The organism is Pseudomonas arsenicoxydans (assembly GCF_900103875.1).
GTDB lineage: Bacteria > Pseudomonadota > Gammaproteobacteria > Pseudomonadales > Pseudomonadaceae > Aquipseudomonas > Aquipseudomonas arsenicoxydans.
Genome location: NZ_LT629705.1, coordinates 5,468,253 through 5,523,385, shown reverse-complemented (window position 1 = coordinate 5,523,385; position 55,133 = coordinate 5,468,253). Strand labels below are relative to the sequence as shown.

The window sequence follows — 55,133 nt, the reverse complement described above, 5'->3', positions numbered from 1 at the left end:
TCGAACAACTTCGAAGCGGCCGACCCCGATCTGATTCTGTCCAGCGCCTACGCAGAAGATCAGCCCATGCTGGTCACCCGGCAGGACGAGCACCTGCCCGAGGACCTGGCGGGAAAGCGCATTGCCATGGCCGATGACTATCTGCAGGCGCAAACCGTTGAATCGTTCTATCCCGAGGCGGACCTGCATCGGTATCCGTCGGCACTCGATGCGCTCGGGGCGGTGGCGTATGGGCAGGATGACGTCTACCTCGGCGACCTTATCAGCGCCAATTACCTGATCAACAACAACTACCTCAATTACATTCACTTGGTGGCACCGTCCGGCCTTGACGCCAATCCGTTCGGCTTCGCATTGGCGCGGGACAATCTGGCGCTCAAGGACATCATCGACAAGGCACTGGCGGCGATCCCGATGGATCAGCGCTCGCTCATCGAACAACGCTGGAGTGCCGGCCAGGCGAAGGTCATGGGTCAGCAGCGAGTGAGTCTGAGTGAGAGTGAGCAGCGTTGGCTGGATCGGCACCCGAAGGTGAACGTGGGCGTGGTCGAAAACTTTGCGCCGTTGACGTTCTACGATACCGAGGGGCGATTCAGCGGGTTGACGGCGCAATTGCTGACACTGATCAGCCAGCGCAGCGGTTTGAACTTCAACGTGCTGCGCGGCCAATCCCTGGACCAGCAGATCCAGCGACTCAGGACCGGCGAGGTCGACCTCGTGCCCGCCATCATCCCCACGACCGAAGGCGCAGCCAAACTGCACTTCACCAGGGCCTATGTGGTCGCTCCGTACGCCTTGGCGAGTACGGACGCCCCGGGTAGCCCCAAGAGGCTGGAGGATCTGAGCGGCAAACGCCTGGCGATTTATCACAGTCATCCGCTACGCGCCTTCATTCAGACCCGCGTCCCGGGCGTGCGGATGGTGGATGTGCAAAGCCCGGCCGAGGGCCTGGAACTGGTCAATAAAGGGCAGGCCGATGCTGCGCTCAGTTCGTTGTTCATGACCCGTTACCTGATATCCCGGTATTACCAGGGTCGTTTACGTATCAGCGGTACGGTGGGCGTTGAACCGGCGCGCATCAGCCTGGCCACCGGTCCCGATGCACGGGAGTTACAGTCGATTCTGAACAAGGCATTGCTGAGCATTTCGCCCGATGAAATGGACGCGCTGGTGGCCCGCTGGAGCAATGATGTGGTGGTCGAGGACAGCTATTGGCTGCGTCACCGCCAACGTATTTTGCAGGCGTTTGCTGCGGCAGGGGCTGCGTTGATGCTGGCGCTGGGGTGGATCGCCTGGCAGCGTCGGCAGATCCGTCAGCGACAACAATGGTTGCAGCAATTGCAGGAGGCCAAGGACGCGGCAGACGATGCCAACCGGGCGAAGACCACCTTCCTGGCGACCATGAGCCATGAAATCCGCACCCCTATGAATGCCTTGCTCGGCATGCTTGAAATGGCCGACAAACACGCGCAAGAGGGCGTCGTCGACCGTTTTTCCATTGACGTCGCGTCGACCGCAGCACAGCAGTTGCTGGCGTTGATCGGCGATATCCTCGACATCGCACGCATCGAATCAGGGCATTTGTCCCTGACGCCCGAACGGGTCAATCTTCACGCATTGGTGGCGTCGGTTTGCCGGGTGTTCGAAGGGCTGGCCCGGGAGAAAAATCTGCTATGGCGGGTCGATCTCGACCCTGCCAGTGACCGTGATGTGCTGATCGATCCCACGCGCTTGAAGCAGGTGCTGTCCAACCTGTTGAGCAACGCGATCAAGTTCACCCGTGAAGGCGAGGTGAGTCTGACACTGCGGGTGGTACCTGGTTTGTCGGGGCATCTGACGGTCGATATGCGCATCAGGGACAGCGGCATTGGCATCAGCAACGCCGACCAGCAGCGCTTGTTCAGTCCATTCGTTCAGGTTAGCAACCCTCAATCGTCGGGCCGCAACGGTTCCGGGCTGGGGCTGGCCATCAGCCGCACGCTGTGCGAAATGATGGGCGGGCGACTGACGCTGCGTAGCGTCCTCGGTCGGGGTTCGGAGGTCGAGATCAGTTTGTCGCCGGTCGCCTTGAAACCGTTGCCGGCCTGCGAATCAGAGGATCGCGCGATAAAAATAAACACACGTCTGCTGACGATTCTGGTGGTGGACGATTACCCGGCCAATCGGCAATTGCTTTCCAGCCAGCTCAACTATCTGGGGCATCGCGTGATGGAGGCCCAAGAGGGGGAACAGGCACTCGGGTTGTGGCGAACCCATGCCTTTGATGTGGTCATCACGGACTGCAATATGCCGCGTTTGAGCGGTTATGAATTGACCGGCGCGATCCGTGATGAAGAACGCGCTCAAGGCGTGCCGCCCACTCTGATTCTGGGCTTCACCGCTAACGCGCAACCTGAAGAAAAAGTCCGTTGCCTTGAAGCGGGGATGGACGACTGCCTGTTCAAGCCGATCCGGCTGGCGGACCTGGACAAGTGGCTGACGGAGCGGTTTGTCGAGACCACGAGCGCACGCCCCCCATCGTCGGAAATCGACTTGAGCGGGCTGGAACCCTACATCGGTGGTGACCGCACGCAGATCGATCGATTGTTACGCAAGCTGGCGGAGTCCAACCGCGAGGACCGCGAGAGCCTGCTACACGCGCAGGCCAACGATAATCTGCCGGCGTTGAAAGATCTCGCGCACCGTATCAAGGGTGGTGCGCGCATCGTCGGCGCCAGGTATCTGATCGAATATTGCGAGCAACTGGAGCATGCGTGCGCCTGCGCCAGTGCAGTGCTGATCGACGAAGCCGTCGATCAGTTGCAGCACGCCATGCAACGTCTCGATCAGAGCCTGGAGCAGGGCTGACGATTAATCCCAGTGCGGCGCGATGCCTTTGGGGCTGGTCAATCGCTGGCCGCGATCAAGACCTGCGATCAACGCCATGTCAGCGTCGCTCAACGTCAGATTGCAGGCTTGCAGATTGCTTTGCAGGTTGGCGCGCTTGGTCGAAGAGGGGATCACCGCATAACCCAGTTGCATGGCCCAGGCCAGTGTGACTTGGGCCGGGGTGGCCTGAAGACGCTCGGCGATCTGCTGGATGACCGGGTCTTTCAGCACTTCGCCGTAGGCCAGGGTCATGTACGAAGTGATCTGGATGCCCTGGTTCTGCGCAAATTCGACGACCTTGCGGTTTTGCAGGTACGGGTGCAATTCGATCTGGTTGGTGGCGATGTTGTCGGCACCGACGGCGGCGATGGCCTGCTTCATCAGGTCGATGGTGAAGTTGGATACGCCGATCTGACGGGTCAGGCCCAGTCGTTTCGCTTCGAGCAAGGCGCCCATGAATTCTTCGACCGGCACTTGATCTTCAGGGGACGGCCAGTGGATCAGCGTCAGGTCCAGATAGTCGGTTTGCAGTTTGCGCAGGCTTTCCTTGAGGCTGTCGATCAGTCGGTCCTTGGCAAAGTTGGCGACCCAGATCTTGCTGGTGATGAACAACTCTTCGCGAGGGATGCCACTGGCGGCAATAGCTTCACCGACTTCGGCTTCGTTCTCGTAGATTTGCGCGGTGTCGATGGCCCGGTAACCCAGCGCCAGGCCGGTGCTCACCGAATCGATGACCACCTGGCCTTGCAAGCGAAAGGTACCAAGACCGAATGCGGGAATAGACATCAATGACTCCAGGGTTTGCAGTGGGAATGGGCAGGAGTATCCCCGGCTGCCGCCCCGGGAAAAACCGCTGGTTGGGCAAAGCACTGTTGACCGCAAGTCATGAATCGGTGGATGTCTCTGGGGGATTGAAGGTGTCTGGTCCGGCGCCATCGTTCTCCAGATAGAACGCTAAAGCCGATTTTTGCTGTCTAGTGCGTTAAAGGGTTCGGTTTTAAGCTGTGTCCATCGCGTCAAACAACGAATTTGGAGGCAGGATGAAAAACATCATCGGTATCTACACCAGCCCGCGGACCCATTGGGTCGGCGACGGCTTCCCGGTTCGCTCGCTGTTTTCCTACGACAACCTGGGCAAACACATCAGCCCATTCTTGCTGCTCGATCATGCAGCGCCCACTGAATTCACTCCGACCACCGAGCGTCGTGGCGTCGGCCAGCACCCGCATCGCGGTTTTGAAACCGTGACCATCGTCTACAAAGGCGAGCTGGAACACCGCGATTCAACCGGCAGCGGCGGCAAGATTGGTCCGGGCGATGTGCAATGGATGACTGCCGCGTCGGGGATCATTCATGAGGAGTTCCACTCTGAAGGCTTCGCCAAAAGCGGCGGAACCCTGGAAATGGTCCAGCTGTGGGTCAACCTGCCGGCCAAGGACAAAATGGCCGATGCCGGTTACCAGACGATTCTCGATGGCGACATCCCGAGCCTGCCGCTCAAGGACAACGCCGGCAGCCTGCGCTTGATCGCCGGCGAGTTCGACGGTCATACCGGCCCGGCCCGTACGTTCACCCCGGTCGATGTCTGGGACCTGCGCCTCAACGGCGGCAAGTTGTTGACCCTCGATCTGCATGAAGGTCGTAACACGGCACTTGTCGTATTGCGTGGCACGGTTCAGGTCAACGGCCAGGAGCTGGCGCGTGAAGGGCAACTGGCGTTGTTCGAACGCAACGGCCATCAGCTGACTCTGGAAGCCAACGACGATGCCGTGGTGTTGCTGCTCAGCGGCGAGCCGATTGACGAGCCGATCGTGGGTCACGGCCCGTTTGTGATGAACAGCGAGCAGGAAATCCACCAGGCGTTTGCCGACTTTCAGTCGGGCCGGTTCGGTCGGATGAGCGGTTGATTCGATTCCGGATTACCGCAACCTGATGACCCGCTACAACACCCTGACCAATAGCCAATAACGGCTGACGACACACATCCCCTGTGGGAGCGAGCCTGTTCGCGATTGCGCCAGGACAGCCACCGATTCAGTGACTGTCAGAGCGCTATCGCGAGCAGGCTCGCTCCCACATTTTTTTGGGGTGTTATCAGATCCGCAATTACTCCTACACTGTGCCCATCCGTACATGGCTGGAGTCGTTCGATGCTGTCATTGCTTACCGATCACCCGTTGATTTGCGCCCTGGTCCTGATCCTGATCGATCTGGGCTTGTGGCGTTTGATCAGTGCCAATGGCAGCAACTGGAAACTGGTCGCCCGGCTGGTGATTTTCTCGCTGTTCAGCCTCCTGCTGTTCAACGAAGGCTTGAACCCGCTGGAGCCGGCACCCTGGGCCGACAACGTGCCGCTGCACCTGGCAGCCACGGGGTTGCAAATCGGTTGGTGGTTGTTCGGCGCGCGCACGCTGACGGTAGTGATCGGCGCGTTGATGATGCAACGGGTCGGGCACACCGGACGCTTGCTGCAAGACCTGCTCGGCGCGGTGATCTTCCTGATCGCCGTCATCGCCGCCCTGGCCTACGTGCTCGAACTGCCGGTCAAGGGCGTGCTCGCCACCTCCGGCGCCTTGGCGATCGTCGTCGGCCTGGCGTTGCAAAGCACCCTCAGCGACGTGTTCTCCGGGATCGTCCTCAACACCACCAAACCCTATCAACTCGATGACTGGATATCCATCGACGGCACCGAGGGCCGGGTCATTGATATCGACTGGCGCGCCACGCGCCTGCAAACCTCCCAGGGCAGCATGGCGGTGATTCCCAACTCGCTGGCGGCCAAGGCCAAAATCATCAATTTCAGCCGGCCCAGCGATATCTTCGGCGTCTCGATCAGCCTGCAACTGAGCCCGCATGCGCGCCCGCATACGGTGATCGAGGCGCTGGAACGGGCGATGCAAGGGTGCCGTTATCTGCTGAACAAACCGGCACCCTGCGTCGCGTTGAAAAGCTCCAGTGCCAGCGGCGTGGAATATGAAATCAGCGGCTTCGTGGTCTCCATGGATCAGAAACGCATGGTTCGAAATCTGTTGTTCGATCTGGCTTACCGACACTTGCAGGCGTCCGGTGTCAGCCTGTTGTCGACCGTCGAAACCAACGTGCCTGCCGACCTTTCAAGGCCACGGGCGTTGCTGGACAGTTCGAGCATTTTCTCGACCCTGCGCCTGGAAGAGAAAGAAACCTTCAGCCAGAACATGACGCGGCAAACCTTCCGTGCCGGTGAAATGATCCTGCCGGCGGGGGAGGTCAGCGATCACCTGTTCATCATCGAATCCGGCGTGGTCTCGGTGGAACTGAGCCGTAATGGGGTCAAGTTCGAATCCGGGCGGATGGGGCCGGGCGAAGTGATCGGCGAGGGCGGGATTTTGTCGGACACGGCGATGCCGGCAGATTTCAGCGCCAAGACCGCTTGCAGCTTGTACCGGATCGAGAAGGACTACCTCAAACCGTGCCTGGACGCGCGGCATGACATCAACGAAGCGATGAAGGCGTTGCTGGAATTCCGTTTGAACAAGGCACAAAGCTTGACCCAGGAAGTGCCTGCGGTGGTGGCGAAGAAGGGGTTTTTGCAGTGGTTGCGCAATCGGGCCTAAGGTTCGCTGGTGAATGGCCTCCTCGTCTTCTGGAATATTGGCTATTTGTGAGTGGCGCGGGCGGGATTAACGTAGATCCACCCTCACTTGTTATTGGAGTCCACCATGAAACCTCGTATCGATTTCTACACCGCTTCCCCTGACGCGCTCAAAGCGATGATCGCACTGGAAACCGCGGTATCGAAGCTGCCGCTGGAAAAGACCTTGATCGAACTGGTCAAGCTGCGTACCTCGCAAATCAATGGCTGCGCGTTCTGCCTCGATATGCACAGCGCCGATGCCCGCAAGGGCGGTGAAGAAGAGCGCCGCCTGTACACGCTGTCGGCCTGGCGTGAAACGCCGTTCTTTACCCCGCGTGAACGTGCGGCCCTGGCCTGGACTGAGTCCCTGACCCTGCTGAGCCAGACCCATGCGCCTGATGAGGACTATGAGTTGGCCGTCTCCGAGTTCAGTCCAAAGGAAATGGTCGACCTGACCGTGGCCATCACCACCATCAACGCCTGGAACCGCCTGGCCGTTGGTTTCCGCAAAATGCCTCAAGCCTGATCAATGAGCGTCTGCTGACGGCGCGGCCGGTGGTTGCACCTTGCGCATCAAGGGCACCATCGCCGTGGCGATAATGAAGCAGACCATGATCATCAAAAACGCATCGCCATAGGTTTGCGTCTGCGCTTCTCGGTAGGTCAGCAGCCATAGTTGATGCAGGCTGGCGGTGACGCTGGTGTCACCGCTCTGGCCCAGGTTGGCGAAGTTGTTGCCGACCTGGGACAGCCACTGATTCAGCGCTTCGTTGGTGCTGTTCAGGTGTTCCGCCAACCGGGTGAAATGCAGATTGGTGCGGTCATTGAGAATGGTCGCGCAGGCTGCAATGCCAATGGCTCCCCCCAGGTTGCGCATCAGGTTGAACAACCCCGAAGCATGTTTGAGCCGCGCCGGCGCCAGTCCGCCCAGGGTCAGCGTCACGGCGGGTGGCACCGCCAGTTGCTGGGCAATCCCGCGAAAGGCTTGCGGCAGCATCAATTCTCTGGCCCCCCAGTCATGGGTGATCGGGCTGAAATCCCACATTGACAACGCGAACAGGCCAAGGCCGGTCATCATGATCCAGCGCAGATCGATGCGGTTGGCCAGAAAGGCGTACAACGGAATCGCCATGATCTGGAACACCCCGGTAGAGAAAACCGCCAGGCCAATGTCCAGCGCGCCGTAGCCACGCACCCGGCCGAGAAACAGCGGCGTGAGGTAAATGGTGGCGAACAGGCCGATCCCGGTGACGAACGAGAAGAAACAGCCGAGCGCGAAGTTGCGGTCTTTCAGGGCGCGCAAATCGACGATTGGATTGGCCACCTGCAAGGTCCGGGCAATGAACGCCAGTCCCGCGATGCCGCTGATCCATGCCGTGGTCAGAATCGTGCTGTCGCTGAACCAGTTCCAACGCGGGCCTTCTTCGAGGGTGTATTCCAGGCAGCCGAGAAACAGCGCCATGAACAGCATGCTCAGGTAGTCGGCGCCCTTGAGCAGGGACAGTTCCGGCTGGTCGATTTTCACCAGCATCGGCACCGCCACCGCGACAAAAATCCCCGGCACCAGGTTGATGTAGAACAGCCAATGCCAGGACGAAATGTCGGTGATCCAGCCGCCGATCACCGGCCCCAGGGTCGGCGCCAACGAGGCCACCGCGCCGATGGTTGCGGCGGCAATCACCCGTTGTTTGCCGGTGAAGAAAAAGAACGCGGTGGTGAACACCAGCGGGATCATCGAACCGCCGAGAAAACCTTGCAAGGCGCGGAAGGCGATCATGCTCTGGATGTTCCAGGCCGCGCCGCAGAGCAGGCTGGCCAAGGTGAACCCCACTGCTGAGGCGCAAAATAACCAACGTGTCGAGAACACTCGTGACAGCCAGCCCGACAGCGGAATCACGATGATTTCAGCGATCAGGTAACTGGTCTGCACCCACGCCGTTTCGTCGGTGCCGGCCGAGAGCCCGCCGCCGATGTCGCGCAACGAGGCGGAGACGATCTGGATGTCCAGCAGCGCAATGAACATGCCGATGCACATCGTGGCGAAGGCGAAGACCTTGGTCGCTGTCGCCATGCTGGCGGGATTGAACGGTTGCGCGGGGGCGGCGAGGGCGCGGCTCATGGTGCGCTGGCCACGGCAGAAATTTGCGGTTCTTCGCGAGTGTCGACTTCAGCGGTCACCGACAGCCCCGGACGCAGGTGACCCAGCACGCCATCCGCTGGATCGAGGATGATTCTGACCGGCACGCGCTGAACGATTTTAGTGAAGTTGCCGGTGGCGTTTTCCGGAGGCAGCACGCTGAACTGAGAGCCGCTGGCCGGCGCGAGGCTGTCCAGATGACCGTGGAATTGCTGCCCTGAAAGCACGTCGGCATGAATGATCACCCGTTGGCCCGGGGTCATGCGCGCCAGTTGATCTTCCTTGAAGTTGGCATCGACCCACAGGCCGCTGGACGGCACCACCGACAGCAACTGTGAACCGGCCTGCGCATACGCGCCGACCCGCGCCCGGCGATTGCCGACCACACCATCCACAGGGGCCTTGAGTTCGGTGTAGCCGACGTTCAACTGCGCCAGATCACGTTCGGCCCGGGCCTGCACCAGCGCGGCGCGAGCTTGCTGTTTCTGGGTTTCAATCACGTTGAGCTGACGCTGCGCGGCCAACAGCTCCGCCTGAGCCCGGGCACTGAGCGCCTGCGCGGTTTTGAAGGTGGCGCTGGCCCGTTGAGCGCTTTCCACCGAGACCGCATTGCTGCCGACCAGTTTTTTGTAGCGCGCATCGTCATCCCGGGAACGTGAGGTTTCGGCTCCGGCGGCATCTATACCGGCGCGAGCCTGACCGATCACGGCTTGTTGCAGTTGTTCGGTGGCGTCGAGGTTGGCCAGCAGCGCTTCTTCGGCAGCCACCGCGCCTTCGGCCTTGGCCAGGTTGGCGCGGTAGTCGCGCGAATCGAGGCGGATCAACACATCGCCGGCCTTGACCTTCTGGTTGTCGGTGACCAGCACTTCCTCGATATACCCGGCGACTTTCGGCCCGATCACCGTAACGTCACCGCCGATATAGGCATCGTCGGTTTGCTCGATGAAACGCCCGGCAGTCCACCAGTGAGTCGCATACACCCCGGCAAACACCAAGGCAGCGAGGGCGGCAGTCAACAGGATCAGACGCTTGAGCAGGGGAGGCTTGGCTGGGCTCACCGGGACAGCAAGGTCGGATTCAAGGCTGGGCATGCTGGTCATGGGGGATTACCTGTGAGAATCGGGTTTTTATTACGGTAATAATATGACGCAGGTAATATTTTGTGGCAATTAGTTTTTGCTGCCGGTCGTCAGGTGCTTATTTGAGCCAGTGGCCAGGCGTAAGGCCGGTCAGGTCCTTGAAGAACGCGATAAACGCGCTGTCACTGGCAAATCCTGCTTCGAATGCGCTGTAGCTGACGCTGCGCCCGGTGGCGAGCAATTCCATGGCCCGCATCAGCCGCCACTGCTGGCGCCACTGCTGATAACTCATGCCGGTTTCCCGCTGGAAGATTCGCCCGATGGTGCGGCCGCTGGCACCGATTTGCTTCTCCAGCACCTGAAGTTCCGGCGGCAGTTGCCCGGGTGTTGCCAGCAGCGGCGCCAGGCGCTTGTCCCAAGGCAGGGGAAGGAGCATCGGTTGCTGCGGCGCCTCGCCAATCTCGCTCAGGCAAAGCCCCAACAGATGAACCCATTTGCCCTGCTGCCAGTCAGTGTCGAAATCGGCGAGCGCTATCGGTTCCAGCACCGCCCGCAGCAACGGGCTGACTTCAATCACGCAGACCTGCTGCGGTAGCCCGGCGCATAACGCCGGTGTCAGGTAAATGGAGCGGTAGTCGACGCTTTGCTGCATCACGGCGCGGTGCTCGATTCCCGGGGGAATCCACGCGGCGCGGGAGGGCGGCAACAGGCAAAGCTGCTGCGCGAGGGTGATGCGCGTGCAGCCTTGGCGGGTGAACAGCAACTGTCCACGCGCATGCCGATGCCGTCCGGAATCGTGATCGCCCAGGGTGGCCGCAATGCCGATGACTGGCGCCGGATAGTGGTCGGGATTGAATTGCGCGTGGGCGTCGAGCCAGGCCATGGATTGTCCGATTTCAACGATTAATTGGCAGGATTTGGATAGTACGTCAGTCACGACTCCTTAAGCTGCTCGCCAGTTTCTCTTGATGAGTGAAGTCGCGATGAATTCCAACAGCCTGTTGATATTGGCAATCGCCTTGCTGATGTTCCCGCAGATCGCCCAGACCCTTTACAGCCCGGCACTGGCGGATATCGGCGAGGTCTTTGCCGTGGATGCGCAACAAGCGGCGCAAACCCTGTCGGTGTATTTCCTGGCCTTTGCGTTCGGCGTGGTGGTTTGGGGCCGGTTGTGTGACCGGATCGGACGTCGACCCTCGATGCTTGCAGGTCTTGCGCTGTACGCAGGGGCTTCAGTGCTGGCTTTAAATGCTCGCACGTTCGATGCCTTGCTGATGGCCCAGGCATTGGCCGCGTTGGGTGCTGCGGTGGGTTCGGTGGTGACGCAAACCCTGTTGCGCGACCGCTTCAAGGGCGCAGAACTGGCGCATGTGTTTTCGATAATGGGCATCGCGCTGGCGGCCAGCCCGGCAATTGGCCTGTTCACCGGCGCGAGCCTGGTGCACGCGTTCGGCTATCGAGGCGTGTTGGGATGTCTGTTGCTGATGTCCGCGGTGCTGTGGCTGTGGTGCCTGCGGACCTTGCCGGAAACCCGCCCGCAAAAGGTGAAGACACCGCCCCTGTACGAGACGTTGTGGCACATGCTGCGAGACCTCGATATCTGGCGCTCGACGCTGCTGGTGACGGTGTTCAATATCGCGCTGTTCAGCTATTACAGTCTCGGCCCGTTCATGTTTGAGCGACTGGGCTTGAGTGCGCAAGGGTTCGGCTACAGCGGCGTGATCCTGGCCCTGGGTTCAGGGCTCGGCGCCTGGCTCAACAAACGATTGTTGCGTCGCGGCTTGAGCGGCCCACAGCTTGTTCAACTGGCAGGGGCGGTGATGTTGTCGGGTGCCAGTGGTGTGTGGCTACTGGAAGAAAGCGCTTTGTTCGTGTTGCCGATGATGCTGGTGGTGTTGGCGTTCGGCATGGCGATCCCGAACATTCTGGGCTCGGCACTGGCCAACTATGGTGATCGATTGGGAACGGCCGGTGCGTTGTTTGGTTTGCTGTATTACTTGTTTATCGGGGGTGGGCTGATGCTTGTCGCCTGGGGGCAGGCGTTAGGCGAAACCTTGATGCTCTGCGGCGCGTTGGCTCTGTTGTTGGCGGGAACAGCACGCATCCGGCAAACCTGAAAAACCATTAAGCGAACACGATGCCCGGCGTTGCGCCGGACATCGCGATGACACTTAAACCCGTTCGAAAATCGCCGCGATCCCCTGGCCGCCGCCGATGCACATCGTCACCAGCGCATAACGGCCGTTGATGCGGTGCAGTTCGTGGATGGCTTTGGTGGCGATGATCGCGCCTGTCGCGCCGACCGGGTGGCCCAGGGCAATGCCCGAACCGTTCGGATTGACCTTGGCCGGGTCCAAATCCAGTTCTTGGCTGACCGCGCAAGCCTGGGCGGCGAAGGCGATGTTGGCTTCGATCACGTCCAGATCAGCCACCGTCAGGCCGGCGCGTTTGAGCGCCAGGCGCGTGGCGGGAATCGGCCCGAGGCCCATCAATTCTGGCTCAACACCGGCGTGGGCATAGCTGACCAAACGAGCCAGTGGACGCAGGTTATTGACCTGAACCGCGCTGCCGGTGGCCATGACCAGCGCAGCGGCGCCGTCGTTCAGACCTGACGCGTTACCCGCCGTGACCGAACCGTCTTTCTTGAACGCCGGCTTCATTTGCGCCAGCTGTTCCAGCGAAGTGGAACGCGGATGCTCGTCGACGTTGAACAGCGTGGTTTCCTTGCGACCGCGGATTTCGACCGCGGCGATTTGCTCGCTGAAATAGCCATTGGCAATTGCAAACGCGGCACGTTTTTGATCTTCCAGGGCAAGGGCGTCCTGCATCTCGTGGGTGATGCCGTTGCGCTCGGCGACGTTCTCGGCGGTGATGCCCATGTGGATGGCCTGGAACGGGTCATGCAGGATGCCCAGCATGTAATCGATGGCCTGGACGTTGCCCATGCGCGCGCCCCAACGGGCGGAAGGCATCAGGTACGGACCACGGCTCATGGATTCGGCACCGGCGCCAATCGCGATTTCGGCGTCGCCCAGCATCAAGGTCTGGGCCGCGCTGATGATCGCTTGCAGGCCGGAACCGCAGAGGCGGTTGACGTTGTAGGCCGGTGTTTCCTTGGGCAGGCCGGCGTTCATCGCGGCCACCCGGGAGATGTAGGCATCGCGGGTTTCGGTCGGGATCACGTTGCCCATCACCAGGTGGCCAACCTGCGCCGGGTCGACGCCGGAGCGTTGCAAGGCGGCCTTGACGGCCGTGGTCGCCAGATCGGCCAGGGGCACATCCTTGAGTGAGCCACCAAAGGAGCCGATGGCGGTGCGTGCGGCGCTGACAACAAATACTTCCGGGGTGTTCATGACGGCTGTCCTGTGAGTGATTTCTTATCGGTACTTCGATTAAGTATGGCGTTCAAAGCTGTCTGCGCTTCAGGGCTTTTCAGGCGCTTGATGAACAGCAAATTCTCTTGGCGAATGGTCGCTTGCAGTTCCGGCATCGTCGTCTGTTTGAGCAATTGCCGGGTCTGGCGCAGGGATTCCTGGGGCAGCGCCAGCAGGCGCCGAGCCATGTGTTGCGCGGCCGCCAGGCACTGTTGACCGTCGTCGAACAGTTCGTTGGCCAAGCCACAGGCAACGGCGGCGGCACCGTCGAGGCTGTCGCCCCACAGCAACAGGCGCGCCGCCCGGGCATGGCCAAGCAGGCGTGGCAGCAGCAGGCTGGCGCCGAACTCCGGGCACAGGCCCAGGTTCACGAATGGCATGCGCAGCTTCGCGTTTCGCGTGACCAGCACCTGATCGCAATGCAGCAGCAAGGTGGTGCCAATCCCGATGGCCGCTCCACACACCGCGGCGATCAACGGTTTTTGCAGGTGGATGACCACGCGCATCAGGCGAAACGCCGGGCTGTCCAGATCGGTCGGTGGATGCTGGAGAAAATCCGCCAGATCGTTGCCGCTGGTAAAGCACGAAGCGCCACCGGTGACGATAATCACGCCGGTCTGGTCGTCTTCGTCAGCGGCCAGTAACAAGTCGGCCAGATGCGTGTACATGCGGTTGTTCAGTGCATTGAGTTTGTCGGGGCGGTCAAAGGTGAGCGTCAGTACGCCTTCGTTTCGTTCTTGTTTGATCAGGTCGTTCATGTGCTTGCCCTGGATAAACGGTGCGAAGGGCACTCTAAGCGCGCGACCCATGCCGGATCTATGACAAAACGAGTCAACGAAACTGCTGCTTTTTGCCATGTTGGGGCCTCGCGAACGGCACGAACCGGCGCACACACCCATTCGGGGTATGGTGCCGTTTGCCGAACCGCTCGATAGTTGATTCATCCGCTCATCCAGAACGGAACTCGCTTGATAAGGTGAATTTGCTATGCGCAAGGCCTTCTTGGTGATGTTTGGTGCGTTACTTGTGCCGCTGTCGGTAGGCGTCCACGCCGCCGAAGTGGACGACGGCAATACGCTGCGGCTTTATAACTGGGCCGATTACATCGGCGAAAAAACCATTGCCGACTTTCAGAAAGCCACCGGCATCAAAGTGATTTACGACACGTTCGATGCCTATGAAACAGTACAGGCGAAGTTGCTGACAGGTCATTCCGGCTATGACCTGGTGGTGTTGAATGCCTCTTTGGCGCCGCCGCTGATCAAAGCCAAAGTGTTCCAGCCACTCGATAAAAAGTTGCTGCCGGGTTGGACCAACCTCGACCCGAAAGTCTTGCAGGACTTGCAGGGTTTTGATGCCGGTACGCTGTACTCCGCGCCTTATACCTGGGGCAGCAACGGCATCACCTACAACGTCGACAAGATCAAGGAACGCATGCCGGACGCGCCGATTGGCTCGCTGGCGATGATCTTCGACCCGAAAATCGTCTCGCGTTTTGCCGATTGCGGCGTGACCCTGGTCGATGCGCCCACGGAAGTCATTCCACTGGCCCTGAAATACCTGGGACGCGACCCGAGAAGTGCCGCCCCCGAGGACCTTAAAGCCGCCCAGGACTTGCTGCTGTCAGTGCGGCCCTTCATTCGCAAGTTCGATTCGGTCAACTACCTGACCAGCCTGCCCAATGGCGATGTGTGCATGGCGATGACCTGGTCCGGCGATTACGCCACGGCCATGGCCCGCGCCGAAGAAGCCAAGCTGAAGATCAAGCTGGCCTACTTCATACCCAAGGAAGGTTCGCTGATCTGGTTCGACAATATGTACATCCCCGCCGATGCGCCGCACGTGAGCAACGCACACAAGTTCCTCGATTACTTGATGCAGCCACAAGTCATGGCGGACGTGACGGACTTCATTCACTACGCCAACAGCAACGCGGCCGCCACGCCGTTAGTGCAGGCCGATGTGCGCAACAACCCGGCGATCTACCCAGATGAAGAAACCCGCCAGCGGCTGTTTCCGCAAAAGACCCAGGACGCGAAAGAGATGCGCGCCATGACCCGGGTCTGGAGCACGGTGAAGAGCGGAATTTGATCGTTTACCCCTTTGGTTTGAGGTTTTTGTATGGCTACTCCTACTCAGAAAGTGCTGTCGAGCGTCGATAACGCGCAGTTGGTCAAAGCCGATAAAGCCCACTACATGCACGGCTATCACATGTTCGACGAACACGCCGAGCAAGGTTCGCTGAACATTGTGGCCGGTGACGGCGCCTACATTTTCGACGCGCAGGGCAACCGTTTTCTCGATGCCGTTGGCGGCATGTGGTGCACGAACATCGGTCTGGGCCGTGAGGAAATGGCGCTGGCGATTGCCGACCAGGTGCGGCAATTGGCGTACTCCAATCCGTTTTCCGACATGTCCAACAACGTCGCCATCCAGTTGTGCGAAAAACTCGCCAGCCTGGCCCCGGGCGATCTCGATCACGTGTTCCTGACCACCGGTGGCTCCACCGCCGTGGACACCGCGTACCGGCTGATTCAGTACTATCAGAACTGCCGGGGAAAACCCGAAAAGAAGCACGTCATTGCCCGTTTCAACGCGTATCACGGCTCCACCACGCTGACGATGTCGATCGGCAACAAGGCTGCCGACCGGGTGCCGGAATTCGATTACGCCAATGACAAGATTCACCACGTCTCCAACCCCAATCCTTACCGGGCCCCGGACGGCATGGATGAAGCGCAGTTTCTCGAGTTTCTGATCGAGGAGTTCGAAGACAAGATTCTGTCCATCGGTGCGGACAAGGTCGCTGGCTTTTTTGCTGAGCCGATCATGGGTTCCGGTGGCGTGATCATTCCGCCCAAGGGCTATCTGAAACGCATGTGGGAAGTCTGCCAGCGCTACGACATTCTGTTCGTCGCCGATGAGGTGGTTACCTCGTTCGGGCGCCTCGGCAAGTTCTTCTCTTCCCTGGAGGTGTTTGATGTGCAGCCGGACATCATCACCACGGCCAAAGGCCTGACGTCGGCCTATTTGCCGTTGGGCGCCTGCATCTTTTCCGAGCGGATCTGGAAGGTGATCGCCGAGCCCGGCAAGGGCCGCTGCTTTACCCACGGCTTCACCTACAGCGGCCATCCGGTGTGCTGCACGGCGGCGCTGAAAAATATCGAGATCATCGAGCGCGAAAATCTGTTGGCGCATGTCGACGTGGTCGGCGCGTACCTGGAACAGCGTCTGGCGACACTGCGCGATTTGCCGTTGGTGGGGGATGTGCGCTGCCAGAAGCTCATGGCCTGCGTGGAGTTTGTCGCCGATAAACGCACCAAGGCGTTGTTTACCGACGAGATCAACATCGGCGAGATGATTCATTCCCGGGCGCAGGCTAGAGGGCTGCTGGTGCGGCCGATCATGCACCTCAATGTGATGTCGCCGCCGCTGATCCTGTCGTGCGCGCAGGTCGATGAAATCGTCGAGATCCTGCGGGTGTGCATCCTTGAAGTGGCGGCCGAGCTTGAGCAGAGCGGCCAGTATTTCGGCCAATGAGTGCGCTGACGCTGCGGTTACCAGAGGCCGGTTCACCCGCTAGACTGCGGGGCATGAGCAAACCAAACGACGACACGTTGATCGCCTTGCCCTTCGGCGCCTTGCATAAGTGGCATGGCGACATGCGCCAGGCGTTCGCCCACATCGATGAGCCCGATGCGCTGCGCCACCTGGCGTCGGCCTTCGGGCACCTGGTGTCCATCGAGTCGGTGATGATCAGCCTGGAACACAAGGACCGGCCACCACAATTGTTGTATCAGCGCGGCATACCGGAAAAATATCGGGAGTCGATCATCGACCGCTATTTTTCCGGCGGCTACTTGCTCGACCCGTTTTGCCTGGCCGTCGAACAGGGGCTGGCTGAAGGGTTTTATCACCTGGAGGAAATCGCCCCGGACAACTTCTTCGACAGCGAGTATTACAAGACTTACTACTTGAAGGCGGGGAGCTCCGAAGACAGCTTTTATATTGTCGATACCGGCAATGACACCAAGGTGTCGGTGAGCCTGTTTCAAGGGTTTGGCGGGGAAAGTCTGCGGGCTGAACAGTTGAACCTGTTACGGGCGGTTGAGCCGCTGGTGCGCGAATTCATCAGCGAGTTCGGGTGTCGGGGCTTGCAGCACAGTGTCGTCGGTGAAGGCGGGCGCGACAATCTCAAGCATCGCGTGCAGTCGGCGTTCGAACACTTTGGCTGCGACTTGCTGACCGAGCGCGAGCGTGAAGTGGCGCACATGGTGCTGCGTGGGCACTCGGTGAAGTCCACGGCCAGCCAGATGAGCATTTCGCCGGAGACGGTGCGCATGCACCGCAAGAACCTTTATCTGAAGCTGGAAATCGGTTCGCAGTCGGAATTGTTTGCGCTGTTTATCGAGTGGTTGCGCAAGCACTGATGATCGTTCCCACGCTCTGCGTGGGAATGCAGCCCGTGACGCTCTGCGTCACAGTGGACGCAGAGCGTCCATGGAGGCATTACCACGCAGAGCGTGGGAACGATCAGTTAGGCGCAATCTTCGCGCTTAACGACCCTGACCACCCACTTCTGTTTCTTCAAGCACCATGCTTGAGCAACTGACTGAACGCCTCCAACTCACCTTTCTCGACATCGGAGACCAGCACATAGCGCATGTGATTCTCTTGCCAGGACACCACATTGAAGCCACGAATCGATTGGGTTTTCGGTGGTTTATCCGCCTCGGTGGTCGGCAAGATGAAGACATTGATGATGTGTTTGGCCCGGCCATAAGTGAGTGCCGCCGTGTTCTGGTGCTGCAGGTAATCCAGCCGGCCACCCAGCAATGGAAACCCCTGCGCCGAGTAATCGAACACCGGCGGCGAGAAGTCGAGTTTGCCGGTAAACCAGGGCTTCACAGTGTGGCGGTCAGAGGAAACCACATCGTTCAAATGCTCACCCATCAACGAACGAACATGGCTCGACACCGCCTCATCCATCAACGGTTGTTCACTGCCAGGCATGGCCACAAAAAGCACCACCGCCAAAGCCAGCGCTGCCGCTGAAAAGGCCGGTGCGATCCATTTGCGCCAACGCTCGACGACACTTGTGCGGGGCGCAACGGCGGCCAATACACCGTCGACCAGCGACGCTGGCGCCGGGTAATACGGCGCCTGGCGTTTCACGCTGACCATCAGCAGCTTTGCCTGATCGTGCAACCGCGCGCACTCCGCGCACCCGGCCAAATGCCCGGCCACCTTCGCGGTTGTCGCCGGATCGAGTTCCTGGTCCAGATAGCCATGCACCAGCGTCTGGCAAGACTTGCAGTCGAGTTCATTCATGGTCATGCAACTTCAGTAGTTCGAGCTTGAGCATGGCGCGAGCCCGGGCCAGCCTGGACATCACGGTGCCGATGGGAATGTCGACCACCAGGGCGATGTCCTTGTAGGGCATGTCTTCAAGATCCTTCAGCACAATCACCTCCCGAAACACCGGCGGCAGGGCGCACAAGGCTTGCTGGATCAACACCGCATTTTCAGTGTGAATGGCCAGCAGTTCCGGGCTCTGGCCGTGGCTCAGCGCTGCGTCGTCTTCGGGCAGTTCATCGCCGATGGACACCCAATGGTGCCCGGCCGAGGCCTTGAGCCAGGTGTAGCTTTCATTGCGCACGATGGTCAGAAACCAGGCCTTGGCGTTGCCATCAGCGAAGCGATGCAAAAACCGGAAGGCGCGCAGGGCACTCTCCTGCACGACATCGCGCGCGGCGCTGTCGTTGCCCGTGAGCCAGCGCGCGAGGTTGTAGGCTGCGTCCAGATGGGGCGCAAACAGTTCCTCAAATCGCTTCATAGTGTTTCCCGCACTGTCCCACCCTTATAACTGTGATACGTCGGGTTTTATTCCCGGGAAAAAATATTTGTTTCGACCCGGAATAAAGTCCCGCTCCGCCAGGTTTACCTCGTGTCAGCTACATCACTGTAGTTCGCCAGCGAGGGAATTCCGATGGACATTCAAGCAAAACACTTACGACGCACCGACGGCCCGCTGAGTCCTGACCGCCGAACACTGCTCAAATGCTCGGCCTGGGCCGGGGCGGGGGTGATCTGGGCGCTGTGCGGCGGTATCCCCCGAGCCTTTGCGCTGGATGAGGCGGGCAATGTTGCCGACCCCAAGGCTCTGGCCAGCACTTTCCACTTCGTACAAATCAGTGACTCGCATATTGGCTTCAACAAGGAGGCCAATCCGCAGCCCGCGAAGACCTTGCAGGAGGCCATCGACAAGGTCATTGCGCTGCCGAAACGGCCGTCGCTGATCCTGCACACCGGCGACATCACTCACCTGTCCAAGCCCGAGGAGTTCGACACGGCCGCGCAACTGCTCAAAGGCCTGCCGTCCACCGTGCACTACGTGCCGGGCGAGCACGACACCCTCGACGAGGGCGGCGGCAAGCTTTACCTGGAGCGTTACGGCAAGGGCACCAAAGGCAACGGCTGGTACAGCTTCGATGACCACGGCGTACATTTCATTGCGCTGGTCAATGTCTTCAACTTCCAGGCCGGCCGTGAAGCGACCCTTGGCGCCGATCAACTGGCCTGGCTGGCCGATGACTTGCGCGCTGTCACGACCAGCACGCCCATCGTGGTGTTTACCCATATTCCGTTGTGGACGATTTATCAGCCGTGGGGCTGGGGCACCGAGGATGGCGACCAGGCGATTGCCATGCTGCGCAAGTACGGATCGGTAACGGTGTTGAACGGGCACATTCATCAGGTTATCCAGAAGGTCGAAGGCAACATCACCTTCCACACCGCGCGCGGTACGGCTTATCCACAACCCGCACCGGGCACGGCGCCGTCGCCAGGGCCGATGACGGTGGCGGCCGATCAGCTGCGCAATTACCTGGGGGTTACCGATGTGCGGGCAACGCAGGGCGAGCATCCGCTGGCGCTGATTGATTCGACATTGGTTTAGGGGGAGGGCATTCAGATGAAAAAGCGATTGTTGGCTGTGGCCTGCCTGCTGCTGTCGATGCCGGTGTGGGCTCAGGAGGTGAAAATCGACATCAAGGAGTTCATGTTCGGACCCAAGGATTTGAACGTGGCCGTGGGCACCAAAGTGACGTGGGTGAACGACGACCAGATTCCGCACACGGTGGCGGAAACCCACAAGGTGTTTCGCTCAGGGGCACTGGATACCAATGACAGCTTTTCCTGGGTATTCAACACACCGGGGGAGTACGAGTATTTTTGTGCGCTGCATCCGCAGATGATCGGGAAGATTGTGGTCAGCCAGTAATGGCGCAAGACACTTGCGATAAATCCGGCTGAATGTGGGAGCGACGGTGCGGCGTCCCGACCTGCTCGCTCCCACAGGTCTTCGTGCATGGTTTCGATCTTCCAGGGTCGATGGCAGCGGGTGCTTGGCTCACCAAAAGCAGTAAACCAATGCCACGGCAGCGGCGAGACCCAATGCCGCCAGCGCCTTGATCGGCAAGGTTTCGCTCAATCGCTGCAGGGGCGAGTTCGCATAAATGGCGGGGGCATGCTGCTCGCGCCTGATTGCCCGGAAGATGTAGCGCAAGCCAATCAACAAAAACAGCACGATCACGCCGAGGGCAACGCCGCGAGTCTTGGCCGGCTTGGCCAATGGCGGCGTTTTGTCTTGCAGGCACGCGGCGCTGTCGGCTTCGACGACGGTGATTCGCCCGTAATCGGCGGAGGGCAATTTCTCGCCTTTGAGGATTGCCGCCTCTTGCTCGAGGTCCAGGGCTTGATATTTCCAGAGCGTCGACGACCCTTCCCGGCAGTAGGTGAACGTGATGGGGTTTGGGGCAGTAATAATGCACGCGTCGTTGATGCCGAGCTTTTTCAGCGTTTCGGTAGCAGGCCGCGTGAAATCCAGGTCCAGGACCGGAACAATCCCCGTGGCAGACGCTGCCGTCGAAACCAACAGGCTCCCGGTAGCGCAGAGTGTTGAAATTTTCAAGGTTGGATGCCCCTTGTTTCCAATGTTTTTGTTTTTTGGAGCTCGGCTACAACCTGCCAGGTGAAGTCTAGAATTCTAGTTGAACCTCAATGACCGGCGTCGAATCATTGCCAATAATGGTCGAAAAGATTCTCGACTCTGCGAGCGGCCGGCGATTAATTTCAGAGTGTCTGGATGACAATTGAAAAATTCAACGAAGACCTGCGTCAGGCGCGCGAGGAGCTGACGGCCGCGACGGCCCAGGTCATGAAACTGGTCCGTTCGGGCAAGGCGTTCGGGGAGGAATGGGACGCGGCGGTTGCACGAGAGCGCAAAGCCTTTCAGAAAATGCAGTGGGTGCTGGACAGCCCCTTGGCGCCCCGGTGAGGCGGGAAGTCGGAGAGGTAGCTGTTCGAGGGCCGACTCAATAGGTCATTGCGAGACCTTGCGCATGCATGGATTTGCTCTGACACACCGCAATGGCGGACGCTTTCACGCTACCTGTGGAAGCGGGTTTGCCCGGGAAAGCGGTGTCATTTCGGAGTGCTGTTTAACGGCGTTTAAGGTTACTTCCTGAAAGCTACAACGCCTTGCGCCATTGCCTACGACTACGCCAGAATCCGCCGGCTTGTGCGCTTTTGACCCCCTCGGTAACTTGGTCCCCGTCACTGATTCCCAGTGATCGGGTTTAGTAGCCCGAGGATTTGAAAGCTGCACAAGTGTCTGTCAGACAGGTATTTCCATGCCTGTATTTGATGGTGGTTGTGCGCAGGGCGTCCTCGGACGCGCCGGCTTTGCTTTCGTTCCCCGGTCTACTAACCTGCGTACAGCCGCCACCCCTCGTATTAGTAGCGAGGCGTGGCTGCCCAGTAAGGAACGAATGAATATGTCCAAAGTTACCCCCAACCCGCCAGACACTGATCCGGCATCCCCCTACGAATCAGTCGATTCAAAAAAATTCCACGAAGCCGCCGACCGCGCACTCGATCACCACTTCAACCCCGCCGCCCTCAAGTCGCCACTCGTGCGCAAACCCAGCACCATGTTCATGATCGCGCCGGACATCCGAGACGAAGACTTACTCGCACACACCTGCGAATCCCTGGCCTCGGCCAGCGTCATGACGGCCGACTTCGCCGCCTACCTGGAAGGCCCACACCGGCACACCGCGCTGGGTATCCAGCAGATCATCATGCAGGCGGAGCTGGCGGTGAATCGGATGCTGGATAATGTCGAGCTGCCTAAGTAATCACTGACACACCGCGTTATCGTTCATCGCGGGCAAGCCCGATCCCACATTAGACCGCGTTCGCCCGGACGACTCGGTCAACTGTGGGAGCGGGCTTGCCCGCGATGGCGACATATGAGACGACGCATCGTAGTAATTTGTTGCGATAGGAGATATGGAATAGATACTTGAATGGAACTTGCCAATGATTTGCTAGTGTTCTGGATGCACGCTTACCGCTGGACTAAGAAAGTCGATGTGATAACCAGAAGAGCCATCGCCGATAGCTAAATGAATCCCGCTGATGCCTTCATTCATTTGCGAATTGATTTTGTAATCAATATTTAAGGCAATAGCATCATTAACCCCGACGGCGAACTCCGTCAACTTAAGTCCGCGAGAGCCAGCCGCAAGATCCAAAAGCTTTACGTGCTCCTCGTTACCGATTTTAAGTGAAGTGATAGTGTTGTCTTCAACTGATAAAAGTGCCCCGTCTTTAGATATTCGGTCGCTCAGCCAATTAAGTGAGGCTTTTAAACCGTCCGGCAGCAATGGGTTGGACTTTCTAAGAACGGTCAGTATCCCCGCAATTTTTAATGTTCCGGTAAAATCAAACGGACATGGCTCTTGTGGGTTCATATGTGCGTAATGTACTTCAAAAAATTCTGCTACGGACTGAATAAAATCGTGGGACACATCTTCAGCGAGTAATGCATAAGGCTGTGCGTGTGGAAAAATTGAAACTTGCGCATCGGCATCATTGCCAGACAGGGAAAACCTCTCATTTGAATTGAGCATATTTAACACAGAGCGCTGTGTGCTCAACGCACGTTCAAAATTGCTGCTCAGCAAAAGCTTCAAGCTATAAAGGGCAGCAGCTGTAGTGGGTTCAAATACTTGAGTCGCGCAGAAAATGCTTTTCTTGCTTGCGGTGTTTTTTGCTAACTCAAACGTCTTTTTTGCAGCGTCATTGCTAAAAGAAAACACAATGCTGTTTTTTGGTAACTTATCTAGTTTGGAAATATTGGCTGTGTCGAATCCGAGGAGTGCACATTGTGTGAGGAAAATTTCTGAGTCCGCGATAATTGATGGTTTCTCATGGCCGAAGAGTGTCGATATCATATTCGGTGGTGACATAAAGCCCTCCTGGTTTGTTAATGCACGGCAAGAATACTCGCCGTGCACCAGAGTTATTTACTCTTCAGTGTGAGCCCAAGCCAACGGCGCCCACCCGAAATTGTCCGGGCCAGAAGTGATCCGGTTAAGCTTTTCTTTGGTGGATTTTTTGTTTTTCATTTGATTGTCCTTTTTCAGTTTTTGATTTTTTTGCTCCCTGATTTACTCGGGAGTGAATTAATTAATACAGATTTTTTTAATGTGTTAAATGGTTTTTTTGGAGTTTTTTAGACTCATTTTGGCTATCAAGATTCTTGTGGGGTTAAAAGCGGTTATTTGTGTAAGTCTGGTCTGTAGTCTTGTTCTGAAAATTTTTAATATTATTTTTTTTGGTTGTGCTCGATGATCTTTTGTCTTTAGGTTTATTTATGGGCTTGGTTTTTTTGCTCGATATTCAACTGTAGAGAGGGTTGTAGAGTGCATGTATCAAAGAAATATCTGACAGATATGTCTGTTCATCAGGCGCTGTTACTGGTTGATCTAACCGAATCAAACAATCCCGACCACTCGGTCCGGCTCTTGCTAACTGAAATCCTCCAAGGCCTCGCTGAAAAAGGCTGGCCCCAAGCGCAACTACAGACGGGACCACGGATTGTGTCCGCCGAAGAAAACTACGGTTTACTCGGCTATGACCCGGCCGAGGTCACGCTCGGGAGTGAACATACTCGTTGGGTTGATGAGTGCTCGTTGTTGAGAACACAAACCACCAGCCAGATTCCGTCAGCGCTCCAGCGAGCGGCTCAGGTGCGGCAACCGGGGCAAACGATCTTGCTGGCGGCCCCAGGTATTACTTTCCGTCGCGATAGTCGGGATCGCTGGCATTGCGCGGAGCCGCATCAGATGGATATCTGGGTGCTGGGCGACCCCGAACTCTCGACGCATGAAAAGCTGTTGCGTCTGGTCGGCGACATCCTCAAGTCCGCCGTTCCTGATAAATCCTGGGTCTACAGCGACAGCCCGCATCACTACACGGAGGGCGGAATCGAAGTGAATGTGTTGAATGATGGTGCACCCGTTGAAGTGTTGGAGTGTGGTCGTATCGCAAGGTCCTTGTTGGAGCGTTTGAAGATTGATCCTCTTCGTCATGGAGGGTTGGCGCTCGGGATGGGGTTGGATCGCCTGACGATGTTGCGCAAAGGTATTCCGGATATTCGCTTGCTGCGCGATCAGAACACGCGAGTGCAGGCGCAGATGCATGATCTGAATCCATGGACCCCGGTATCACGTTTACCTTCGATTGCTCGTGACATTTCGTTGGCGGTCACGCCGGGGCTGAGCGAAGAGGTGTTGACCGAGAGAATGTTGCAAGCGGCAGGTGACAGTTCTGACTGGATCGAGGAGATGCAGGTCAAAGGACGTTGGGAGTTTTCGGATTTACCCGCGCAGGCGATTGATCGGTTGGGACTGCTGCCGGGTCAGGAGAATGTGCTTTTGCGCGTTGTGCTGCGTGATTGTTCGCGATCAATCACTACCGCTGAGGCGAACGCCTTGTATGCGGACATACAGGCGGCGATGCATGAAGGGGCCCCGGGGGCGGGTTATCGAATGGATCTGTCAAAGGATTGAAACTGGCCCGCCTGAGTACCCACTGAAATGCCGCGTAATTCATCGTCGGAACGCCGCCCGGAGGCGGCGAGCCGACGATGCTTTTCAGACTTTCAACACTTTCCCGCCAATGGCCACGGCCACCAGCAACAGCGCCATCAACCCGAACGCAAAACTCAAACTGCTGCCATGGGCGATGAACCCGATCACCGCCGGGCCGGCGAGGATTCCCGCGTAGCCCAGTGTGGTGATGGCCGGCACGGCGATGTGTTCGGGCATTACCGTCTGTTTGCCCACGGCGGTGTACAGCACCGGCACGATGTTCGAGCATCCGGCGCCGAGCAACGCATAACCCACCAATGCCGCCTCCCACGCCGGGGCGAATGTAGCCAATGCCAGGCCCACGGCCGCGGTCAGCCCACCGAACACAATCACCCGTGTCGAGCCCAGGCGCCGGACGATCCGGTCACCGGTCAAGCGTCCGACCGTCATGGTCAGGGCGAACGCCGCGTAACCCAGCCCGGCATACGCCGTGTCGATCCCGCGCTCCTGCGTGAGGAACACGGCGCTCCAGTCGAGCGCCGCGCCTTCGGCGAGGAACACGATGAAACACATGCCACCGATGAACAGCACGATGCCGTGGGGCACGGCAAACGCCGGTCCCGAGCTTTCGCTGCCGTAAGGCAACAGGTGCGGCGCGGCTTTGAGCAAGGCCAGCACCAGCACCACAATCACCACCAACATTGCACTCAGTGGTGACAGGCCGAGGCCGAGCAGGGCGCTGACACCCGCCGCGCCGACGATCCCGCCGAGGCTGAACATCCCGTGAAACCCCGACATCATGTGCTTGCCGCTGGCCCGCTCGACGATCACCGCTTGCAGGTTCACCGTCGAATCCACCGTGCCCAGGCCCGCACCGAACATGAACAGCGTGGCGATCAACGCTGGCACTGACGACACCGTCGCCAGTAACGGCAGCGCCAAGCAGATCAACAAGGTTCCCCCGGTCGCGACCCGACGGCAGCCGAAACGCGTGGAAAGGAGGCCCGCCATCGGCATCGCCAGAATCGACCCGACCCCCAGGCACAACAGCAGCAAACCGAGGGTGCCTTCATCCAGCCCGGCCCGAGCCTTGGCGTAAGGCACCAACGGCGCCCACGCGGCAATGCCCAGACCTGCGATGAAGAAGGCGATGCGGGTGGACATCTGCTCCAGGCGTCCGGGGATGACGGGCGCGGGCGTGTTGAGGGCAGTCATGAAAAATCCTTGGCGTTGCGGGTTGCTGACAGAATGCAGGACAACATCCTTGCATATCAGGCAGCACACCGCGACCTCGAAGGGTTTTCACCAGTCGCCTAGAACGCACCTCGCGTCTCTCTGCCTGCCTCGCTGATGAGGTTGACGTTGGCGCCCGGCTGCCAACGCGCGGTCCCCGAGGCATCGTTACTGCGCACGATACATTTCCATTGGATATCTTGTTTTGCCGGCAGATCGATCACACCGCTCCATTGCTTGCTCTCGGGGTTGTAGGACAATGGCACGGCATGGACAGGGTCCCAGGCCCCCAGGTCAAGTGTCGAGCCAGCGGCATAAACACTTTGGCCGGGGTAGGTCGTGGCGTAGTCGCAGGTGAAGTGAACATTGACAGCCGGCTGTTCAGGCGCCGTGCTCCAGAGACGGATTTTTCCGTCATCCCAGATCAGCCTGGGATCGGTCAGCCCCGGGGGAAGTTTTGTCAGGTCCGAACTCAAGGCAATCACCACGCTTAGGTTGTCCCCGGTCGTTGTCGCGACCAACCCCGAATATTGTGTGTGGAAGCGGATCGGTGAGTCGGCCTTGATTCCGGCGTCCTTGCGGATTTTTATCAGTTGGCGGATGAGCTCGCCGCGTCGCCAGTCATACATGTCCGGCCAATACACGGCCGGTGTCCCGGGGCTGCTGAGGATGTAGGCGTAGGCTTGATTGCGTAGCTCTTCGGGCAATGGCCAGTGATGTTGACCGCGGTAGAGTCCTGGCGAATAACCGGTGTCATGGTTGTCGACGAAGGTGACGGCAACTTCGCGCCAGCGTTTATCGGGATTGCCATTGAGCCCATGTCGCCATTCGGCGATCGAGCCATTTTGCATGCGTTCCTTGAGGGCAAAGTCGAAGACGGTGCAGCGGGAGCGGTCGGACCAATCCTTGAGCGCGTCCTGCCAACTGGCCTTGCTGCGCCAGTCGTCAGCCGGGTATTCACTGGGGCCTTTCCACAGTTCACCGACGCAGAACTGAAAATTCCCAAACGCATTCATCCAGCGGTCCACGTTCTGCGGCGCGTAGCCGCGAACAAAGTCAAAACGCAGGCCCATGGCGCCATAATTGTTGCGCAGGTTGATCAGTTCTTTTTTAAAGGTCTCGAACACCGATGGATATTTGATGTTCAGATCGGAATTGCCGTCGATAAATGGATCGCCGTCGTCGCACTTGTCACATTCGTGACGCCATTCCCCATGGCCTCTCGGGAACAGCGGGACATCGCCCTTGGTGTCATCCATGTGGTTGGGCACCACGTCATAAACGACTTTTACACCCGCTCGATTCAGTGCCGTGGCTGCCGTTTTGAGTTGCTCATCGGTGCCGTACTGGCTGTTTTTATCGAAGCTGCGCCAGAAATAACCTTCACCTCCGCCGGACGTGCCTGAATTGCTGTCCACCCAACTGGACGTATCTTTCCACGGCGGCGGCATCCAGATGGCAGTGAAGCCGTCGATGCCGATCTGACCGGCCATGTGTGCCAGTACCGCATACCATGTTTCGGTTTCGTTGCGACTGGAATTCCAATGGAACCCCTGCAACAGGATTTCTTTCCCGTTGCCGTTGCGCACCGGTGTGACTTCATCCGCCGTTGCCGCTCCGGCCAGAAGCAGCAAGAGAAGCAGCGACAGTAGTCCCAACTTTTTCATGAGCGTATTCCGAGGGTCATCCCAGGTTTTCACTCTGGCCTCGGAGGGGCGGCTTGTCTGCTGTCATAAATGACAGTTCTTCCCAACTGTTTTGCGATAAAAGTGCGGATGCTCATAACCGATCTGGTGGATGTGATTTTTCCAGGCCGTCGCCTAAAGTACAGGCTCTTTACAGGCTGACTTCAGGACCGATCCATGACACCGTTCTACGATGCTCGAGGTAATATCTACGCGGTGATGGCGCCTGGCGCCGTGCGCGAACGCGGTATCGATTTGCCTCAACTCGCCAGCGACGCCGCGCAAACCCGCGAACACTGGGCGTTGGCGGCGATCGAGGCGTTTTGCGCCTGGGCCCCCGGCACCCAACCGCCGGGCAGCAAAGAGCATCGCTGCGACGGTCTGCTGGTGGGGCCGTTTCAGTCGTCGCCGCCGTTTGATCTGTTGATCATCAACACCGACGGCACCCTGGCCGAGCGCAGCGGCAACGGGTTGACGATTTTTTCTCAGGCCCTGAGTGAGCAAGGTTTACTGCCCCGGGACGAGGCGTGTTTGCTCAGGGTTCATCACGACAAGGCTGATGCGGTTTCACCCGTGGGTACTTCGGTGAAGCCAGCCGCGGTCGGGGGGGTGAAAGGGTTCTGGCTGGACCTGGGCAAACCGTCGTTCGGGCCGGACGCAGTGGGAGCTGAACGGGTTGAAGGCGCGCTGTTGAACGGGCGCGACGTCAGCCATGTGCAACCTTTGTCGGCGCTGGATCCGGCATGGTCACGAAGCCAGTTCGTGCGCATTGGCAATCCACATTGCGTGACACTTTTGGAGAACGCCGAAGCATTGCCGAGCAATGAACAGATGCGCGAGCCCGGGCTGTCCAAAGGTCTGACGCGAATTGCTTACGCCATGCCAGCGGGGGCAGGGGCACCGTGTCCTGCCGGCGTGAATCTGCAATGGGCAATGCTTGCGTCTGAAGGGCAAGTCGCCGCGCGGGTATTTGAACGCGGAGAAGGGCCGACGGCGTCGTCGGGCACCAGCGCCAGTGCGGTGGCCTGTGCTGCCTGGCGGGTTGGCTGGGTGGCGGCGGGTGAAGTGAAAGTCGTCATGCCGGGCGGCACGGCGCCGATTTTGCTGAAGGAATCGGACGGCGAGTTGAGTCGGGTCAGCCTTTTCGGTACGGCTCGGTTGATGGATTGAATTCAAGATAGCCTTCGCGAGCAGGTGCGACGATTCGACCTGCTCGCGGTGGGACCCGCAAGATCAATGCAGGTTTACAGTCGACCCGGCCATTCCACCACCGGCATCGTCCGCTTCATCAACACCTTGCCATCCCTGACCGAATATAGCGGCAAGCCCTGGCTACGAATCACCTCGTAGTCGCTGTCCGCCGACAGGATCAACAGATTTGCCGGCCGGCCCTGTTCCAGTCCGTATCGATCGCCCAGGTTCATCGCCTTGGCGCTGTTGTCGGTGACCAGGTCCAGCGCACTTTGCAGGTTGCGGTAACCGAGCATGTGGCAGATGTGCAGACCGGCTTCGAGCACTCGCAAAATATTGCCGTTGCCCAGCGGATACCATGGATCGACGATCGAGTCCTGGCCGAAACACACGTTCATCCCCGCTTCGAGCAACTCGTTCACCCGCGTCACGCCCCGGCGTTTCGGGAAGGTGTCGAAACGCCCCTGCAGGTGAATGCTTTCGGTGGGGCAGGAGACAAAACTGATGCCCGAATGCCCGAGCAGGCGAAACAGTTTGGCGCAGTAGGCGTTGTCGTAAGAGCCCATCGCCGTGGTGTGGCTGGCGGTCACCCGCGAGCCCATGTCGCGGCTGCGGGCTTCTTCGGCCAGCACTTCCAGAAAGCGCGAATGCGGGTCGTCGGTTTCGTCGCAATGCACGTCCACCAGGCAGCCGGTGCGCTCAGCCAGGTCCATCAGGAATTTCACCGAGCTGACGCCTTGATCCCGGGTGTACTCGAAATGCGGAATGCCGCCGACCACATCGGCGCCCATGCGGATCGCTTCTTCCATCAATTCCCGGCCGTTGCGGTACGATTCGATGCCTTCCTGGGGGAACGCGACGATTTGCATGTCGATCAGGTGACGGCTTTGCTCGCGCACTTCGAGCATCGCCTTGAGCGCCGTGAGCTGCGGGTCGGTGACGTCGACGTGGGTGCGCACATGCTGGATGCCGTGGGCGGCGAGGGTCTGGATGGTTTTATTGGCGCGAGTCTTGGTGTCTTCCTCGGTGATGGTCACCTTGCGCTCGCCCCAGCACTCGATGCCTTCGAACAGCGTGCCGCTCATGTTCCAGCGCGGCTCGCCGGCGGTGAGGGTGGCATCGAGGTGAATGTGTGGCTCGACGAAGGGCGGCACCACCAGGTTGCCGCCGGCGTCCAGGTCATCGGGGCCCAGGGTCGGGGCTTCGGTCTGCCGGGCGATGGTGCGGATCAGGCCGTTTTCCAGGTGCAACTCATGCAGGCCATCCTGGTTGCGCAGCCGGGCGTTGATGATGTGCATCAGGCGAATCCTTTTATAGATCTTGTAATGGCGCTTCAGCGGCCCGGGCACCCAGGACGCTGGTCAATAACACATACGTTAACGCGGCAGCGGCAATCCCTACCAGCGGCGCGACCCACGGCGAATTGAATGCCGCGACGGTGCCGAGCGCATAGGCCGTCAACCCGGGCCAGTTGAACGCCGGCAGTCGGGCATCGGCCAGTCGAGGATATTGACCACGATAGCGAAAGAAGAAGTCGGCCATGATCACGCCGCCGATCGGCGGAATTACCGTGCCCAGCAGAATCAGGTACGGCACCAGCATGTCGTACATGCCCAGCAGGGCGAGCAGCGTGCCGATCACTGCGCCGGCCAGGGTCACGGTCTTGCGCCGACCGGTGCGCAGCAGGTTGCAACCGGCGACGGCGAAGTTGTAGATGGTGTTGTCCTGGGTGCTCCAGATATTGAGCAGCAACATGGCCATCGCGGCCATGGCGAACCCTTGCAGCAACAGCACCTCGACCACGTCCGGTTGCTGGTAGACGATGGCCCCGTAGGCCCCGATCAACACCATCAGACCGTTGCCGATGAAGAAGCCGATCAGGCTGGCCAGGACCGCGACCCGGGCCGAACGGGAGAACCGCGTCCAGTTGGTGGCCTGGGTGGCGCCGCTGACGAAGGTGCCGAACACCAGGGTAATCGCGGTCGACCAGTCCAGCGATCCGGTCGGTACTACCGCGAGCAACCCGTCGAGCCCGCCGACCTTCACCGTCGCCACCCACATCGACAGCATCAGCAGCAACATCATCGCCGGCACCGCGATGTAGGAGAGGATTTCCAGCCCGCGATAACCGACATACGCGGTGGCGCAGAACATCAGGCCGAACAGCACCATCAGGCCCAGCACGGTGCCTTGGTCCAACTCGAAATACTTGCCGAGCACCACCGCCGCCGTCGCAGTGCCCCAGGCGTACCAGCCGATCTGGGTAAAACCGAGGATCAGGTCGCTGAGTTTGCTGCCGACCTCACCGAAGCAGAAACGGCCCATCAGCACGGAATTGAGGCCGCTTTTGAACGCGATGTAACCCAGGCCTGCGGCGTAGATCCCCAGCAGCAAGTTGCCGACGATAATCACCGCCATCATCTCGCCGAAACTGAACGCCACACCAAGCTTGCCGCCGGCGAACATGGTGGCGGTGAAGAAGGTGAAACCCAGCAGCACCATGGCCGTGGAGGCGAGGCCCTTGCGCGCGTGCATCGGCACTTCGCTGAGGGGGTAGTCGTTACCTGGATCGTTCTGCGTCATGTGGCGTTCCTTGCTGGATGAGAGACGCGCTGGGTTGTGCAGTGGTCGTGCCAACGCCAAGGTGGCGCTGTTATTTATAGTCGAGCCGGCAAGTTTGATGCGGGCGAAGGCACGAAAGCAGTGCGTCTGCAGGAATACAGAGCCCATGTGGGAGCGGGCTTGCCCGCGATAGCAGTGGGTCAGTAGATGCATGTGTCTAATGACACACCGCTATCGCGGGCAAGCCTGCTCCCACAGGGGACTCGGTTTCTTCAGGGGGATTGGATCAGGGGCAAAAACTTCAGCAACGCCGCAACAATCGCCTCCGGCGCATCTTCCTGCACCAAATGCCCGGCATTGGGTACGGGGTGAAATTGTGCTCCGGCAATCATCTGCTGCAGCGCCCGCCCACGTTCGATGGGGATCCACTGATCGTCTTCGCCCCAGAGGATTTGCACCGGGCAGCGAACCGTCGGGTACAGCCCTTCGGCCTCACGGGTATAACGCTCATCCATCTGCGCAATCTGCCGATAGAACGCCGCTTGCCCCGGATCGCCCAGCCACGGCTGCACATAGGGTGCAAGTTCTTCATCGCTAATGTCGCGCTTGATCGCCCCGCGAATATAGGCCGGCACAATGGCGCGCTGGATGTAATCGGGCAGGCCACTGAACGCCGCCTCGTGCTGGCGCACATGCTGGACGAACGGCGAACCCCACGGCGTCAACGCCACCGGGTCGATCAGCGTCAGGCTTCGATAATCCTTGCCGTTGAGCAGGTGCGTGCGAAGCGCAGTGGCGCCGCCGAAATCGTGGGCCACCACATCCGGCCGTTCCAGCCCCCAGTGATCGAGCAACTGCGCCAGCAAGACGTTCTGCACGCCCAGCGACACGTCCCCAGTGATTTTTTCCGATTGGCCATAGCCCAGCAGGTCGAAGTAATACACCCGGTGCGTGGCGATGAAATGCGGTGCAATCCGGTGCCACACACAAGAAGAGAACGGCGTGCCATGCACGAACACCAGCGGCGGGCCGTCGCCCCGTACGGCGTAGCGAACGCAATGTCCGTTGAAGCGATAGGTTTGGGGCAGTGGCCAGTCAGTCATGCGCGAGTCCTCTTGGCAGGTGCAAGCCAAAAAGCATAGGCATAAAAAAACAGCCGTGAAGGCTGTTTTCTGTATCACTGACGAAACGCATTCCCTCAGGGGAATGCGTTGTCTTTCAGGTCGGATTACTCGCCGTGATAGATGCAGCCGCTGGTGCATGTCTCATGGATACGGATCGCGCTGAGCTCCGGCAGCAGGGGCTTCAATTCATTCCAGATGAATTTGGCCAGCACTTCGCTGGTCGGGTTTTCCAGGCCAGGAATGTCGTTCAGATAGTTGTGGTCCAGGCGCTCGTACAGCGGCTTGAAGATCGCCTTGATTTCCGAGAAGTCGCGGATCCAGCCGGTGTGCGGATCGAGGTCGCCGCTCAAGTGGATCGCCACTTTGAACGAGTGACCATGCAAGCGACCGCACTTGTGGCCTTCCGGCACGTGAGGCAGGCGGTGGGCGGATTCGAACGTAAACTCTTTGAAAATTTCCACAGTGATTTTCAGCTCTGTCAGGTGGCGATCGCCGCGGCGATGTGGGCAGGCGGCGAGTTTACCAGAGCTCTGGGCAAAACACTGACTAAAGGGTCAGCAAGCGCTCGCCGAGGCGACCATTGGCGGCCAGTTCGAGGAACTCGTCGCCCAGACGCCGGCTTTCATCCATCGCCGCTCGCCAGTATTTCTGCCGGCTCGGTGCATCGCCCATGAAGCGTTTGAAATCGTTGCGGTCCGGCAGCTTGCCGTAGGGCAGGCGCGCCAGGTAGTCCTTCGACGGCGCCAGCAGCAGAACATCCTGCAAGCGCGCAGGGCAGGCGCGGCGCCACGGAAGGGTCTTGTCGAACCAGCCGGGGATCACCCGGTCGGTGAAGTGCGGGTACAGCACGATGTCGTTGCCGCTATAGGGCAGGTCGAGGTGATAGTCCAGCAGTCCGCCGTCGCGGAACGTCCCGGCGCCAGCACCCGGCAGATCACGCACGCCTTCCATGACCATCGGAATTGAGCCCGAGGCGAGCAGGGCCTGGCGCAGGTTGCCGGCAGTGAGCGCGACGAAGCGCGACGGGAAATCGTTCAGCGCATTGACCGGAGGCATCAGGCGCGGGTCGTGGATGATCAGCCGCTCGAAATGCCGCGCCAGCCGCGCGCGACCGCGCAAGTTGTCGGCGATCACCGATCCCAGCGCCAGCCCGAGCCGGCCGCGATGATCGTCGGCCAGGTTGCCGTGGCTTTTGACCACCATGATGTTCAGTCGGTAATGGGCATTGTTCAGGATCGACGCATCGCGGCCGTCGAGCAGTTCATCGAGCATGCGCTGCGAGCTTTGGCTGATCTGCGCCATGGTCACGCCTTTGGCGAAGTCCTGCCCGGTGTAGAGGTGACCGAGGCGTCGAATACCTTCGGCGGCATCCGGCAGGCAGGCGCTGGCGAAGCGCCAGGAACCCACCGAGGCGCCAATCAGCGAGCGCTCTCGCGGCGCGGCCGGCAACCATTCGCCGAACAACGCCAGGTCCAGACCTTGAATTCCCAACGCTTTTGGCCCACCGGCCGCCCCTGGCAACGTGCCGACATCGGCGGCGCTCAAACCGTCTTTACGGATGCGCGCAAAGGCGCGAGGGCCGGCCTTGAGGGTCAGGGCAGGGAACTTGATGTGGATGGCGGTCATACCGGTCTCGATTATTGGCAAGCGGGCGGATTATAAACAGGTCAGGCAACGCGACAAATCGACTGTGGGAGCGAGTCTGTTTGCGATGACGGTCTGTCAGGCAACATCAATGCTGGATGTGCCGCCCCCATCGCGAGCAGGCTCGCTCCCACAGGTTTTTGTGCAGGTCGATGATATCGAGGTGCTACTTCAATGATGGCAATTCAGTTTCAGTTAAGTTCAGCTCGCTAAGGTGCCCGGCGTAGGCAACACATAAGAAAATACGGAGACACCCCCTTATGAAAATCCTGACTGCCCTGATCGCCGCATCCCTCATCGCCATGACTGCCAGCATCGCCCACGCTCGTGACCTGGGGCCCGACGAAGCCCTGCGGCTGCGCGACGCTGGTACCATTGTGTCTTTCGAGAAGCTCAACGCCACCGCTCTGGCCAAACACCCCGGCGCCAAAATCACTCAAACCGAGCTGGAAGAAGAGTACGGCAAGTACATCTATCAGGTTGAGCTGCGCGACCCACAAGGCATTGAGTGGGACCTGGAATTAGACGCGGTCAGCGGCCAGCTACTCAAGGATCATCAGGATACGTAATGAAGGTGCTTTCATTTTCAAGCATGGCGCTGCTGTTGCTGGCGTTTTGCTCGGTGGTCATGGCGCGCGACCTGGATCAGGACGAAGCCCTGCGCCTGCGTCAGCGTGGCGTCATCCTGCCTCTGGAGCAACTGCTGCAACAGGCGCTGGACCGCTATCCGGGGTCCAAATTGCTGGAAGCCGAGCTTGAAGAAAAACATGACGTCTACATTTATGAAGTCGAGTTGCTGACCGCCCAAGGCGTGGTCCGCGAACTGGACATCGAAGCCGCCACTGGCCGCTTGCTCAAAGACAGGGAAGACTGACCGATGCGATTGTTGCTGGTGGAAGACCATGTGCCCCTGGCCGACGAATTGATGGCCGGGCTCAACCGCCAGGGCTACGCCGTGGATTGGCTGGCCGATGGCCGCGACGCGGTGTATCAGGGCAGCAGCGAACCGTATGACCTGATCATCCTCGACCTCGGCCTGCCGGGTTTGCCGGGGCTTGAGGTGCTGGCGCAATGGCGTGCCGGCGGCCTGATGACGCCAGTGCTGATCCTCACGGCTCGCGATTCCTGGGCCGAGCGCATCGAAGGCCTCAAGGCCGGCGCCGACGATTACCTGACCAAACCGTTCCACCCCGAAGAGCTGCACCTGCGGGTCCAGGCGTTGTTGCGCCGCTCCCACGGCCAGGCTAATCAGCCAACGCTCAAGGCCGCCGGTTGGCATCTGGACGAAGGCCGTCAATGCGTGACCCGCGACGGCGCCGACATCCAGCTGACCGCCGCCGAATTCCGTCTGCTGCGTTATTTCATGTTGCACCCTGAACAAATCCTTTCCAAAAGCCACCTCGCCGAACACCTCTACGACGGTGAAACCGAGCGTGATTCCAACGTGCTCGAAGTGCACGTCAACCACCTGCGGCGCAAGCTGGGGCGCAGCGTCATCGAAACCCGTCGCGGCCAGGGTTACCTGTTCGGCGGGCAAGCCCGGTGAGGTCGATCCAGCGCCGCTTGAGCCTGGGCCTGATCAGCGTGATGGTGGTTGTCGGCCTGGTGCTGGCGCAGACCAGCCTGTGGCTGTTTGAAATGGGCTTGCAGCGTTACCTCGAAGCCGGTCTGCGTGACGACAGTGAAAACCTTCTGGTGGCGCTGGTGCGCGGGCCGCAAGGCTTGCAGCTGGATGAACGGCACCTGTCGCCGGCCTATCAACGGCCATTTTCCGGGCATTACTTCCGTATCGATTTCGCCGACAAGCACTGGCGCTCCCGTTCGTTATGGGATCAGGAGATGCCGAGCCTTGACCACCCGGGCCTGCACAGCAACCTGCAACTGGGGCCCGAAGGCCAGCAGTTGCTGGTGCTGCGTTCGGACTATCGGCGGCTCGGTCAGTCGATTTCGATCAGCGTGGCGCAGGATTACACCCCGGTGCGCGAGAGTTTTCGGCGCATGCAACAGGTCGGGATCGGTCTGGGGTTGGCGGGGCTGCTGCTGATTCTGCTGCTGCAACGGATCACGGTGCGTCGCGCCTTGCGTCCGCTGGAAAAGGCCCGCGAGCAAATCGCCCAGCTGCAACAGGGCCAGCGCTCGCAACTCGATGATCAGGTGCCGGTGGAGCTCGAGCCGCTAGTGGCGCAGATCAACCATTTGCTTGCGCACACAGAGGACAGCCTCAAGCGTTCGCGCAATGCCTTGGGTAACCTGGGGCACGCGTTGAAAACGCCGCTGGCGGTGTTGCTGAGCCTGGCGTCGAGCGAGAAACTCGACGCTCATCCCGAGTTGCGCAAGACCCTCAAGGCGCAACTGCAACAGGTTCAGCAGCGACTCAATCGCGAGCTCAACCGCGCGCGGTTATCCGGCGATGCGCTGCCGGGTGCGTTGTTTGATTGCGATGCGCAGCTGCCGGGTTTGCTGGCGACGTTGCGCATGATTCACGGCGAGCACCTGGACCTCAGCTACCGGGCGCCCAGCGGTTTGCAGTTGCCGTGGGATCGCGAGGATTTGCTGGAGTTGCTGGGCAACCTGCTGGACAACGCCTGCAAATGGGCGGATGCCGAGGTTCGCTTGAGCGTGGTCGAGATGGCAGAAGGGTTTTTGTTGAGCGTGGAAGACGATGGCCCGGGCATTCCCGTGGAGCAGCGTGATCAGGTGTTCGGCCGGGGCACGCGGCTGGATGAACAGACCGACGGGCACGGGTTGGGATTGGGCATCGTGCGCGACATTGTCGATTCGTGGGGCGGGGTGTTGAGGCTTGAGGAGAGTGAGTGGGGTGGGTTGAAGGTCATCATCCAATTACCCAAACGCTGAATATCCTGTGGGAGCGGGCTTGCTCGCGAAAGCGGTGTGTCAGTCGACATCTCTGTTGCTGAAACACCGCATTCGCGGGCAAGCCCGCTCCCACATTGGATCTTTAGTGGGCACTAAATCCGGGTTAGACCCTGAATTGATCCATCAATCCCTGCTGCTGATTCGCCAGGCTGTTGAGCGACTGGCTCACCCGCGCCGACTCGTTCGCCTGTCCCGACAGCGATTCGGTCACGTCGCGAATTGTTGCTACGTTATTGTTGATCTCCTCGGCCACCGCGCTTTGCTCTTCGGCCGCCGAGGCGATCTGCAGGTTCATGTCGCTGATCACCGTCACGGCCTCGCCAATCTGGCGCAACGCCGTGACCGCCTGACCCACTTGTTCGACGCTGCCTTGGGCCTGGCGATGGCTGTTGTTCATCGAGCCGACCACGTCCTGGGTGCCGCTCTGCAACTGCTCGATCACCAGTCGGGTTTCTTCGACCGATTCCTGAGTGCGTCGTGCCAGGTTGCGCACTTCGTCAGCCACCACGGCAAAACCACGTCCGGCTTCACCGGCCCGGGCAGCTTCGATGGCGGCGTTGAGCGCCAGCAGGTTGGTCTGTTCGGCGATGGCGCGAATCACTTCCAGCACCGAACCGATTTTCTCGCTGTTCGCCGCCAGGCCTTCGACTTGCACCATCGCTGCGCTCATGTCGGCGGCGAGGTTGTCGATGCTGGTGGTGGTCTGGTCGATCACCGTCAGGCCGCGACGGGTCGCATGATCGGCATCGCGTGCCGCCTGGGCCGCTTGCGCCGCGCTGCGGGCGACGTCCTGGGCGGTGGCGCTCATTTCGTGGGACGCCGTCGCCACTTGGTCGACCTGGCGGTATTGCTGCTCCATGCCGGCGCTGGTCTGGGAGGCGATGGCGGCCGATTGGTCAGCTGTGCTGCGCGCGTCCTGCACCGAGCGTTTGACCTCGGCGATGATCGGTTGCAGCTTGTCGAGGAAACGGTTGAACCAGCCGGCCAACTGCCCCAGCTCATCCTGTTTGTCATAGGCCAGGCGCCGGGTCAGGTCGCCTTCGCCGCTGGCGATGTCTTCGAGCATGTGCGCCACGCCAAGGATCGGCCTGGTCACGCTGCGGGCCATCAGCCACACCAGCAACAAGCCAATCAGCGCGGCGAGCACGCCCAGGCCGAGCTCGACCAGCGTGCCGGACCGGTTGCTGTCGTCGAGTTGTTTTTTCAGGGCATCGGCGGGGCCGACCAGGACTTTTTCCGGCACGTCGAGCAACACGCCCCAGGGCTTGCCACCGGGAATCGGCAGGAACGGCGACAGTACTTTGAGTTGATGATCATTGTGCAGGCTTTCGGTTTTGCTGCTGGCGGCAAGCAGGCGAATCAGCTCGGCGCCGTTGGTCTTGTCCACGGCGTCCAGGCGCTGGCTGAGTTTGCTGGCGTCCGGGCTGTAACCCGCGAGCAGGCCGACCGGGCTGATGATGCTGACGCTGGTCTGACCGTCGTAGAGCTTTTTACTGGCGCCCTGGCTCATGGCTTGCAGGCTGTTGAGGTTGATGTCCACCGACAGCGAGGCGATGACTTTGCCGTTGACTATCAGCGGGAACACGATGCTGGTCATCAACACGTTCTGGCCGTCGATCGCATAGAAGTACGGTTCGATCACGCAGGGCTTGAGCGTGGTGCGCGGGCAGGTGAACCAGGCGTTGGCCGGCTCGCCGCTGGGGCCGGTGCTGGTGTCGGCCATGTCACTTTCCGGCAGCGCCATGGAGGTGACCTTGCCCGGCGTCGGTTGCGACCAGTACAGGGCAAACCGACCCTTGTCGTTGCTGCCCAGCTCCGCCTGGCCTGCGAACAGCTCATCCTTGCCATCCAGCGCGTTGGCTTCGAACACCAGGGACAGGCCGAGTAGTTCGGGGTTGGCCTGCAGCGCCGATTTGACCTGGCGGGTCAGGTCTTCACGCAGGTCGAAGGCGTCCAGAAAACGCTTCTCGGCTTGATCGCGCAGGAACAGCACCTGCCGCGAAAAACCATGACCATATTGATAGGCGTCCATGAACTGCTGGCGAATCCCCAGCGCCTGGTTTTCACCTTGGGATTCAATCCGGGCCTGCGCGGCCTCGGTGAGCATCTCCATGCTTGAGGCTTTCACCATCTCGGAGCTGTGCTCCATGCGGTACAGCGAAAGACCCACCAGCAGGGTCACGATGCCGGCCAGGCACAGTCCGGCCAGCAGGGTGATTTTCCATTGAATGGAAAGTTGTCTGAGCGACATGGAGACGTCCTTATTCGATAAATATCTGAGACTTTGCACTGTAGCGGCCGTAAATCCGCTTTCTTTAAACCCCGTGATCCCCTTGTAGGAGCTCCTACAAGGATTTGAGTCGGCTTTGACAAGGCGGCACTGGTCCGGCACAGTGCGCGCCCTCTAATAAAACCCATTCCTTGATCCGCTGGCGGCTCTTCGCAGACTGCCGGCTGAGCTCATTTCGCTTGCCTTGAGGTAACGATGATTAATGCTGTAATTGCTGCGGTCGGCGTCATGCTGATCCTCAGCCTGTCCCGCGTGCACGTCGTGATCGCACTGATCGTCGGCGCGCTGGTGGGTGGTTTGACCGGTGGCCTGGGCATCGACGCCACCCTCAAAGCCTTCAACAGCGGCCTCGGCGGCGGCGCGACGGTGGCATTGTCATACGCCTTGCTCGGGGCATTCGCCGTGGCGATTGCCAAGTCCGGCCTGGCCCATGCGCTGGCGGACAAGGCATTGGCGATGGTCGATCGCCAGCACGCCAGCGGTGGCCGCCAGGTCAAGTGGCTGCTGATCGGTCTGCTCTGGGTGGTGGCTATCGCATCGCAGAACATCCTGCCGATACATATCGCCTTTATTCCGTTGCTGGTGCCGCCGCTGCTTTATGTATTGACCCGGCTGCAACTGGATCGCCGGTTGATCGCCTGCGTCATGACCTTCGGCCTGATCACGCCGTACATGTTCTTGCCGGTGGGCTTTGGCAACATATTCCTCAATGAAATCCTGCTGGCCAACGTGGCCCGCAGCGGCGTCGACATCACCGGCATCAATGTCACCCATGCCATGGGTATTCCGGCTCTGGGCATGGTCGTGGGGCTGGCGGCAGCCTTTATCAGCTACCGCAAAAAGCGCGTCTACGACCTGGAAAAGATCGAACAAGTCGAGCAAGTGGCGGTTGAGTACAACCCGCTGAGCCTGATGGTCGCCGGTGTCGCTATCGCAGCGGCGTTCATCATTCAGTTGCTGCTGGACTCAATGATCATCGGTGCGCTCGCCGGTTTTCTGATCTTCTCCGTCTCGGGCATCGTGAAGTGGCGCGACACGGACGACCTGTTCACCGAAGGCATGAAAATGATGGCGATGATCGGTTTCATCATGATCGCCGCTTCAGGGTTTGCCGAAGTGATGAAGGCCACCGGTGAGGTGCAAACCCTGGTCGAGGCGTCGGCGTCGTGGATCGATCACAGCAAAGGCGTGGGGGCATTGCTGATGTTGCTGGTCGGCCTGCTGGTGACGATGGGCATCGGCTCGTCGTTTTCCACCGTGCCGATCCTGGCGGCGATTTTCGTGCCGTTGTGCGTGCAGCTGGGCTTCAGCCCGATTGCGATCGTGTGCATCGTCGGCACGGCCGGCGCCTTGGGCGACGCCGGTTCGCCGGCCTCGGACTCGACGCTGGGCCCGACCTCCGGCCTGAACATCGACGGCCAGCATCACCACATCTGGGACACCGTGGTGCCGACCTTCCTGCACTACAACCTGCCGCTGCTGGCGTTTGGCTGGGTCGCCGCGATGGTTCTGTAACACCTCTAACCCTGTGGGAGCGGGCTTGCCCGCGATGGCGGCCTTTCAGTCACATTGATACTGAATGTACCGACGCTATCGCGGGCAAGCCCGCTCCCACAGGTTCAAAGTGACCCTGACTCAACTTTTGGTCCGGCGTGCCGTTACAGCCTTTAACCACGCCAATAAAATCAAAAGAGTGAACCGTCATGCGCCTGAGCCTGAAGGCTAAAGTCCTGTCCCTTGCCGTCCTCCCGGTGTTGCTCTTTGCGCTGGTCATCAGCCTGACCACGTTGTTCATTCTGCAGGAACAGGCCCGCAAGGAAGTCGAGGAAACGCGCCAGCGTCTGCTCAGCGATGCCAAGGCCACCCTGCAAAGCTACGTCGCGGTCGCCATGACCACGATCAAACCGTTGTACGACGCGGCCGCCCAGGGCGATAACGCGGCGCGGGCCCAGGCGATCAAGCTGCTGTCGAGCATCACCTACGGCAAGGACGGCTACTTCTTCGGCTATGACTCCAACACCGTGCGCCTGTTCAAGGCCAACAGCCCCGATGGCGTGGGCCAGAGCTTCAAGGACAACCGCGACCCGAACGGCGTCTACGTCAACCGTGACCTGGTGAACGTCGCCAAGGACGGCACTCACTACCTGCAATACAGCTCGCCATTGCCTGGCAACACCCAAGTGCTGGTGCCCAAGCTCGGTTACACCGAATACCTGCCCAAGTGGGACATGGCGGTCGGCACCTCGGTCAACCTTGACGGCATCGAAGCGCAAGTCGCCCTGGTGGAGGCCAAGGTCCAGGAACGCATGGAAGGCGTGGTGCTGAGCATCGTCGGGATTGCCGTGGTGGTGCTGTTGGTGATCGCAGCCGCCGGGATGCTGCTGGCCAATACCATTCTGCGTCCGCTGAACCTGATGAAAGCCAACCTCGATGACATCGCGGCGGGCGAGGGCGACTTGACCCGTCGCCTGACCATCACCAGCCAGGATGAACTCGGCGAACTGGCCGGCTCGTTCAACCGTTTCGTCGACAAGATCCACGGCCTGGTGCGCCAGATCACCGAAATGACTTCGCAGCTGACCGGCCTGGTGACTCAGGTCTCCGATCAGGCCCAGCGTTCGGATCAGGCGATGGAGCGTCAGCGCCACGAGACCGATCAGGTCGCCACGGCGATCAACGAAATGTCGGCGGCGGCGCAGGAAGTGGCGAAAAGTGCACAAAATGCAGCGGTCGCGGCCCAGCAAACCGACGAGGAAGGCCAGGCTGCCAAGCGTGTGGTGGCGGGCAGCATTGTGAAAATTCATGCGTTGGTGGACGACATTCGCAGCAGCGGCGTGTCCCTCGACAGCCTGCAAAAAGACGTGTCGTCGATTGTCAGCGTGCTGGGGGTGATTCGCTCGATTGCCGAGCAGACCAACCTGCTGGCGCTGAACGCTGCGATTGAAGCAGCGCGCGCCGGCGAAGCGGGACGTGGTTTTGCGGTGGTGGCCGACGAAGTGCGGGCGCTGGCCAGTCGCACGCAGATCAGCACCCAGGAAATCCAGGGCATGATCGACCGTTTGCAGGCCGGGACTCAATCGGCGGTGGAAGCGATGCGTCGTTCCAGTGAAGCGGGCGATGGCACCTCGGCCCAGGCCAATGAGGCCGGCGCATCGCTGGACACCATGGCCCAGTTGATCGGCACCATCAACTCGATGAACGCGCAGATTGCCAGCGCGGCGGAAGAACAGACCGCCGTGGCCGAAGAGATCAACCGCAGCGTGCACCAGATTGCCGTGGCGGTGGACAGTGTCGCCGACGAAACCCAACTCGGCGCCCAGACCTCGCGCAGCCTCGCCGACCTCGGTCAGCGCCTGGGTAAACTGGTCGGACAGTTCCGAATCTGACACCCCGAAGAACCTGTGGGAGCGGGCTTGCCCGCGATGGCGTCAGTTCAGTCGACATCAGTGTCCGTTGTGCTGGCCTCATCGCGGGCAAGCCCGCTCCCACAAGGGGATGTGGTATCAGGGTCTGTCCCAGTAGGGCACTGTGCCGAAGCATTCCACAAAGAAGTCGATGACTGTCCGCACCTTCACCGACAACCGCCGACTACCGGGCCACAGCACCGCAATCTGCTGCGGCTCAAGGCTGTTGGACACCTGATAGTCCGCAAGTACCGGCACCAGCGTGCCGCTGCGCACCGCTTCACCAATCAGCCACGACGGAAACATCACCAGCCCCAGCCCCTGTTCAGCGGCCTGGGTGAGTGTGTCGGCGTGGTTGCCGGTGATCGGTCCTTTCACCGAGTAGGGCGTCCAGTCCTGCTGGTCCTGGCGGAAAAACCAGCGCTGTTGGCCCGTCACGCCTTTGTAGGCCAGGCATTGATGCGCCGCCAGATCCTCGGGATGTCGCGGCGTGCCGTGGCGTTGCAGATAGGCCGGGCTGGCGGCGACTTGAAAGCGGTGCGGCGCGAGGATGCGCGCCTGCATGCTCGAATCGTGCAACGGGCCGATGCGAAACAGCAGGTCGGCGCCTTCCTGTAATGGGTCGATGTAGCTGTCGGTCTGCTGGATATCCAATTGCAGTTTCGGGTAGCGCTCGCACAGCTGCCCCAGCCACGGCGTGAGATGGCGCTGCCCGAACACCACCGGCGCGTTGATCCGTACCAGTCCGCTCGGTTCGCTTTGCTGTTCCTGCAAGGCTTGCTCGGCTTCTTCCAGTTGCACCAGCACCAGTCGCGCGTGATGGCCCAGCATGCGCCCGGCTTCGGTGGGCGTGACGGCGCGCGTATGGCGATAGAGCAATTGCTGGTTCAAGGCCTGTTCCATCAACTGGATCTGCCGGGAAATCGAAGAGGGCGCCAGGCCTTCGCGGCGGGCGACTTCGGAAAAACTGCCGTGGTCGAGCACCGCGACAAACAGCCGGAGTGCCTTGAATCCCAGTTCGTTGAGGCCGTGCATAGTTATCCTGCTGTGCGGTTTACGCAAAAGTGTTGTCAGGATGCTCCCATTTATCGCAAAGGATCGCCAGCCGATAATGCGCGCCATCCGGCGGGTTAACGCCTTAACACCGCAGATCCCTGTGGGAGCCGGGCTTGCCCGCGATGGCGGTGTTTCAGGCGCCGCAATATCAACTGATAGACCGTCATCGCGGGCAAGCCCGCTCCCACAGTTCAGCGACTTAACTGATTACTGGCAGGTTTTCCTTATGCAAGCTTCTTCAATCGACATCGCTGCGACGCCAGCGACCAACCCCGGGCTGCGCCTGTTGTTGCTGCCGCTGGTGATCCTGGCGGGCATGGGCCTTTCCGTGGAGGCCGGTCTGCTTGGCCCGCTCGGGGTTCAGGTCGGGCATTTATGGGCGACGTTGAGCATCTTCGGCGTGGGTTCGGCGATTCTGTTCTTGCTGCTGTTGTTCAGCGGCAAGCAACAGGGACCGGCCTTGAACACCTTGCCGCGCTGGCAGTTGATCGGCGGTTTCCTTGGGCCGATCTACGTGGTGGTGCTGACCATGGCCACGCCGCACATCGGTATTGCCATGACGATGATCGCGATCCTCTCCGGGCAGGTCGGCAAAAGCGTGTTGATCGACCACTTCGGCTGGTTCGGCACCGCGCGCAAAAAGGTCAACGGTGAACGTTGGCTGGCCTTGCTGCTGATTGTCGCGGCACTTGTTCTGATCGCTCGGGGTTGATGATGAATCTGATTATTTTGTTGGCGGTGGTCGTGGCCGCCGGTGCGGTGTTGAGTGTTCAGGCGGCGATTAACGGGCGTCTGGGCGAAACCGTTGGTGTGTTGCGCAGCAGTTTGCTGACCTTTGCGGTCGGCGCGGTGGTCACCGGGTTGCTGATCCTGTTTTTCGAACCGGCCCATGCCGTCAGCCTGCTGGACGTGCCGAAATGGCAGCTCAGCGGCGCGCTGTTCGGCGTGGTCTACATGATGGTCATGGTCGGCGCGGTGCCGCGCGTCGGCACGGCGGTGGCGACCGTGGCAGTGATTCTCGGGCAACTGGGCATGGGGATGTTGATCGATAACTTCGGCTGGCTGGGCAATCCGGCGATCGAGTTGTCGAGCAGCCGGATCGTGGCAATGGCGTGTCTCGCGCTGGCCTTGTTCTTCATGTACCGCAGCAACACCCGTCAGGCCTGACGCCGGACTCCTTGACGAGCGCTGTAGGAGCTGTCGAGTGAAACGAGGCTGCGATCTTTTAAAAAACCAACGTCAAAAGATCGCAGCCTCGTTTCACTCGACAGCTCCTACACTGGTATGACGGTGCCAGCGATTGCGCACCCGACGACCACCACACATGGAGTCAGGCTCATGATCAGCAGTGACAGTACCTGCGACTGCCCCAAATGCTCATGCAAACTGGGCGAACATCCGATAGCGCGTCACGGCAAGCACTATTGCTGTGAAGCGTGCGCCAAGCACCACGAACATGGCGAAGAGTGCGCGAGCAAAGGCTGCAAGTGCGCCCACGCCAAATAACTCATCAACGCAATACGAAAAGTGGAGCCGCCCTGGCTCCACTTTTTTTATGTCTGTTTTCCCCTTTTTTCGAGCTTCAGCCAGCCGGTCGCCAGGTCACGTTTTCGATCCCGAACTTTTCCGCCAGCGGCTTGCTGGTTTTTTGCACCTTCTCCCGGCCAAAGCGAGGGATTCGTCCGACGCCGGCGTCACAACTGGCCCAATGCCAAGCTTCCGCGTTGTCCATCTTGTCCAGGCGGATAATGAATGACTTGGGAACGCCATGAAGGGTGTATTCGATGACGAAAAGTTTTGCGTTGTTCATAAAGCCCGTATTCCTCCCTGTGGTAATAGAAGGATCGTCCGGCTAGCGGAAAATTCACTTGGATTGGCGGACGGCTGCCGCCAGTGGCGACAATGCTGGTGGCTCGTTACCATGCAAACACCTGAATTCCCCAATGATCATTGCCCATGGCCCTTGCTGCCCCTCCAGATCTGAGTGACACCGATGTCCCCGTGCAACCGCTGGCACGGACCTACCCGCGTGGCTTGTACATCGAGCCGCACCAGCATGACTGGGGCCAGCTGCTGTACGCGATGAGCGGGGTCATGTGGGTTGAAACGCCCCATGAAGCGCTGGTGGTGCCACCGCAGCGGGCGGTGTGGCTGCCACCGGGCGTGCCCCACGGGATTCGCGTGGTCTCGGACCTGCAGATGCGCAATATCTACCTGCGGCCCTCACTGGCCGCCACGCTGGATGACAGTGTTCAAGTGATTGAAGTCGGCGGCCTGCTGCGGGAGCTGATCGTCGGGCTGGTGGAGCAGGGCGATGATGGCGCACCCGAGTATTACGAAGCGCTGGTCGGCCTGGCACTGCTGGAGCTTAGACGGGCCAGGCGTTCGCGGCTGAAAATCCCCTTGCCGGGTGAGTCCGAGCGACGGTTGATGAACCTGTGTCAGGCGGTCATGGCCGCGCCCTCGCTGGACATCCCCTTCGAACAGCACGCGGAAAATGCCGGGGCCAGCGTGCGTACCCTCGCGCGGCTGTTCAAGGATGGCCTGGGCATGGGCTTCGCTGAATGGCGGCGGCAGGTGCAACTGGCGACGGCAGCGGCAGAATTGATCCAGGGCGTGCCGGTCAGCACGATTGCCCGGGAACTGGGCTATTCACCGAGCAGCTTCAGCGACATGTTCCGCCGGGAACTGGGTGTCGTGCCTTCGCAGTTTTCGGCGAGTCAACGTCAGGCGTGAAGATGTTTTGGCCGATATTCAGAAGCACTTGGCCGATGCCCGCCGTCACCTCGCTCTAGACTTCAGGCATACCTTTTTTGCCCTCGGAGTCTGCCATGAGCTACCTCATCTCGCTGGTCATCGGTCTGGGCGTCGGCCTGGTGTACGGCGCCCTGGATTTTCGTTCTCCCGCACCACCGGCCATTGCGCTGGTGGGCCTGCTGGGCATGCTCGCCGGTGAGAAGTTGTGGCCCATGGGCCGGCAACTGGTCAGCGGCTGGATCTCCTGAACCCCTTCCTTGATGCGATGGACACTCCCATGAAAGCACTGCAATTCGACAAGACCGGCGATCTCTCGGCCTTGCGCTATGTCGATGTTCCAACCCCCGTTCCCGGCGCCGATGAAGTGCTGGTCCAGATCAAGGCCGCTGGCCTGAATCCCAGCGACGTGAAGAACGTGCTCGGGCGTTTCCCCTATACCACCTTGCCGCGCATTCCCGGGCGCGATTTCGCCGGTGTGGTGGTTGAAGGGCCCGAGGGGCTGATCGGTCAAGAGGTCTGGGGCACCGGTCGCGAGCTGGGTTTTTTTGCCGACGGGTCGCATGCGCAGTTCGTCAAGCTGCCGGCCAATGGCGTGGCGCTCAAACCCACTCATCTGAGCTTCGCCCAGGCCGCCAGCCTCGGTGTGCCCTACACCACGGCGTGGGATGCATTGGAGCGCAGTCTGGTAACGGCGCAAACGCGGCTATTGGTGATCGGTGGCGGGGCGGTGGGCAGTGCCGCGCTGGCGCTGGCCAAGGTGCGTGGCGCCCAGGTGCTGGCAGCGGCGCGGCGCCCCGAGCAGGTAAAGGATTTGCAGGCGCAGGGTTATCAGACGTTGCAACTGGATAAGCCCGAAGAGTTGGGGGCGCAGGTCAACGCCGTGTATACCGGCGGTGCCGACGTGATTTTCGACACCACGGGCTTCTGGCTGCCGGCCTCGGTCCCGGCGCTGGCCGCGTTCGGGCGCATCGCAATCATCGCCGCGCCGGTGGACGGCATGGTGCAGCTGCCAGCGTTGGCGCTGTATCGCAAGGGCGGTTCGGTGGTGGGGATCAATTCGTTGCTGTATGGCGTCCAGGCGTGTGCGGCGATGCTGGATCAGTTCGGCAAATTCTTTGATCAGGGGTTGCTGCCGTTGCCCGAGGGCCTGCTTGAATCGCCGTTGGCACAAGGGCTGGATCGGTATGCCGAAGTGAACCAGGGCAGTGGCGACAAAGTGATTCTCTTGCCCTGACCCAATCAAAATGTGGGAGTGAGCCTGCTCGCTCCCACAGGGGGATCTGTGTTGTGAGATCAAGCGTCGGGAACACCGTTCTCCCACGCCGACCAATTATTCAAAATCTCCTGCACCAACGGATTCCCGGTCCGGTACAGGTTCTCCAGCGCCGGCACGAATCCGCCCTGATCGGCGTACTTGAGCAGGTTATCCACTTCGCTCTGGCCCGGTGCCGGTCGATCGAAATCGGAGCCGGCGCGCACCACCGCCAGACGCTGGACGTCCACCAGCCCCTCGCGACTGGCCCGCAACAGCGCTTCATACGTGGAACTGTCTTCCTGCTGCGTCGTGCAGTATTCGCCTTTATTGTCCGTCAGCAACCGGGTCCAGACTTCGGCGCGCTCGCTCAAGCGTGTCCCGGAAAACCAGGTGTTGCCCGCCAGCGTGTCGCATTGCGTCACCACCGGCGGTTGATTGGCTGGGGGCGACGGATACTTCATGCGCCAGGTGGCCGACTCTTTACTCTCGCTCAACTGGACGTTGTGCGACAGGGCGAACGCCTTGGCCTGCAATTTCGGATTGAGCTCGAAGACTTCGGTCTTGTAGTCCAGCGGCGGTTTTTCGTTCGGGCCTTTGGTGTTGATGCCGATATACCCGGTCGGCCAGTCTTTCGGCGCGTCTCGCGAATCCACTTCCCACTGGGTGCCGAACTCCACCAGATAGTGCGCCCACGCGGCGGTGCCGATGGTTCCGTGCTTGGGGCTGATGCCGGCAATCCCGGCGATCAGGAAATAGCTTTTACGCAGGTCGAATTTCGGCGACAGGGCCAAGGCCAGTGTCGACGCGGCGGCGTTGGTCTGGCCCATGCCGGTGACCATCAGGCACACCTGTTGCGTGTTGCAGCGAATCGTCGGGTACTCGGCGGACAGGCCTGGCACTCGAACTTCCTGCCTGAGTTCCAGACGATCGATCCAGTGTTGCGCCTCGGGGGCGAACATGGTGATCAGCAGCACTTTCGGCTGGATCGGTGTTTCACTCGCCCAGGCCGTGGAAGAGAGCAGGGCGGCACAGGCCAGGGAAAGACGCGTCATTGCATTCATAAAACCTCCAGATTCAAACAAGCCTCAGAACTGATAACCGATGCCGGCGTAATAACCCCAGCCGTTGGACCGGGCGCGGAAGTCGCCGTCGCCGAAATTCAACTCGCTGCCATCCTCCCAATTGCCGCCGTTATGGAAATAACGGCCGACCAGGGTGAAACGTAAATGGGTGAACGAATACAGCAAGACGTTGGTGGCGACAGTGGCGTTCGCGGTACGGGCCGGGTTGTCCTTGTGCAGGTCCGAGCCGAAATCGAAGTTGGTGAAACCGATGTACGTCAGCGACGCGCCGTTTTCGAAGCTGCTGATCGGCACGATGTATTTGAGCTGGGCGCGGTAGCCGTCCCACGAGTATTCATTGCTGGCGCCGTAGTTTTCCCATTGGTAACGCCCGTAGAAGTTGGCCGACAGGTTGACCCGCGAATGGGTGTCGATGTCGGTGCCCAAGCCGCTGTAAAGCGTATTGGCGCGGTTGGCGGTGTTGCTGCCATGGTCGTAGATCCAGTCGAACGCGACGTACCATTCCTTGAACGGCCCGACCGCCAGGCTGCGTCCGGCCAGGTAGTCGATGGAGATGCGCGGTTCGTGTTCCATGAACACCGGTGAGCCGTGGTCCCAGACGCCTTTGTCATGGCTGTTGCCGATGTCGAAGATTTTCGGGATGTCGATGTAGCCGTACAACTCGAACGGTCCTTTGCGCCCGAAGTATTCATATTCCAGGTAAATATCGTCGGCCGGCTGCGGACCGAAGCTGATGTCTTTGCTACCGATGACGGTCAGGTCCTGGTTGAACCAGTCCGATAGGTACACGCCTTTTTTCGGGGGGCTGGCTTCGACGCTGAGGGTTTCGCCCTGGGCAGATTCTTCGGTGGCGGCGGGTTGCGCCAAAACGGTGCTGCTGAGTAGTCCTGTAACGCTGGCCAGCAGCAAGGAAACAGCAACAGTGCGCGAGCAAGTCGCGCGGCTGGACATGCGGTGCATTAAAAGTCCCTTTTCGTGCGGATCGAAAGCCCGGTTCTGCGGGCTGGGTGCGGTTTGGTTGCGAACATGCCGGTATTGGCTGTTCGCAAACGTTTGCACAACGCATACCAGTTTTGCTCAAGGCATGGAAAAGACAGGGAAATAAGGCATTTAACTGTCACTTCGATCAGGTTCAGGCGCCAATGCACTCGACAGCTCCTACACAGGGAGCGTTACGATTTGCATGGGTCGTCAGTGCTAGACTCGATCGCATTGACTTCAGAGGTATTGCCCCATGAGTGAACCGATTCGTCTGACCCAGTACAGCCACGGCGCAGGGTGTGGCTGCAAGATTTCACCACAGGTGCTGGAGGTGATTCTGGCGGGCAGCGGGGCGCAGAACCTTGACCCGAACCTCTGGGTCGGCAACGCCTCGCGCGATGACGCCGCGGTGTATGCCATCGATGAAGAACGTGGCGTAGTCTCCACTACCGACTTCTTCATGCCGATCGTCGATGACCCGTTCGATTTCGGTCGCATCGCGGCGACCAACGCCATCAGCGATATCTACGCCATGGGCGGCGATCCGCTGATGGCGATTGCGATCCTGGGCTGGCCGGTCGATAAGCTGGCGCCGGAGATCGCGCGTGAAGTGATTCGCGGCGGGCGCTCAATATGCGACGAGGCTGGCATTCCATTGGCCGGCGGGCATTCCATCGACGCGCCGGAACCGATCTTCGGCCTCGCCGTGACCGGCCTGGTGCAAAAACGCCACATGAAACGCAACGACACCGCCACCGCCGGTTGCCTGCTTTACCTCACCAAACCGCTGGGCATCGGCATCCTCACCACCGCCGAGAAAAAGGGCAAGTTGCGGCATGCCGACATCGGCCTGGCCCGCGACTGGATGTGCACCCTGAACAAGCCTGGCAGCCGTTTCGGCAAGCTTGATGGCGTGACTGCGATGACTGATGTCACCGGTTTTGGTTTGCTCGGGCATCTGGTGGAAATGGCTGACGGCAGCCATCTGACCGCGCGCATTGAATATGAGCGTGTGCCACGTCTGCCGGGCGTCGAGTATTACCTTGAGCAGGGCTGTGTGCCGGGCGGCACGCTACGTAACTTCGACAGCTACGCCAGCAAGCTCGGGCGTCTGCAGGAGCTGCACAAACGGGTGCTGTGTGATCCGCAGACCAGCGGTGGCCTACTGGTTGCTGTCACGCCCGAAGGCAACGAGCAATTCCTCAAAGTGGCCGCCGAATTGGGTCTGATACTTGAGCCAATCGGTGAATTGGTTGAGCGACAGACCCACGCGGTCGAGGTGATTTGATGTCGAACGACTTCACCGACTACCGCGAAATCTTCCTCAACGACCGACCGCTGATGGATGTTCGTGCGCCGGTCGAGTTTTTCAAGGGATCGTTCCCCGGTGTCGTCAATTTGCCGCTGATGAACGACAACGAGCGCCAACGGGTCGGCACCTGCTACAAGCAACACGGCCAGCAAGCGGCAATTACGCTGGGGCATCAGTTGGTGTCTGGCCAGATCAAGGCAGAACGCATCGAGGCCTGGGCCGATTTTGCCCGGGCGCATCCAGAAGGCTATTTGTATTGTTTTCGCGGCGGCTTGCGTTCGCAGATTGCCCAGCAGTGGCTCAAGGACGAAGCCGGGATCGATTATCCGCGAGTGGGTGGCGGCTACAAAGCGATGCGCACCTTCTTGCTCGACACGGTCGAGCAGGCCGTGGCCCAGTGCGATTTCGTGTTGCTGGGCGGCATGACCGGCACGGGCAAGACCGAGGTGCTTTGGCAGTTGAACAATGCGCTGGACCTTGAAGGCCACGCCAATCATCGCGGCTCCAGTTTTGGTAAACGCGCCACCGGCCAACCGTCCAATATCGACTTTGAAAACCGCCTGGCAGTGGACGTGCTGAAAAAGCGCGCCCACGGCATCGAGCAGTTTGTGCTGGAAGACGAGAGCCGCGCGATTGGCAGTTGCGCCTTGCCGTTACCGCTCTACCAGAGCATGCAGCAGTATCCGATGGTCTGGCTGGAAGACAGTCTGGAAGGGCGGGTCGAACGGATCTTGCGCGATTACGTCGTGGACTTGTGTGCCGAGTTCGTCGCGGTACACGGCGAGGAAGGTTTTGCGCTGTTTTCCGAGCGATTGCTGGAAAGCCTGAACAACGTCCAGAAGCGTCTGGGCGGTGAACGGCATCGGCGGATGTTGATCCTGATGGAAGACGCGCTGGCGGAGCAGGCGAGCAGCGGGGCGGTGGATTTGCACCGGGGCTGGATTGAAGGGTTGCTCCGTGAGTATTACGACCCGATGTATGCGTTTCAGCGGGAGAAGAAGGGCGCGCGGATCGAGTTTGCAGGGGAGCGGTGCGCGGTGCTTGAGTACCTTCGAGCGCGGCTTATCAACCGAAAGTAATTGGGTGGTTTTGCCCTGGCAGACGCTTTAAACCTCGATCAGCTCAGGTCGGACACGACGTCGGCCCGTTATCCAGACCTTGCTTGTAGTTGTGGCTCTGCAAACTGGCCTTGCCGTTGTGCCAGGTCAGCGTAAGCACCACCAGCGAGTCATAGTCGCTGGACTCCCAGTCTTCGGTGATTGTCTGTTTCTTGCCGACGGCTTCCTCCGCGACCTTGTTGATCAGCTCGGGCAGGTAGCCGTGGGACCAGGCCGTGTAGATCACCGAGTTGTGGTACTTGTCGTGGAGCAATTCATCCGCCAGATCGCTAACGTCGTTGGCCGAAAAATTGATGTTCACCGGCAAACCGAGCTTGATGGCGCTGGGGCTGATGGTCATCAGTGGGCGGATGTAGCTGTAGGAGTTGTCCTGTTCGCCTTCCTCGACATTGCGGGTCGGGTTGGCGGCAAACACGTAATTGGCCTTGCCGAATTTTTCCGGCAGCAGGGTAGCCAGATTGATTGCGCGGTTCAGGCCCTGACAGTTGAGCTGGCCGAGACCACCTTCGGGTTTTTCCGCATGGCGCAGGAAGACCAGGGTCTGGGTGCCGTCAGCCGCCGGTTGCGCACGGCTTTCACTGGACTCCAGTGCAAAAAACAACACGCCCGACGCCAGCACCGCAGTCAGGACGACATAGGCGCATTGCTTGAAGCGGCCAGCGAATTTCAAAGGGTTCATCATTTGAATAGGTGATCTTCAGCGCGTTCGGTTAAGGCTGACAAACCCTTGCACACGAGCTGCCAGCATCGGGTGTGTTCCCTGTCGTCGAGCCGGTCCCGTTTCCGAAAAGGCAATGCTCAGAGTCCTCTGAAGCCTGTTTGGTTCGTTTCCGGCGGGTGCGCAGCAATGTACCGGTAACCTCGAACGGCTTGCAGGATAGGTTATCGACAAGATGTTGCGGATTTATGGACACAGTACAGGGGGCGCGTCGACATTAAAGCCGCAATCTTTCGATCTTGTTCATCAGCCGTATTGATAAGGTCGAAAGATCGCAACCGACAGGCGATCAACCTGGATTATGCTCAACGCTTTCTTTGCCGATGGAGGCTCCCCATGACCGATCTGTCCGCGTTCCCCATCACCCGAAAATGGCCGGCCCAGTATCCCGATTGGATTCAGCTTTATTCCCTGCCGACCCCCAATGGCGTCAAGGTCTCGATCATGCTCGAAGAGATCGGCCTGCCCTACGAGCCGCATCGCGTGGGCTTTGACACCAACGACCAGATGTCCCCCGAATTCCTGTCGCTGAACCCCAACAACAAGATCCCGGCGATCCTCGATCCCCACGGTCCGGGGGACAAACCCCTGCCGTTGTTCGAGTCCGGCGCCATTCTGATTTATCTCGCCGACAAGAGCGGGCAACTGCTGGCGCAGGAATCGGCGGCGCGGTACGAGACGATCCAGTGGCTGATGTTTCAGATGGGCGGCATCGGGCCGATGTTCGGTCAGCTCGGTTTCTTCAACAAATTCGCCGGCAAGGACTACGAGGACAAGCGTCCGCGTGATCGTTACGTCGAGGAAAGTAAACGCCTGTTGAAGGTGCTTGATGAGCGCCTGCAAGGACGCGACTGGATCATGGGCGAACGCTACACCATCGCCGACATTGCGACCTTTCCGTGGGTGCGTAACCTGATCGGCTTCTATGAAGCGGGGGATCTGGTGGGCATCAAGGACTTCCCGAATGTCACCCGGGTCCTGGAGCGCTTCCTGGCGCGACCGGCGGTGATGCGCGGGCTGGAAATCCCCAAGTAAACCTCTTCGACTTCCTCAAGACCAAGGCAGGCAATGAGCTCATTCGATTTCAAGCAAGTAGATGTCTTCAGCCGTATCGCGCTCAAGGGCAATCCGTTGGCGGTGGTGTTCGGTGCCGATGAGCTCAGTGATGAGCGCATGGCGGCGTTCGCGAGCTGGACCAACCTCAGCGAAACCACCTTCATCCTCGAACCGCGCGACCCCCGTGCGGATTATCGCGTGAGGATCTTCACCACTCTGAGCGAGCTGCCGTTTGCCGGTCATCCGACGCTGGGCACTTGTCACGCGTGGCTGGAGGCCGGTGGCATTCCCAAGGGTGAGGAGGTCATTCAGGAGTGTGGCGTCGGGCTGGTGCGGATCCGCCGGCAGGGTGCGGAGCTGGCTTTTCTCGCGCCACCATTGATCAGGACCGGGCCGGTGGAGGCCGATGTGGTCGAGCGCGTGCGTCGCGGACTGCGACTGGAGCCCGGCGTGATTGTCCGGGCGCAGTGGGTCGATAACGGCGCCGGCTGGCTGGCGGTAATGGTCGAGGATCGCCAGCAGGTGCTGGATCTGCAGCCGGATCACTCACAAATGCTCGGCCTCGCCGTTGGCGTCATTGCACCGTGGAATCCCGAGCGCGATGGCGATGATGCACAGTTCGAAGTGCGGGCCTTCATCTCGGGTGATGGCATGCCGGAAGACCCGGCCACCGGCAGTTTGAATGCCGGAATTGCCCAATGGCTGCTCGCAGAGGGCCTGGCGCCGGCGTCCTATGTGGTCAGTCAGGGGCTGACGATGGGACGCGCCGGGCGCA

At 59.9% G+C, this 55,133-nt stretch carries 52 protein-coding genes and 3 pseudogenes (2 of these 55 cut by a window edge); 31 read left to right on the top strand and 24 right to left on the bottom strand.

Annotated elements, in window-relative coordinates; all coding sequences use genetic code 11:
- Positions 1-2,847, top strand: the 3' portion of a protein-coding gene (locus tag BLQ41_RS25755) for a transporter substrate-binding domain-containing protein (protein WP_231997068.1). Its footprint begins 327 nt before the window's first position; the window shows 2,847 of its 3,174 coding nt (coding positions 328-3,174); the start codon falls outside the window, past its left edge; its stop codon occupies positions 2,845-2,847.
- A 3-nt stretch (positions 2,848-2,850) separates the two neighbouring features.
- On the opposite strand, the gene dkgB is transcribed toward BLQ41_RS25755, so the two are convergent.
- A complete protein-coding gene (gene dkgB / locus BLQ41_RS25750; RefSeq protein WP_090186172.1) occupies positions 2,851-3,654 on the bottom strand; it encodes a 2,5-didehydrogluconate reductase DkgB in 804 nt (267 codons plus the stop codon).
- 254 nt (positions 3,655-3,908) lie between these two features.
- Here dkgB and BLQ41_RS25745 point away from each other — a divergent pair, with 254 nt between their 5' ends.
- The 3 genes from BLQ41_RS25745 to BLQ41_RS25735 all read left to right on the top strand — a co-directional run bounded on the left by BLQ41_RS25745 (position 3,909) and on the right by BLQ41_RS25735 (position 7,007).
- Positions 3,909-4,775, top strand: coding sequence for a pirin family protein (locus BLQ41_RS25745; protein ID WP_090186170.1), 867 nt, complete (start codon positions 3,909-3,911; stop codon positions 4,773-4,775).
- A 243-nt stretch (positions 4,776-5,018) separates the two neighbouring features.
- On the top strand, positions 5,019-6,461 hold the full coding sequence (locus tag BLQ41_RS25740) for a mechanosensitive ion channel domain-containing protein (RefSeq protein ID WP_090186167.1): 1,443 nt from the start codon (positions 5,019-5,021) through the stop codon (positions 6,459-6,461).
- Positions 6,462-6,566: 105 nt separating this feature from the next.
- Positions 6,567-7,007, top strand: a complete 441-nt coding sequence (locus BLQ41_RS25735) for a carboxymuconolactone decarboxylase family protein (protein ID WP_090186164.1) — start codon at positions 6,567-6,569, stop codon at positions 7,005-7,007.
- Here the strand turns inward: BLQ41_RS25735 and BLQ41_RS25730 are convergent, their stop codons facing one another.
- The 3 genes from BLQ41_RS25730 to BLQ41_RS25720 all read right to left on the bottom strand — a co-directional run bounded on the left by BLQ41_RS25730 (position 7,008) and on the right by BLQ41_RS25720 (position 10,580).
- On the bottom strand, positions 7,008-8,600 hold the full coding sequence (locus BLQ41_RS25730) for a DHA2 family efflux MFS transporter permease subunit (protein WP_090186162.1): 1,593 nt from the start codon (positions 8,598-8,600) through the stop codon (positions 7,008-7,010).
- Positions 8,597-9,718 (bottom strand): HlyD family secretion protein, encoded by a 1,122-nt coding sequence (locus BLQ41_RS25725; RefSeq protein ID WP_090186159.1) that lies wholly within the window; start codon positions 9,716-9,718, stop codon positions 8,597-8,599. Before BLQ41_RS25725 ends, BLQ41_RS25730 begins: the two co-directional genes overlap by 4 nt.
- Positions 9,719-9,815: 97 nt before the next feature.
- Positions 9,816-10,580 carry an AraC family transcriptional regulator gene (locus tag BLQ41_RS25720; RefSeq protein ID WP_090186156.1) on the bottom strand — a complete coding sequence of 255 codons (765 nt, stop codon included), beginning with the start codon at positions 10,578-10,580 and terminating at the stop codon, positions 9,816-9,818.
- Positions 10,581-10,680: 100 nt separating this feature from the next.
- Between BLQ41_RS25720 and BLQ41_RS25715 the strand changes: the two genes are divergently transcribed.
- Positions 10,681-11,814: a multidrug effflux MFS transporter gene (locus tag BLQ41_RS25715; protein WP_090186153.1), complete on the top strand. Its 1,134-nt coding sequence runs from the start codon at positions 10,681-10,683 to the stop codon at positions 11,812-11,814.
- A gap of 54 nt (positions 11,815-11,868) precedes the next feature.
- Here BLQ41_RS25715 and BLQ41_RS25710 read toward each other — a convergent pair whose 3' ends face one another.
- Positions 11,869-13,050 (bottom strand): acetyl-CoA C-acyltransferase family protein, encoded by a 1,182-nt coding sequence (locus BLQ41_RS25710; protein ID WP_090186150.1) that lies wholly within the window; start codon positions 13,048-13,050, stop codon positions 11,869-11,871.
- On the bottom strand, positions 13,047-13,829 hold the full coding sequence (locus BLQ41_RS25705) for an enoyl-CoA hydratase (RefSeq protein WP_090186145.1): 783 nt from the start codon (positions 13,827-13,829) through the stop codon (positions 13,047-13,049). Before BLQ41_RS25705 ends, BLQ41_RS25710 begins: the two co-directional genes overlap by 4 nt.
- A gap of 229 nt (positions 13,830-14,058) precedes the next feature.
- On the opposite strand from BLQ41_RS25705, the gene BLQ41_RS25700 reads away from it, so the two are divergent.
- Genes BLQ41_RS25700 through BLQ41_RS25690 form a run of 3 tightly spaced genes read left to right on the top strand, consistent with a single transcriptional unit; the run spans position 14,059 to position 17,501 of the window.
- Positions 14,059-15,162, top strand: coding sequence for a polyamine ABC transporter substrate-binding protein (locus BLQ41_RS25700; protein WP_090186143.1), 1,104 nt, complete (start codon positions 14,059-14,061; stop codon positions 15,160-15,162).
- 30 nt (positions 15,163-15,192) lie between these two features.
- A complete protein-coding gene (locus tag BLQ41_RS25695) occupies positions 15,193-16,611 on the top strand; it encodes an aminotransferase (RefSeq protein WP_090186140.1) in 1,419 nt (472 codons plus the stop codon).
- Between the two features lie 53 nt (positions 16,612-16,664).
- Positions 16,665-17,501: a helix-turn-helix transcriptional regulator gene (locus BLQ41_RS25690; RefSeq protein ID WP_408003479.1), complete on the top strand. Its 837-nt coding sequence runs from the start codon at positions 16,665-16,667 to the stop codon at positions 17,499-17,501.
- A gap of 157 nt (positions 17,502-17,658) precedes the next feature.
- Here the strand turns inward: BLQ41_RS25690 and BLQ41_RS25685 are convergent, their stop codons facing one another.
- Together BLQ41_RS25685 and BLQ41_RS25680 are read right to left on the bottom strand one after the other, a co-directional pair.
- Positions 17,659-18,402, bottom strand: a complete 744-nt coding sequence (locus BLQ41_RS25685; RefSeq protein ID WP_090188826.1) for an anti-sigma factor family protein — start codon at positions 18,400-18,402, stop codon at positions 17,659-17,661.
- Positions 18,395-18,907 (bottom strand): sigma-70 family RNA polymerase sigma factor, encoded by a 513-nt coding sequence (locus BLQ41_RS25680; RefSeq protein WP_090186133.1) that lies wholly within the window; start codon positions 18,905-18,907, stop codon positions 18,395-18,397. Before BLQ41_RS25680 ends, BLQ41_RS25685 begins: the two co-directional genes overlap by 8 nt.
- Positions 18,908-19,060: 153 nt before the next feature.
- Between BLQ41_RS25680 and BLQ41_RS25675 the strand changes: the two genes are divergently transcribed.
- Together BLQ41_RS25675 and BLQ41_RS25670 are read left to right on the top strand one after the other, a co-directional pair.
- Positions 19,061-20,029, top strand: a complete 969-nt coding sequence (locus BLQ41_RS25675; protein ID WP_090186130.1) for a metallophosphoesterase family protein — start codon at positions 19,061-19,063, stop codon at positions 20,027-20,029.
- A 15-nt stretch (positions 20,030-20,044) separates the two neighbouring features.
- A complete protein-coding gene (locus BLQ41_RS25670; RefSeq protein ID WP_090186128.1) occupies positions 20,045-20,353 on the top strand; it encodes a cupredoxin domain-containing protein in 309 nt (102 codons plus the stop codon).
- A gap of 129 nt (positions 20,354-20,482) precedes the next feature.
- Here BLQ41_RS25670 and BLQ41_RS25665 read toward each other — a convergent pair whose 3' ends face one another.
- On the bottom strand, positions 20,483-21,043 hold the full coding sequence (locus BLQ41_RS25665; RefSeq protein WP_090186126.1) for a hypothetical protein: 561 nt from the start codon (positions 21,041-21,043) through the stop codon (positions 20,483-20,485).
- A gap of 174 nt (positions 21,044-21,217) precedes the next feature.
- On the opposite strand from BLQ41_RS25665, the gene BLQ41_RS25660 reads away from it, so the two are divergent.
- Both BLQ41_RS25660 and BLQ41_RS25655 read left to right on the top strand, forming a co-directional pair.
- Positions 21,218-21,409 carry a hypothetical protein gene (locus BLQ41_RS25660; RefSeq protein ID WP_090186123.1) on the top strand — a complete coding sequence of 64 codons (192 nt, stop codon included), beginning with the start codon at positions 21,218-21,220 and terminating at the stop codon, positions 21,407-21,409.
- Between the two features lie 499 nt (positions 21,410-21,908).
- Positions 21,909-22,271 carry a DUF6124 family protein gene (locus BLQ41_RS25655; RefSeq protein WP_090186120.1) on the top strand — a complete coding sequence of 121 codons (363 nt, stop codon included), beginning with the start codon at positions 21,909-21,911 and terminating at the stop codon, positions 22,269-22,271.
- Between the two features lie 192 nt (positions 22,272-22,463).
- Here BLQ41_RS25655 and BLQ41_RS25650 read toward each other — a convergent pair whose 3' ends face one another.
- On the bottom strand, positions 22,464-23,387 hold the full coding sequence (locus BLQ41_RS25650; protein WP_090186118.1) for a hypothetical protein: 924 nt from the start codon (positions 23,385-23,387) through the stop codon (positions 22,464-22,466).
- Between the two features lie 456 nt (positions 23,388-23,843).
- On the opposite strand from BLQ41_RS25650, the gene srmL reads away from it, so the two are divergent.
- Positions 23,844-24,992 (top strand): PheS-related mystery ligase SrmL, encoded by a 1,149-nt coding sequence (srmL, locus tag BLQ41_RS25645; RefSeq protein ID WP_090186115.1) that lies wholly within the window; start codon positions 23,844-23,846, stop codon positions 24,990-24,992.
- Between the two features lie 84 nt (positions 24,993-25,076).
- Here srmL and BLQ41_RS25640 read toward each other — a convergent pair whose 3' ends face one another.
- Together BLQ41_RS25640 and BLQ41_RS25635 are read right to left on the bottom strand one after the other, a co-directional pair.
- Complete coding sequence (locus BLQ41_RS25640) at positions 25,077-26,228, bottom strand: MFS transporter (RefSeq protein WP_090186113.1); 1,152 nt, start codon at positions 26,226-26,228, stop codon at positions 25,077-25,079.
- Between the two features lie 98 nt (positions 26,229-26,326).
- The gene (locus tag BLQ41_RS25635; protein ID WP_090186111.1) at positions 26,327-27,913 is read right to left on the bottom strand and encodes a glucan 1,4-alpha-maltotetraohydrolase domain-containing protein; all 1,587 of its coding nucleotides are present in this window, start codon (positions 27,911-27,913) and stop codon (positions 26,327-26,329) included.
- A gap of 195 nt (positions 27,914-28,108) precedes the next feature.
- Between BLQ41_RS25635 and BLQ41_RS25630 the strand changes: the two genes are divergently transcribed.
- Positions 28,109-29,101, top strand: a complete 993-nt coding sequence (locus BLQ41_RS25630; RefSeq protein ID WP_090186108.1) for a diaminopimelate epimerase — start codon at positions 28,109-28,111, stop codon at positions 29,099-29,101.
- Between the two features lie 74 nt (positions 29,102-29,175).
- On the opposite strand, the gene codA is transcribed toward BLQ41_RS25630, so the two are convergent.
- The 5 genes from codA to BLQ41_RS25605 all read right to left on the bottom strand — a co-directional run bounded on the left by codA (position 29,176) and on the right by BLQ41_RS25605 (position 34,434).
- Positions 29,176-30,420: a cytosine deaminase gene (gene codA, locus BLQ41_RS25625; RefSeq protein ID WP_090186106.1), complete on the bottom strand. Its 1,245-nt coding sequence runs from the start codon at positions 30,418-30,420 to the stop codon at positions 29,176-29,178.
- Between the two features lie 13 nt (positions 30,421-30,433).
- Entirely contained in the window at positions 30,434-31,705 is a 1,272-nt protein-coding gene (gene codB / locus BLQ41_RS25620; RefSeq protein ID WP_090186103.1) for a cytosine permease, read from the bottom strand.
- 251 nt (positions 31,706-31,956) lie between these two features.
- Complete coding sequence (locus BLQ41_RS25615) at positions 31,957-32,787, bottom strand: alpha/beta fold hydrolase (protein ID WP_090186099.1); 831 nt, start codon at positions 32,785-32,787, stop codon at positions 31,957-31,959.
- Positions 32,788-32,912: 125 nt separating this feature from the next.
- On the bottom strand, positions 32,913-33,269 hold the full coding sequence (queD, locus tag BLQ41_RS25610; protein ID WP_081744008.1) for a 6-carboxytetrahydropterin synthase QueD: 357 nt from the start codon (positions 33,267-33,269) through the stop codon (positions 32,913-32,915).
- Between the two features lie 85 nt (positions 33,270-33,354).
- On the bottom strand, positions 33,355-34,434 hold the full coding sequence (locus BLQ41_RS25605; RefSeq protein ID WP_090186096.1) for a patatin-like phospholipase domain-containing protein: 1,080 nt from the start codon (positions 34,432-34,434) through the stop codon (positions 33,355-33,357).
- A 278-nt stretch (positions 34,435-34,712) separates the two neighbouring features.
- Between BLQ41_RS25605 and BLQ41_RS25600 the strand changes: the two genes are divergently transcribed.
- The 4 genes from BLQ41_RS25600 to BLQ41_RS25585 are packed head-to-tail and all read left to right on the top strand — an operon-like array spanning position 34,713 to position 37,308.
- The gene (locus BLQ41_RS25600) at positions 34,713-35,021 is read left to right on the top strand and encodes a PepSY domain-containing protein (RefSeq protein WP_090186094.1); all 309 of its coding nucleotides are present in this window, start codon (positions 34,713-34,715) and stop codon (positions 35,019-35,021) included.
- Positions 35,021-35,326, top strand: a complete 306-nt coding sequence (locus BLQ41_RS25595) for a PepSY domain-containing protein (RefSeq protein ID WP_090186091.1) — start codon at positions 35,021-35,023, stop codon at positions 35,324-35,326. The genes BLQ41_RS25600 and BLQ41_RS25595 overlap by 1 nt, the downstream gene beginning before the upstream one ends.
- A gap of 3 nt (positions 35,327-35,329) precedes the next feature.
- Positions 35,330-35,998 carry a response regulator transcription factor gene (locus tag BLQ41_RS25590; RefSeq protein WP_090186089.1) on the top strand — a complete coding sequence of 223 codons (669 nt, stop codon included), beginning with the start codon at positions 35,330-35,332 and terminating at the stop codon, positions 35,996-35,998.
- Positions 35,995-37,308: a sensor histidine kinase gene (locus tag BLQ41_RS25585; protein ID WP_090186086.1), complete on the top strand. Its 1,314-nt coding sequence runs from the start codon at positions 35,995-35,997 to the stop codon at positions 37,306-37,308. The genes BLQ41_RS25590 and BLQ41_RS25585 overlap by 4 nt, the downstream gene beginning before the upstream one ends.
- A gap of 124 nt (positions 37,309-37,432) precedes the next feature.
- Here BLQ41_RS25585 and BLQ41_RS31475 read toward each other — a convergent pair.
- A pseudogene (locus tag BLQ41_RS31475) lies at positions 37,433-38,026 on the bottom strand (methyl-accepting chemotaxis protein); the annotation flags it as partial.
- Positions 38,027-38,290: 264 nt separating this feature from the next.
- Positions 38,291-39,361 (bottom strand): annotated as a pseudogene (locus BLQ41_RS31470) (HAMP domain-containing protein); the annotation flags it as partial.
- 456 nt (positions 39,362-39,817) lie between these two features.
- On the opposite strand from BLQ41_RS31470, the gene BLQ41_RS25575 reads away from it, so the two are divergent.
- From BLQ41_RS25575 to BLQ41_RS31460, 3 genes and pseudogenes are all read left to right on the top strand, one after another.
- On the top strand, positions 39,818-41,134 hold the full coding sequence (locus BLQ41_RS25575; protein ID WP_167360549.1) for a Na+/H+ antiporter family protein: 1,317 nt from the start codon (positions 39,818-39,820) through the stop codon (positions 41,132-41,134).
- 188 nt (positions 41,135-41,322) lie between these two features.
- Positions 41,323-42,099: pseudogene (locus BLQ41_RS31465) on the top strand (cache domain-containing protein); the annotation flags it as partial.
- An 84-nt stretch (positions 42,100-42,183) separates the two neighbouring features.
- On the top strand, positions 42,184-43,005 hold the full coding sequence (locus BLQ41_RS31460; RefSeq protein WP_408003521.1) for a methyl-accepting chemotaxis protein: 822 nt from the start codon (positions 42,184-42,186) through the stop codon (positions 43,003-43,005).
- 117 nt (positions 43,006-43,122) lie between these two features.
- Here BLQ41_RS31460 and BLQ41_RS25565 read toward each other — a convergent pair whose 3' ends face one another.
- Complete coding sequence (locus BLQ41_RS25565) at positions 43,123-44,058, bottom strand: LysR family transcriptional regulator (RefSeq protein ID WP_090186074.1); 936 nt, start codon at positions 44,056-44,058, stop codon at positions 43,123-43,125.
- Between the two features lie 247 nt (positions 44,059-44,305).
- On the opposite strand from BLQ41_RS25565, the gene BLQ41_RS25560 reads away from it, so the two are divergent.
- The 3 genes from BLQ41_RS25560 to BLQ41_RS25550 all read left to right on the top strand — a co-directional run bounded on the left by BLQ41_RS25560 (position 44,306) and on the right by BLQ41_RS25550 (position 45,585).
- On the top strand, positions 44,306-44,791 hold the full coding sequence (locus BLQ41_RS25560; protein WP_090186071.1) for a DMT family transporter: 486 nt from the start codon (positions 44,306-44,308) through the stop codon (positions 44,789-44,791).
- A 2-nt stretch (positions 44,792-44,793) separates the two neighbouring features.
- Entirely contained in the window at positions 44,794-45,246 is a 453-nt protein-coding gene (locus BLQ41_RS25555; RefSeq protein WP_090188824.1) for a DMT family transporter, read from the top strand.
- 171 nt (positions 45,247-45,417) lie between these two features.
- Positions 45,418-45,585: a metallothionein gene (locus tag BLQ41_RS25550; RefSeq protein WP_090186068.1), complete on the top strand. Its 168-nt coding sequence runs from the start codon at positions 45,418-45,420 to the stop codon at positions 45,583-45,585.
- Positions 45,586-45,661: 76 nt separating this feature from the next.
- Here the strand turns inward: BLQ41_RS25550 and BLQ41_RS25545 are convergent, their stop codons facing one another.
- Positions 45,662-45,889, bottom strand: coding sequence for a DUF6555 family protein (locus BLQ41_RS25545; protein WP_090186063.1), 228 nt, complete (start codon positions 45,887-45,889; stop codon positions 45,662-45,664).
- Between the two features lie 146 nt (positions 45,890-46,035).
- Here BLQ41_RS25545 and BLQ41_RS25540 point away from each other — a divergent pair, with 146 nt between their 5' ends.
- From BLQ41_RS25540 to BLQ41_RS25530, 3 genes are all read left to right on the top strand, one after another.
- Positions 46,036-46,815 (top strand): AraC family transcriptional regulator, encoded by a 780-nt coding sequence (locus BLQ41_RS25540; RefSeq protein ID WP_090186057.1) that lies wholly within the window; start codon positions 46,036-46,038, stop codon positions 46,813-46,815.
- A gap of 95 nt (positions 46,816-46,910) precedes the next feature.
- On the top strand, positions 46,911-47,084 hold the full coding sequence (locus tag BLQ41_RS25535) for a DUF1427 family protein (protein ID WP_090186053.1): 174 nt from the start codon (positions 46,911-46,913) through the stop codon (positions 47,082-47,084).
- Between the two features lie 29 nt (positions 47,085-47,113).
- Positions 47,114-48,070 carry a quinone oxidoreductase family protein gene (locus BLQ41_RS25530; protein WP_090186050.1) on the top strand — a complete coding sequence of 319 codons (957 nt, stop codon included), beginning with the start codon at positions 47,114-47,116 and terminating at the stop codon, positions 48,068-48,070.
- Positions 48,071-48,129: 59 nt separating this feature from the next.
- Here BLQ41_RS25530 and BLQ41_RS25525 read toward each other — a convergent pair whose 3' ends face one another.
- Both BLQ41_RS25525 and BLQ41_RS25520 read right to left on the bottom strand, forming a co-directional pair.
- Positions 48,130-49,152 (bottom strand): purine-nucleoside phosphorylase, encoded by a 1,023-nt coding sequence (locus tag BLQ41_RS25525; protein ID WP_090186047.1) that lies wholly within the window; start codon positions 49,150-49,152, stop codon positions 48,130-48,132.
- A 24-nt stretch (positions 49,153-49,176) separates the two neighbouring features.
- A complete protein-coding gene (locus tag BLQ41_RS25520) occupies positions 49,177-50,133 on the bottom strand; it encodes a nucleoside-specific channel-forming protein Tsx (RefSeq protein WP_090186045.1) in 957 nt (318 codons plus the stop codon).
- 274 nt (positions 50,134-50,407) lie between these two features.
- Here BLQ41_RS25520 and selD point away from each other — a divergent pair, with 274 nt between their 5' ends.
- Both selD and mnmH read left to right on the top strand, forming a co-directional pair.
- Complete coding sequence (gene selD, locus BLQ41_RS25515) at positions 50,408-51,442, top strand: selenide, water dikinase SelD (protein WP_090186042.1); 1,035 nt, start codon at positions 50,408-50,410, stop codon at positions 51,440-51,442.
- Positions 51,442-52,545 (top strand): tRNA 2-selenouridine(34) synthase MnmH, encoded by a 1,104-nt coding sequence (mnmH, locus tag BLQ41_RS25510; protein ID WP_090186039.1) that lies wholly within the window; start codon positions 51,442-51,444, stop codon positions 52,543-52,545. The genes selD and mnmH overlap by 1 nt, the downstream gene beginning before the upstream one ends.
- 43 nt (positions 52,546-52,588) lie before the next feature.
- On the opposite strand, the gene BLQ41_RS25505 is transcribed toward mnmH, so the two are convergent.
- A complete protein-coding gene (locus tag BLQ41_RS25505) occupies positions 52,589-53,266 on the bottom strand; it encodes a histidine phosphatase family protein (protein WP_090186037.1) in 678 nt (225 codons plus the stop codon).
- Between the two features lie 372 nt (positions 53,267-53,638).
- Between BLQ41_RS25505 and BLQ41_RS25500 the strand changes: the two genes are divergently transcribed.
- Positions 53,639-54,337, top strand: coding sequence for a glutathione binding-like protein (locus BLQ41_RS25500; protein WP_090186035.1), 699 nt, complete (start codon positions 53,639-53,641; stop codon positions 54,335-54,337).
- A gap of 33 nt (positions 54,338-54,370) precedes the next feature.
- A protein-coding gene (locus BLQ41_RS25495) for a PhzF family phenazine biosynthesis protein (protein ID WP_090186032.1) crosses the window boundary here: on the top strand, positions 54,371-55,133 show its 5' portion. Its footprint extends 80 nt past the window's final position; only the first 763 of its 843 coding nucleotides appear in the window; the start codon lies at positions 54,371-54,373; its stop codon lies off the right edge, out of view.

What these genes read in the sequence shown, in the direction of transcription:
- dkgB (WP_090186172.1), bottom strand. Translation starts at nt 3,654, where the DNA reads ATGTCTATTCCCGCATTCGGTCTTGGTACCTTTCGCTTGCAAGGCCAG.
- BLQ41_RS25745 (WP_090186170.1), top strand. Translation starts at nt 3,909, where the DNA reads ATGAAAAACATCATCGGTATCTACACCAGCCCGCGGACCCATTGGGTC.
- BLQ41_RS25740 (WP_090186167.1), top strand. Translation starts at nt 5,019, where the DNA reads ATGCTGTCATTGCTTACCGATCACCCGTTGATTTGCGCCCTGGTCCTG.
- BLQ41_RS25735 (WP_090186164.1), top strand. Translation starts at nt 6,567, where the DNA reads ATGAAACCTCGTATCGATTTCTACACCGCTTCCCCTGACGCGCTCAAA.
- BLQ41_RS25730 (WP_090186162.1), bottom strand. Translation starts at nt 8,600, where the DNA reads ATGAGCCGCGCCCTCGCCGCCCCCGCGCAACCGTTCAATCCCGCCAGC.
- BLQ41_RS25725 (WP_090186159.1), bottom strand. Translation starts at nt 9,718, where the DNA reads ATGACCAGCATGCCCAGCCTTGAATCCGACCTTGCTGTCCCGGTGAGC.
- BLQ41_RS25720 (WP_090186156.1), bottom strand. Translation starts at nt 10,580, where the DNA reads ATGGCCTGGCTCGACGCCCACGCGCAATTCAATCCCGACCACTATCCG.
- BLQ41_RS25715 (WP_090186153.1), top strand. Translation starts at nt 10,681, where the DNA reads ATGAATTCCAACAGCCTGTTGATATTGGCAATCGCCTTGCTGATGTTC.
- BLQ41_RS25710 (WP_090186150.1), bottom strand. Translation starts at nt 13,050, where the DNA reads ATGAACACCCCGGAAGTATTTGTTGTCAGCGCCGCACGCACCGCCATC.
- BLQ41_RS25705 (WP_090186145.1), bottom strand. Translation starts at nt 13,829, where the DNA reads ATGAACGACCTGATCAAACAAGAACGAAACGAAGGCGTACTGACGCTC.
- BLQ41_RS25700 (WP_090186143.1), top strand. Translation starts at nt 14,059, where the DNA reads ATGCGCAAGGCCTTCTTGGTGATGTTTGGTGCGTTACTTGTGCCGCTG.
- BLQ41_RS25695 (WP_090186140.1), top strand. Translation starts at nt 15,193, where the DNA reads ATGGCTACTCCTACTCAGAAAGTGCTGTCGAGCGTCGATAACGCGCAG.
- BLQ41_RS25690 (WP_408003479.1), top strand. Translation starts at nt 16,665, where the DNA reads ATGAGCAAACCAAACGACGACACGTTGATCGCCTTGCCCTTCGGCGCC.
- BLQ41_RS25685 (WP_090188826.1), bottom strand. Translation starts at nt 18,402, where the DNA reads ATGAATGAACTCGACTGCAAGTCTTGCCAGACGCTGGTGCATGGCTAT.
- BLQ41_RS25680 (WP_090186133.1), bottom strand. Translation starts at nt 18,907, where the DNA reads ATGAAGCGATTTGAGGAACTGTTTGCGCCCCATCTGGACGCAGCCTAC.
- BLQ41_RS25675 (WP_090186130.1), top strand. Translation starts at nt 19,061, where the DNA reads ATGGACATTCAAGCAAAACACTTACGACGCACCGACGGCCCGCTGAGT.
- BLQ41_RS25670 (WP_090186128.1), top strand. Translation starts at nt 20,045, where the DNA reads ATGAAAAAGCGATTGTTGGCTGTGGCCTGCCTGCTGCTGTCGATGCCG.
- BLQ41_RS25660 (WP_090186123.1), top strand. Translation starts at nt 21,218, where the DNA reads ATGACAATTGAAAAATTCAACGAAGACCTGCGTCAGGCGCGCGAGGAG.
- BLQ41_RS25655 (WP_090186120.1), top strand. Translation starts at nt 21,909, where the DNA reads ATGTCCAAAGTTACCCCCAACCCGCCAGACACTGATCCGGCATCCCCC.
- BLQ41_RS25650 (WP_090186118.1), bottom strand. Translation starts at nt 23,387, where the DNA reads ATGTCACCACCGAATATGATATCGACACTCTTCGGCCATGAGAAACCA.
- BLQ41_RS25640 (WP_090186113.1), bottom strand. Translation starts at nt 26,228, where the DNA reads ATGACTGCCCTCAACACGCCCGCGCCCGTCATCCCCGGACGCCTGGAG.
- BLQ41_RS25635 (WP_090186111.1), bottom strand. Translation starts at nt 27,913, where the DNA reads ATGAAAAAGTTGGGACTACTGTCGCTGCTTCTCTTGCTGCTTCTGGCC.
- BLQ41_RS25630 (WP_090186108.1), top strand. Translation starts at nt 28,109, where the DNA reads ATGACACCGTTCTACGATGCTCGAGGTAATATCTACGCGGTGATGGCG.
- codA (WP_090186106.1), bottom strand. Translation starts at nt 30,420, where the DNA reads ATGCACATCATCAACGCCCGGCTGCGCAACCAGGATGGCCTGCATGAG.
- codB (WP_090186103.1), bottom strand. Translation starts at nt 31,705, where the DNA reads ATGACGCAGAACGATCCAGGTAACGACTACCCCCTCAGCGAAGTGCCG.
- BLQ41_RS25615 (WP_090186099.1), bottom strand. Translation starts at nt 32,787, where the DNA reads ATGACTGACTGGCCACTGCCCCAAACCTATCGCTTCAACGGACATTGC.
- BLQ41_RS25605 (WP_090186096.1), bottom strand. Translation starts at nt 34,434, where the DNA reads ATGACCGCCATCCACATCAAGTTCCCTGCCCTGACCCTCAAGGCCGGC.
- BLQ41_RS25600 (WP_090186094.1), top strand. Translation starts at nt 34,713, where the DNA reads ATGAAAATCCTGACTGCCCTGATCGCCGCATCCCTCATCGCCATGACT.
- BLQ41_RS25595 (WP_090186091.1), top strand. Translation starts at nt 35,021, where the DNA reads ATGAAGGTGCTTTCATTTTCAAGCATGGCGCTGCTGTTGCTGGCGTTT.
- BLQ41_RS25590 (WP_090186089.1), top strand. Translation starts at nt 35,330, where the DNA reads ATGCGATTGTTGCTGGTGGAAGACCATGTGCCCCTGGCCGACGAATTG.
- BLQ41_RS31460 (WP_408003521.1), top strand. Translation starts at nt 42,184, where the DNA reads ATGACTTCGCAGCTGACCGGCCTGGTGACTCAGGTCTCCGATCAGGCC.
- BLQ41_RS25565 (WP_090186074.1), bottom strand. Translation starts at nt 44,058, where the DNA reads ATGCACGGCCTCAACGAACTGGGATTCAAGGCACTCCGGCTGTTTGTC.
- BLQ41_RS25560 (WP_090186071.1), top strand. Translation starts at nt 44,306, where the DNA reads ATGCAAGCTTCTTCAATCGACATCGCTGCGACGCCAGCGACCAACCCC.
- BLQ41_RS25555 (WP_090188824.1), top strand. Translation starts at nt 44,794, where the DNA reads ATGAATCTGATTATTTTGTTGGCGGTGGTCGTGGCCGCCGGTGCGGTG.
- BLQ41_RS25550 (WP_090186068.1), top strand. Translation starts at nt 45,418, where the DNA reads ATGATCAGCAGTGACAGTACCTGCGACTGCCCCAAATGCTCATGCAAA.
- BLQ41_RS25545 (WP_090186063.1), bottom strand. Translation starts at nt 45,889, where the DNA reads ATGAACAACGCAAAACTTTTCGTCATCGAATACACCCTTCATGGCGTT.
- BLQ41_RS25540 (WP_090186057.1), top strand. Translation starts at nt 46,036, where the DNA reads ATGGCCCTTGCTGCCCCTCCAGATCTGAGTGACACCGATGTCCCCGTG.
- BLQ41_RS25535 (WP_090186053.1), top strand. Translation starts at nt 46,911, where the DNA reads ATGAGCTACCTCATCTCGCTGGTCATCGGTCTGGGCGTCGGCCTGGTG.
- BLQ41_RS25530 (WP_090186050.1), top strand. Translation starts at nt 47,114, where the DNA reads ATGAAAGCACTGCAATTCGACAAGACCGGCGATCTCTCGGCCTTGCGC.
- BLQ41_RS25525 (WP_090186047.1), bottom strand. Translation starts at nt 49,152, where the DNA reads ATGAATGCAATGACGCGTCTTTCCCTGGCCTGTGCCGCCCTGCTCTCT.
- BLQ41_RS25520 (WP_090186045.1), bottom strand. Translation starts at nt 50,133, where the DNA reads ATGCACCGCATGTCCAGCCGCGCGACTTGCTCGCGCACTGTTGCTGTT.
- selD (WP_090186042.1), top strand. Translation starts at nt 50,408, where the DNA reads ATGAGTGAACCGATTCGTCTGACCCAGTACAGCCACGGCGCAGGGTGT.
- mnmH (WP_090186039.1), top strand. Translation starts at nt 51,442, where the DNA reads ATGTCGAACGACTTCACCGACTACCGCGAAATCTTCCTCAACGACCGA.
- BLQ41_RS25505 (WP_090186037.1), bottom strand. Translation starts at nt 53,266, where the DNA reads ATGATGAACCCTTTGAAATTCGCTGGCCGCTTCAAGCAATGCGCCTAT.
- BLQ41_RS25500 (WP_090186035.1), top strand. Translation starts at nt 53,639, where the DNA reads ATGACCGATCTGTCCGCGTTCCCCATCACCCGAAAATGGCCGGCCCAG.